The sequence below is a fragment of the Curtobacterium sp. MMLR14_002 genome, assembly GCF_001864975.1.
In the GTDB taxonomy this organism is placed as follows: domain Bacteria; phylum Actinomycetota; class Actinomycetes; order Actinomycetales; family Microbacteriaceae; genus Curtobacterium; species Curtobacterium flaccumfaciens.
The window spans coordinates 175,410-231,193 of record NZ_MJGT01000061.1; the positions used below are offsets into that span (position 1 = coordinate 175,410).

A 55,784-nucleotide genomic window follows, 5' to 3' on the forward strand; every position below is an offset into this window, starting at 1 on the left:
CGTGAACCACGGCACCGAGGCGCACAAGATCGCCGACGTGCTGGCCGCCAAGGACATCCCGGTCATCTACGGCCCGCTCTTCACCAGCCGGTCGAAGGTCGAGCTCCGCGACCGCGGCATCCCGAACCTCGCCACGATCGCGGCAGCCGGGGTCCGGGTCGCGATCACGACGGACGCGCCGGTCGTGCCGATCAACATGCTCGTCGACCAGGCGACCGCCGCCGTGAAGGAGGGCCTGCCCGCCCAGACCGCACTCGAGGCCCTCACCGTCAACCCGGCCGAGTTCCTCGGGTTCGGGGACCGCGTCGGTCGCCTGGCCGAGGGCTACGACGCCGACCTCGTGCTCTGGGACGGCGACCCGCTCGACGCGACCAGCCGCGCGACGCGCGTCTGGATCGACGGCAAGCCCGTCTTCGCGTGGGCCGACGGAGCCGGCGTCACCACGCCGCGCTGGTAGCGAGCACGACACGGACTGGAGGCGCGGTGCCAGCTGGCACCGCGCCTCCAGTCCGTCGTGGACCCACGTCATTTCGCGGTGCGCGACACCTCACGCGCGCGCCGCCCCGTGACGTGTCGCTCAGCGCGAAATACGCGCGGCACATGCGCCGGGGGCGCCGCGTGCTCAGACCTCGCGCGCCAGCAGGAAGTCGTTGATGCGCGTCGTGAGCTCGGCGTCGATCGGACGCACGTCGCCGTTCACCGAACGGATCGGCGCAGCCTGCCGCACGCTCGACACGAGCCAGAGCGCGTCCGCCGCCGCCAGGTCGGCGAGCGTGACGAGTTCGTAGGCGGTCTCGATGCCCTCCTGCTCAGCGAAGCGGAACACGTCGGCCTGCGTCGTGCCGGCCAGGATCCCGATGTCGGTGCGGGGCGTGACGAGCCGGTCGCCGACCTTCATGATGAGGTTGGCGCGCGTGCCCTCGAGCACGTAGCCGTCGCTCGAGACGAACAGGGCGTCGTCGGCGCCGCGGCGGACGGCCTCGCGCAGGGCGGCCATGTTGACGCCGTACGACAGCGTCTTCGCGCCCTGCAGCAGCCACGGCGAGGTGCGCTCGACGTCGTGCCGGTACCCGCGGTCCAGGACGACGACGGAGATGCCCTCGGTGCGGGCGGCCGTGGAGTCGCCCGACGGCGCGGCGTAGACCCACCCGGTCGGGCGGTCGGTGCCCTCGACGCCGCGGGTCAGGACGGTCTTGGCGAAGGCCTCGCGCACCGGGTCGAGGCGGGCGCAGACGGCCTCGATGGCCTGGCGCCAGGCCTCCGGGTCGGGAGCGGGCAGGTCGAGCATCGCGGCGGAGCGGCCGAAGCGGGCGAGATGCGCCTCGAGGGCCTGGGGCCGACCGTCGATCACCGTGATCGTCTCGAACACGCCGTCGCCGCGCGTGACGCCGAGGTCCTGCACCTGCACGTGCTCCTCGAGCGGCTTCGCCCAGGTGAAGGCGTCGGCCGCGGGGTCGTGCGGCGCGGCGTCGCGGGAGGGCTGGTTGAGGACGGCGAGCACGGTTTCGGTCATGCGTCCATCCAACCGCAGCTCAGCCGGCTTCGGGCAGCGCGCCCAGCAGCTTCCACACGGCGGGCGTCAGCTCGGGGTGCTGCAGCGCGATCCGGCGCAGCCGGTGGTACTCCTCGCCCAGCCGGGTGCCCTGCCCGGACGCCGGGTGGCTCGACCACTGCGCGTGCCGCTTGCCGATCGCCTCGTCCAGGTCGACGGCGTCCGCGCGCAGGATCAGCACGACCTGCTCGTCGACGGTGGGGAGCGTCGGCATGAACTCCCATGGGTCCTCGCCCTGACGGCTCCGGTGCTCGACGAGCATCGAGATCTCCTCGGCGGCCTCGGCGCGCAGCACTTCGAGGCTGCGCCCGGTCCTGCGGGGCTCAGCCATGGTGCCCCCGCAGCACGCCTGCCATGGGAAAAGCGTACGACACTCCATCGGTCACACTGGACGCGTGACCCTTCGCGACGAGAGCAAGTCCCAGCATCCCCGGGTGGTGGTCGTGTACCTGCTGCGCGACGGCGAGGCAGGCCCCGAGGTGCTGCTGGGGGAGAAGCGCCGTGGCCTCGGCACGGGCCGTCTGGTCGGCCCCGGCGGCAAGCGCGAGCCCGGCGAGTCGGCGGTCGAGACCGCCGTGCGCGAGGTGCGTGAAGAGGTCGGCCTGCGGCTCGACGCGGTCGACCTGGAGGCCCGTGGCACGTTGGACTACCGGTTCCCGTACCGACCGTCCTGGTCCCAGGTCTCGGACGTCTTCGTCTGCCGCCGCTGGCAGGGAGACCCGTCGGGCTCCGACGAACTGGAGCCGCGGTGGATCCCGGTCGACACCGTGCCCTACGACGCGATGTGGGACGACGCCCGCTACTGGTTGCCGGGGGTGCTCGCGGGCGGCAACGTCCGGGCGCGGTTCACGTTCGCCGAGGACGACGCGACGGTCGCCGGGTTCACCGGGACGGGCGTCGGTGTGGGCGTGGGTGACTAGCTGCTTGCTGCTTGCTGCTAGCGCGGCTGCTGGGTGCGGGTGCTGCCGGTGCGCGCTTCCTCGGCGGCGGCCATGACGTCGGCGTCGCCGCTCCGGCCACCCAGGGGCCGCACGAAGAAGTCGATGATGCCGACGACGATCGCGCCGATCATCGAGAACATCGCCCACCCGACGAACAGCCCGGCGGTGCCGCGGCCGTCGGCGGGCGCGAGCAGGACGCTCGCGGCGTAGAAGCCGACCGTCAGCACGAGGAACACGACGACGACGGTGATGAGGACGCGGTGCCAGGTGATGCGCGGGTTCATCCGATCAGGATACGCGTCAACGGTCGGCGTGCTTGCCGTGCGGAGCCGCCGCCGGTCGCGGTTCCTTCCGGTTCGCGGGGCGCTGCACGGCGATGCGACCGGTCGGCGTCGCATCCGGCTCGAGGCCGTCGCGACCGCCGGTGAAGACGTCACCACCGGTGCGGTCGTCCTCCCAGTCGTCGTCCCGCAGCACGCTCAGGGTGCCGGTCTCGGTGGAGGTCAGGCCGTGGCGCTCGAGCTCGGCGTCGCGCTGCCCGCCGAGGAACTCGCGGTTGGCGGTGTTGGCGTCCTGGAACATCGTGGTCCGGCCGGTGACGATCGCCCGGATCCGTCGGCGCTCCCACCACTTCTTGCCGAAGTACATCAGCACCAGGCCGGCCGTGGCGTAGCAGGCCATCGTGATCAGGCCGCGAGCCGGGCCGGGGCCGACGCCGTAGACCTGGTGCTTGATCATGTCGACCATGCTCGAGCCGACGACGACGTTGTTCAGCCAGGCGAAGGGCTCGGGCATGAACCACTTCGGGTAGGCGCCGCCGGACGACGGCATGGACAGGAAGACGAAGCAGATCATCGCGGGTGCGGCGATGAACCGGCCGACGAAGTAGCTCAGGCCGTTCACCGCCAGGCCGATCGCCACGATCCAGCCCCAGGCGATGAGCACGAGCTGGATCCAGTGCCCGTGGATGGCGCCGAGCACGGGCCCGGCGAGGGTGTTCGTGATGAGCGAGATGACCAGGCCGCCGACCACGATGACCGTCATCCGGGTGCGGTGCCGGAGCGGGCCGCCCATGATGCCGATGAACATCGCGACCATGTAGCCGCCGATGCACCACGCGAGCATGACGTACATCGCGACGGTGCCGTACTCGTCCCAGGCGGGCAGGGGTGCGAGCTCGGTGACCTTCGGGGTTGCCACGCCCAGGCCGGTCAGCACCGCGGTGAGGGTGGCCGGGACGAGGCTCGCGACCTGGAACTGGTGCGCGCTCGCCTTGAAGAACTCGTTCGCAGCGGGGTCGTACGCGACCGCCATGGAGCCGCCCACAACGTCGCGCTTCGCCTGCGCGAGCGAGTCGTACGTGTGGAACACGAACTCGCCCGGCAACGCCTGCTGCACCGCCTGCACGAACGCCGGGTCGCTGCCGATCAGGGCGATCGGGACGTCGTGCGGGTGCGGGGCGTGGAACGCGAAGACGTAGCACAGGCAGAACCCGACGATGAAGAACAGCGGCATCCAGAGCTGCAGGCCGATCAGCTGCAGCGACGGGTGCAGGGTCGAGTACCACCGGCGGTAGGCGCCGTGCTGCTGGGGCGCGGGCACCCGAGCCTGTCGCCGGGGTCCCGAACGCGTGTGCCCGGCGACCTTGCCGCCACGGCGCGGCTTGGTCCCACGTGCGGAGGGACGGGTCCCGCGCGGCTTCGGTGGCGTGGGACGAGAACCGCCGGGGCGCTCCGGTCCGTCGTCGTTCCTGGGGACGTCGTTCCGCGGCGTGCTCACTCGGCGCTCTGCTCCTGCTCTCGATCGGAGCGCCAGGATACGCCCGGGGTGCTCAGGAGCGACTGCGCGACGCCTGCGCCGAGTCCATCGCGAGTTCTTCCGCGTCGAGGGTCACGAGCACGCGGCGCATGACCTCCTCGTCGAGGTTCCCCTTCTCCCGCTCCTCGAGCACGATCTCGCGGCGACGGTCGAGGAGCTCGCGGCGGATGTCCTGGATCTGCGAGCCACGGAGGCGCAGTGCGACGTTCCGCCCCTCGTCCTCTTCTTCCTCGGCGTCCTGACGGAACGTCTCGGCCTGACGCTCGAGTCGCGCCTTCAGCCGGTTCACCACCGAGTCGACGGCTTCCGAGCCGTACTGCTTCGCCCACGCCGGACGCCGCTTCTCGAGCAGCTCGATCGCGGCCTCGGTCGTGCGCTGGTTGAGTCGCATCTCGCTGCGCACGTCCTCCTCGCCCTCGGCCGGGTCCTGCACCTTGAGCGCGCGGATGACGAACGGCAGGGTGAGTCCCTGCAGCAGCAGGGTCCCGACGGTGACGAAGAAGGCGATGATGAAGATGGTGTCCTGCGCCGGGATCTGCGTCGGGCTCGCCACGACCGACACGGCTGCGGCCAGGGTCACCACGCCGCGCATGCCCGTCCACGAGATGACGGTGAGCTCCCGCCAGTTGAGCTTCGGCTCCGCGGAACCGCGCATCCAGCGCAGCGACGGGTGCCCGCGGGACAGCTTGATCCGCAGCGGCCGGAGCCACTTCCCGTTGAACCGGTTGCGCGCGTAGGACTCGAACACGAACAGCGGCCGCACCAGGATCACCACCGCGAGCACGACGGCCGCGGCGGTGAGCGTCTGCCCGAGGCTCCGCTCGCTCTCGACCAGGTCCTGCACGACGGTGTTGAGCTGCAGGCCGATGAGCGCGAACACGAAGCCCTCGAGGATGACGTCGATGCTCGTCCAGAGCGGGCGCTCCTGCAGGCGGGTGGCGTAGCCCTCCTTCGGCGAGTTGTAGCCGATGTACAGGCCGGCCGTGACGACCGCGATGACCCCGGAGCCGGACAGGTCCTCGGCGAGGATGTAGGCGACGAAGGGCAGCAGGATGCTCATGATCGTCTCGACCACGGGGTCGTTGATGCGCATCCGGATCCAGTGCACGACGACGCCGAGGACGATGCCGACGACCAGACCGACGCCGATCGCCAGGCCGAAGATGCCGAGGTCCTGCCAGATCGTCAGCGACGTGCCCGCGATGATGAGCGTGAACACCCGCACCAGGGTCAGCGAGGCCGCGTCGTTGATCAGGCTCTCGCCGGACAGCACGGTCATGACACGGCGGGGGAGTCCGAGCTTCCGGCCGATCGCGGCGGCGGACACCGCGTCCGGCGGGGCGACGATCGCGCCGAGCAGGATCGCCGCGGGCAGCGTCATGTCGGGGATGAGCAGGTACGCCACCCCGCCGACGACCAGGGCGGTGACGATCACCAGGAAGATGCCGAGCCGTCGGATCTGCTTGATCGAGCCGCGGAAGCTCTGCCACGACACGTCGAGGGCCGCCGAGTAGAGCAGCGGCGGCAGGATCACCGTGAGGATGACCTCGGAGTCGATCTCCATGGGCGGCAGCCCGGGCAGGAACGAGGCGGCCAGGGCGACCGCCGTGACGAGCAGCGGAGCGGGGAGTCCCTTGGCCCGGGCGAACCCCGTCACCGCGAGCGATCCGATCAGCAGGATGAGGAGCTCAGCGGTGTCCATGGACGCATTCTCCCATCGGCATGGTTCCGAAGCTGAACGAGTGTGAAGCTGCGGTGAACAACAGGTTGCCGATCAGGTTTGCTCGAAGGGCCGACGCCTGGGACACTTGCCCGCGGTGGACATCACACTCATAGTCGTCCTGGTCATCGCGTTGGCCCTCTTCTTCGACTTCACAAACGGTTTTCACGACACCGCCAACGCGATGGCGACCCCGATCGCGACCGGCGCCATGAAGCCCAAGGTGGCGGTCACCGTCGCTGCGGTGCTCAACCTGGTCGGTGCGTTCCTCAGCACCGCCGTGGCGACGTCGATCTCGCACGGGTTGATCAACGAGGGGCCCGGTGGCGTCGCCATCAGCCCCGAGATGATCTTCGCGGGCCTGATCGGGGCAGTCGTCTGGAACATGATCACGTGGCTCCGCGGGCTGCCGTCGTCGTCGTCGCACGCGCTGTTCGGCGGGCTCATCGGTGCCGCGATCGTCGGTGCCGGGTTCCAGTCGGTCAACTACGTCGCGCTGCTGACGGTGGTGATCATCCCGGCGTTCGCCTCGCCCGTGATCGCCGCGCTCGTGTCGTTCCTGTCGACGCGCATCGCGTACCGGATCACGAAGCGTCCGGTGTTCCCGAACGAGCGCGGCGGGTTCCGCATCGGGCAGGTCTTCACCAGCTCGATGGTGTCCCTGGCGCACGGCACCAACGACGCGCAGAAGACGATGGGTGTCATCACGCTGACCCTCATCGCCTCGGGCGCGCAGTCGTCGAACCAGGGCGTGCAGTTCTGGGTCGTCGTCGCCTGTGCCCTCGCGATCGCCCTCGGTACCTACACGGGCGGTTGGCGCATCATCCGCACCCTCGGCTCGGGCATCACCGAGATCCGTGCGACGCAGGGCTTCGCCGCCGAGGCCTCGACCGCCGCGACGATCCTCGCCTCCAGCCACCTCGGCTTCGCGCTGTCGACCACGCAGGTGTCCTCGGGCTCCATCATCGGCGCCGGGCTCGGCCGCCGCGGCTCGAAGATCCAGTGGTCGACCGCCGGCAAGATCGTCATCGCCTGGTTCATCACCCTGCCCGCGGCTGCCGCGGTCGGTGCGGTCGCCTCGGGCATCGCCCGCCTCGGCGTCATCGGGCTCGTGCTCGACGCCGTGATCGGTGCCGTCGTCATCCTCGGCCTGTACCTGTGGTCGCTCCGCAAGCCGCACGAGCAGGCCTCCGCGATCGAGGTCGACGTCGCCGCGAACGCGGTCCTGACCCGCAAGGAGCTGCGTGACATGCAGCGCAAGAAGCGTGCCGACGCGGTCGCCCAGCGTCGCGCCGAACTGAGCCGCGAGCGCACGCTCCGTCGCATGGCGGCCCGCAAGGGAGGCCGTCGCTGATGGGCATCGACTGGTTCGCATTCCTCACCGTGGCGCTCGTCGCCGTGGTCTCGTCGTGCTTCGTCGTCGCCGTGTACTCGGTCGGCCTCCGTCTCTGGAGCGCCGCCGACACCCGCGAAGGCAAGTTCACCGTGAAGGACGACGGCACGATCGGCCCGGCCACCGCCGGCTTCCCGAACCCGGCTGGAGCCTCGGCGGCCGCACGCGCACTCCGCGCCGCGGCCATCGCGTGCTTCGTCGTGTGCGGCGCCGTCGTGCTCTACGGCATCTACCTCATCGTCCCGCAGTTCCACTGACGGGCACGCTCACCGAGCGTGCAGAAGACGCCGGGTCGCCCCTCGCGACCCGGCGTCTTCTGCTCACTCGTCGCGCGTTCGCCGCGCCCGCTCGCGCGGGCGGCGCACTTCGTGAGCAGAAGATGTCGGGTCCCCGTCCGTGACTCGACCTCTTCTGCTCACGAAGTGCGCGGGCGGTCGGACGGAAGGCCCGTGGCGGCCTGGCACCGGGCCTCCCGGCCGTCGCGGGCGAGCGGGCGAAATGCCGCCGTGCGTGGCTGAAGCGACCACTCCATTCCGCCCGCTCGCGCGGGCGGCGCGCTTGGTGAGCAGAAGATGTCGCGTCCCGCAGCGCGACCCGACATCTTCTGCTCACGAAGCGACGGGAGGCCCGAGGCGGGCACGCCGCCCGCTCCGCCCAGCCCCGGCGCGTTCCCGGACCGGCCGGACGGACGGGACTAGCCTCGACGTGTGACCGGCAACGAGGAGGCACCTGTGACGACGACGACGCGGACCGAGAGCGACTCGCTGGGATCACGGGAGGTCCCGAACGACGCGTACTGGGGCATCAACACGTTGCGGGCACTGGAGAACTTCCCGATCACCTCCGTGCCGATCGCCGTGTACCCGGACCTCATCGAGGCGCTCGTCACCGTGAAGCAGGCGGCCGCGCGGGCGAACCGGGCGATCGGTGTCCTCGACGAGGAGCGCGCCGACGCGATCGACCGTGCAGCGCAGGAAGTCCGCGACGGAGCACTCCGCGAGCAGTTCGTCGTCGACGTCGTGCAGGGCGGCGCGGGGACGAGCACGAACATGAACACGAACGAGGTGCTCGCGAACCGGGCTCTCGAACTCCTCGGGCGAGAGCGGGGCGACTACGCGTACCTGCACCCGATCGACCACGTGAACCGCAGCCAGTCCACGAACGACACGTACCCGACGAGCATCAAGATCGCGATGATCTTCGGGGTCCGACGTCTGATCGTGCAGCTCGAAGAACTGTCGGCGGCGTTCGCCGAGCGGGGCCGCGCCTTCGCCGACGTGCTGAAGGTGGGCCGGACGCAGCTGCAGGACGCCGTGCCGATGACCCTCGGGCAGGAGTTCACCGGCTTCTCGCACACGATCCAGGAGGACGCGGACCTGCTCGGCAAGGTGATGCCGCTGCTCGCCGAGATGAACCTCGGCGCGACGGCGATCGGCACCGGGATCACCGCGGACCCGCTCTACCGCGACGAGGTCCGCCGGCAGCTGCAGGAGGCGAGCGGCATCGACGTTGTCACCGCCCCCGACCTCATCGAGGCGACGAGCGACGCCGGTGCGTTCATGACCCTGTCCGGCACCGTGAAGCGGAGCGCCGCGAAGCTCTCGAAGATCTGCAACGACCTGCGGCTGCTGTCGTCCGGTCCGCAGGCGGGCCTCGGCGAGATCACCCTGCCGGCTCGCCAGGCCGGCTCGTCGATCATGCCGGGCAAGGTCAACCCGGTGATCCCCGAGGTCGTGAACCAGATCGCCTACGCGGTCGCGGGGGCGGACACCACCGTGACGATGGCGGCGGAGAGCGGACAGCTGCAGCTCAACGCCTTCGAGCCGATCATCGCCCACTCGATCCTGCAGTCGCTGCAGTGGATGTCCCGCGGCTGCGCGACCCTGCGTGAGCACTGCGTCGTCGGCATCGAGGCGAACGAGGCGAAGCTCGCGGCCCAGGTGGACACGAACGTCGGCGTCGTCACCGCGCTGACGCCGTACATCGGGTACGCGGCGGCTGCGTCGATCGCGCACACGGCGCTGACCACCTCGACGCCGATCTCGACGCTCGTCGTGGCCGCGGGCCTGATGGAGGAGGACCAGGTCATGCGCGTGCTCAGCCCGGCACGGCTGTCGGGCATCGAGCTGGCGACGGGTGCGATCCCGATCATCACCGAGGAGATGCTGGACGCCGAGGCGCGCAAGCGCTGACGCGGGGCGTCGGCGCACGCCCGTCAGGGCAGCGGCCGCTCGCCCACCCGCACCTGCTGCGCCATCGCCCGCAGGTGCTCCTCGTTCGGGGTCAGCTCGGCGTCCTCTTCCTCGGCCACCCGCGCGGCCTCGGCCCGCACGTGCTGCGCGGCCGCGATGTCCTGGTCCCGCCAGCGCGCGAGCGTGAAGTTCCGCGTGACGTCGCGCAGCGGCAGCCGGATCGACTCGTCCGCCTCGATGCCGGCGAGCAGCTGCCGCATCCGGATCACCTCGGAGTCGAGCTCCCCGCCGACCACGAGCACGAAGTTCGAGATGTACAGGTACACGAGCAGCAGGATCGCGCCACCGAGCCACCCGTACGCGCGGTTCCCGCCGCCGACGGTCTCCACGTAGAGGGCGAACCCCACCGTGGCGATGGCCCAGGTCACGATCGCGAACGCGGCACCGGCCGACACCCACCGCAGCTGCGGGGTCTTCACGTTCGGCGTCGCGTAGTAGAGCACCGCCACCATCACGACGAGGTCGGCGGCCAGCACGGGCCACTTCACCACGTTCCACACGTCGTCGATCCAGGGCGCCCAGCCGAGCTGGCGGATCACCGCCTCGGAGATCGTCGGCGTGCCGAGCAGGATGACGATGGCGACGGCACCGCCGACCATGACGAGCAGCGTGACGAGGAGCATCATGCTGCGGAACTTCCAGATCCGCCGGCCCTCCTCGACCTCGTAGGCGGTGTTCATCGCCCGTCCGAACGCCGTCGCGTAGCCGGACAGTGACCAGAGCGTCAGCACGACGCCGATCGTGAACCCGAGCCACGGGTTGTCCAGGGTCAGCAGCTGCCGGAGCGGCCCCTCGAGGTGCTCGGCGGTCTCCGGCCGGACGATGAACCCGAGGACCTCCACGATGTCGGTCAGGCTGTCGCCCTTGCGGTCGACGATGGACAGCGCCGACACGACCGCCAGCGCGGTCGGGAACACCGTCAGCAGCGCGAAGAACGTCAGCGACGCGGCCGCGTCGACGACGCGGTGCCGGATGACCGAGTGGTAGGTGCGCCGGACGACGGCGCGGACTCCCGTCCGCTGGAGGTCGCGCGATGCGCTGTCCGGCATGTGTCGTACGGTACCCGACACGTGACGGCCGGGAGGCCCGTGGCGGGCCCGCCCCGCGCCTCCCGTCCGCCTGTTGGTCGCGTCGCGAGCTCCTGCAAGACACCGGTGTTCACGCTCCGCACCGCGGGACGCGGGTGTTCGACGTGCGAACACCGGTGTCTTGCGGACCCGCACTCGACCGCGGCCCGCGGTCAGTTGGCGTGGGGGTGCAGGGCGTCGTAGCGGCGGAACGACGGGACCATCCGGAGGAGCAGCGCGACGAGGCCGATGATCAGCACGCCGCCGATGACCGGCGGGTACGCGATGCCGGCCGCGACGACCAGGCCGGCGTACAGGTCACCGAGCCGCGGGCCGCCCGTGACGACGACGATGAAGATGCCCTGCAGCCGACCGCGCATGCCGTCCGGCGACGCCGCCTGCAGGATCGTGTTCCGGAACACCGAGCTGACGTTGTCCGCACCGCCGGCCATGGCCAGGAACAGCGCCGCGAGCCCGAGCGCCGGCAGGATCTCGACGCCGAACGCCTCACCAGAGCGGCCGCCGAGCACGTGCGCCAGCGCGATGACCACACCGAACGCCGCGATCGCCCCGCCGTACGCCGTGATGGCCCAGCCGACGGCCTCACCCTGGCGTCGGACGTGCCCGAGCGGCCCGGAGAACACGCTCGACAGCAGCGCTCCGATCGCGTACGCGGCGGTCAGGGTGCCGACCGTGATCGACCCGCCGCCGATGACGAGCGCGCCGATCGCGGGGAACAGCACGCGCGGCTGCCCGAAGGTCATCGCGATGATGTCGAGCACGAAGGTCATCGTGATGTTGCGCGACCGCCGCAGGAACTTCGCGCCCTCGATGAGCGATCCGAGCCCCGGCCGCAGTGCGTCGTGGTCGGCGGCCATCCGGGGCAGCGTGAACACCCCGAGGAACGCGAACGTGAACAGCACGACGTCGATCGTGTACGTCGGCGCGAACCCGACGGTCGCGATGAGCACGCCGGCGATCGCCGGACCCACGGTGACCTGGAACCCGGACGCGATCCCGCCCAGGGCGCTCGCCGCGGGCAGCAGGTCGGTGCCGACGAGCCGCGGGACGATGGCCGAGCGGGAGGCGTTGCTGACGGTGGCGGCCACGGCGTTCACCGTCGCGAGCACGTAGAGCAGTGCGACGCTGTGCAGGTCGAGCCAGGCGTGCGTGGCGATCAGTGCGACGGCGACCCACGCGATGATCGACGACACGAGCGCAACGAGGCGTCGGTCGAAGGCGTCCGCGAGCATGCCGCCGTACAGGCCGGCGACGATCATCGGCACGAGCGCGATGACACCCACCAGGGCCACGGCGAAGGTCGAGCGGGTGATCTCGTAGACCTCGAGCCCGACGGCGACCGTGGTCATCTGGGTACCGATGCCGGCGATCGCGGTTCCGGCCCAGAGTCGGGCGAAGGCAGGGGAGCGGCGGAGCGGGGTGAGGTCGGCGAGCAGGCGGCGGCGCGGCGGTGCGGGAGTCGATGGTGTCACGGTGGAACCATTCTGCGGGCTGGATGCTCGTTGCGCGTGCCCGGTGCGCGCTCTGGTTGACTGATCGGCATGACTGACCTGAACAGCAAGCCCGAGTTCGACGCCCCCGAGGGCCCCGCCCCCACCGAGCTCGTCGTCACCGACATCGTCGAGGGTTCCGGCGAGGAAGCGTCCGCCGGCTCGACCGTCAAGGTCCACTACGCCGGCGTCGAGTACGAGACCGGCGAGGAGTTCGACAGCTCCTGGAACCGCGGCGAGCCCATCGACTTCCCGCTCGCGGCCCTGGTGCGCGGCTGGCAGGAGGGCATCCCCGGCATGAAGGTCGGCGGACGCCGCAAGCTCGTCGTCCCGCCGGAGCTCGCCTACGGCCCCGCCGGTGGTGGCCACTTCCTGTCCGGCAAGACCCTCATCTTCGTGATCGACCTGCTCGGGGTCCGCTGATGCAGGTCGGTGCCCCGACGATCGAGCTGAACGACGGCCACCGGTTCCCGGAGCTCGGCCTCGGCACCTACGGCCTGAACGGCGACGAGGGCGCGGCGGCGGTCGGTACCGCGATCGCGAGCGGCTACCGGCTGCTCGACACGGCGCTGAACTACGGCAACGAGGACGCCGTCGGCAAGGCGGTCCGTGAGTCCGAGGTGGCGCGCGAGGACCTCGTCGTCACGTCGAAGCTGCCCGGCCGGCACCACGGCTACGACGAGGCGCACCGTTCGATCGACGAGACCCTCGGCAACCTGGGGCTCGACCACGTCGACCTGTACCTGATCCACTGGCCGAACCCGTCCGTGGACAAGTTCGTCGACACCTGGAAGGCGTTCGTCGACCTCCGTGACAGCGGCAAGGTCCGCTCGATCGGCGTCTCGAACTTCACGCCCGAGCACCTGCGCCGGATCGTCGACGCCACCGGGGTCGCCCCGGCCGTCAACCAGGTGGAGCTGCACCCGTACTTCCCCCAGGCGGAACTGCGGAAGGTGCACCAGGAGCTCGGCATCGTGACCGAGAGCTGGAGCCCGCTCGCGAAGCGGTCGGAACTGCTCACCGAGCAGCCGATCGTCGACGCCGCCGCGGCGCACGGTGTCGCCCCCGGCCAGGTCGTGCTGCGCTGGCACGTCCAGCTCGGTGCCGTGCCGGTGCCGAAGTCGGGCGACGCAGCCCGCCAGAAGGAGAACCTCGACGTCTTCGGCTTCGAGCTGACCGACGACGAGGTGCAGGCGATCTCCGCGCTCGAGCGCGGTCGTCTGTGGGACGGCGACCCGGACACGCACGAAGAGATGTGACTCCGACGCGACCCTTCGGGGACAGCGGGGCTCCCGGTGGGCAGTACACTGGTTCCCCCTCTTCCCGAAGGGTTGCGTGTGTCCGAACCGACCGAGATCGACCGTGAACGCGGCTACGTCGACGGCCTCTTCCGTCGTCTCGACGAGCTGACCGCCGAGGCCGAACAGCGCCTCGCCGAGACCCGCCGACAGGCGGTCGGCGGGAACCACCAGAGCCGCAGCGAGCGCGACGCGTACGCGCGGCTCTACGAGGACACCGTCGCGACGCTCGAGCGGGTGGGGGACCGTCTGGTCTTCGGCCGGCTCGAGGTCGCCGAGCCCGACAACCCCGACGACACCTTCCGGTACATCGGCCGGGTGGGGCTGCGCGACGCCGAGCACCGGCCGCTGCTGCTCGACTGGCGCGTCCCCGGTGCGAGCGCCTTCTACCAGGCCACCGCGGCGCACCCGATGGGCATGCGCTCCCGCCGGCACCTGTCCCTGCAGGGCCGTCGCGTGGTCGGCGTCGAGGACGAGGTGTTCGACGCCTCGCTCTACGACGACGAGCGCACCCACCTGCAGGGCGAGGGGGCGCTGCTCGCCGCCGTGACCGCCGAGCGCACCGGCCGGATGACCGACATCGTCGCGACGATCCAGGGCGAGCAGGACCGCATCATCCGCTCCCCGCTCGAGGGCGTGCTCATCGTGCAGGGCGGCCCCGGCACCGGCAAGACCGCCGTGGCGCTGCACCGCGCGGCCTACCTGCTCTACTCGTACCGCGAGCGGCTGCGGGGCTCCGGCGTGCTCATGGTCGGCCCGTCGCCGGCGTTCCTGACGTACATCGAGCAGGTGCTCCCGTCGCTCGGCGAGACCGGTGTCGTGATGGCGTCGCTCGGTTCGCTCTACCCGGGCGTGCACGCGACGACGCACGACACCCGCGACGTCGCCGCCGTCAAGGGCGCGGCGCAGATGGCGTCACTGCTGCGCCGGGCCGTGCGCTCGCGCCAGGTCGTGCCGACCGAATCGGTCACGCTCGACATCGAGGGCGAGCGGCTCGTCGTGCCGCCGCAGCTCGTCGCCGACGCCATGAAGCGTGCGCAGGACCGCGGCAAGCCGCACAACGCCGCCCGCGTCACGTTCAACAAGACCGCCCTCGACGCGATGACCCGCCTGCTCGCCGAGCAGCTGCGGGAGCGCGGCACCACGGTGGACGAGGCCGACGAGAAGGTCCTGCGCGAGGACATCCGGAGTTCGTACGACGCCCGCGTGCTGCTCAACACCGCGTGGTTGCCGCTGCCGCCCGAGAAGTTCCTCGAGGACCTCTACGCCCGGCCGAACTGGCTCGCCTCGCTCACCCCCGACTGGACCCCGGAGCGCCGCGCCCTGCTGCAGCGCGCCCGCGGCACGGCCTGGACCGTCGAGGACGTCCCCCTGCTCGACGAGGCCGCCGAACTGCTCGGCCCGTTCGACCCGACCGGCGGCGCCGCCAAGCGCGCGGCGAAGGCCAGCCGGAACCGCGACATCGAGAACGCCCGCCAGGCCATCGAGAACATGGGCGTCGAGGGCATCGTCAGCGCCGAGCAGGTCGCCGGCTCGTTCGCCGAGGGCGGCGACCCCCGCTCCACCGCCGAGCGCGCCGCCGACGACCGCGAGTGGACCTACGGGCACATCGTCGTCGACGAGGCGCAGGAGCTCTCGCCGATGCAGTGGCGCGTGCTCGCCCGCCGCAACCCGCTGCGCTCGTTCACGATCGTCGGCGACATGGCGCAGGGTTCATCGCCGGGTGCCGCGCGCACCTGGGACGACGTCATCGGGGCGCTCGCGCGTCGCCGACGCGGCCGTGCGCCGCAGGTGCCGCTCGACCACCGCATCGCGCAGCTCACGGTCAACTACCGCACCCCGCGCTCCATCGTGGAGGCCGCCGGGGCCTTCGCCGACAGTGCCGGCCTCACGGTCACCCGCAACGAGGCCGTTCGAGACGGTGACCCCGTCGAGCGCGTCCGCGTCGCCCGGGCCGACCTGCTCGACACCGTCGTGGCGGTCGCCGACGCCGAGCGTGCCCGGATCGGCTCCGGCACCATCGGCGTCATCGTCCCCGAGGCCCAGGTCGACACGGTCCGGCAGCGGCTCGCCCGCACCGAGGCGGACGTCCGGGGCCTCGCCTCGCCGAACGCCGGCTCGCTCACGGTGCTGACGGGTGCGGACGCCAAGGGTCTGGAGTTCGACGGCGTGCTGCTCGTCGACCCGGACGGCGTGGGTGCCGACGCCGCCCGCGCCGCCGCCGCGGTGTACGTCGCGATGACGCGTCCGACACGTCGCCTGACGGTCATCGACGTCGACTGACGGTCGCGCGCGTGTCCCCGCGCACTTCGTGAGCAGGAACGGTCGGGTCCGTCGGTCCCACGCGACCGTTCCTACACACGATCGGTGGGTGGTGGCGTCCCCGCGGGGCGGACGGGAGGCCCGGTGCGGGCCCGCCACGGGCCTCCCGGCTCAGGTCGGGTCGCCCTCGGACCGCACCCGCGCGACCAGGTCGGCCCACGGGCCGTCGAGGCGGCGACCCGGGATCGTCACGGTGGTGCGCTCGACGGTGATCGTCCAGCTGAAGTCGTCGGGGACGGGCGCAGCCGTCGGTGCCGGGGTACGCCGCAGCGCGTCGACGACGTCGGACCACGCCGTGGGGTCGCTGCTCGTGTCGGTGTCGACCCGCCAGCGCCGTGTGGTGCCGGCGAAGCCCCCGGAGCGGCGGACCTCGATGCGCATGGCCCCGACGGTACGCCCGGGTGGCCTGCTCAGTCGAGCACGCCCACCTGCTGCCAGGCCTGACGGACCGCGGTCTGCTCGGCGGAACCGTCCCCGAACCGCCGTCCGGCCGCGTCGACGGTGACGGTGGCGAAGCCGGCGAAGTCGATCGAGGCGGTCACCTCGGCCGACGTCAGGGCGTCCCACCAGACGGCGCCGGCACCCAGCCACGCGGGGCCGCCGATGGCCGTGGCCGCCAGGAAGAACGCGTGGTTCGGGATGCCGGAGTTCGTGTGGACCCCGCCCGCGTCGTCGGTGGTGACGACGAAACCGGCCATGGTCGCCGGCTGCGGGTCCTTCCCGAGCACCGGGTCGTCGTACGCGGTGCCGGGGGCCCGCATCGATCGGAGCGCGTCGCCCTGCACGGCGTCGGTGAACAGCCCCTCGCCGATGAGCCAGCTCGCCTGCTCCGCCGTCTGCCCCGCCGCGTACTGGGCGACCAGGGAACCGAAGACGTCGCTGATCGACTCGTTGAGGGCACCAGACTGGCCCTGGTAGGTCAGGTCGGCGGTGTACTGCGTGACGCCGTGCGCGAGCTCGTGGCCGATGACGTCGAGCGCGACGGTGAAGCGGCGGAACACCTCGTCGTCGCCGTCGCCGAACACCATCCGGTTGCCGTCCCAGTAGGCGTTGTCGTAGTCCTGGCCGAAGTGCACGGTCGCGTCGAGGGGGAGTCCGGCGCCGTCGATCGACACCCGGTCGAACACCTCGAGCCAGAAGGCGTGCGTGGCGCCGAGGCCCGCGTACGCCTCGTCGGCCGCGGCGTCACCGGAGTCGGCGTCGCCCTCGCGCCGGACGACGGTGCCGGGCAGCGCCGTGGTGCCGTGCGCGTCGGCGATCGTCCGCTGCGGGGAGCGGTCGACCGCACCGCTGACGCCGCGCGGTGCGACCAGGTGCGCGTGCTTCGGTGCCTGCACGGCGTCGAGCGAGGCCAGTGCGGTGCGTGCCGCCGAGGCCGCCCGGGGGAACGCCTGGGCATCGGCGACGGCGCGGAGCAGGTAGGGCGGGACGACGGAGCGGATGCGGTCGGTCGCGGTCATGCGCACATGCAACCACCGGGCACCGACACGGCCCTGCGCGGGCCGTCTTGCGGTGTGGTCAGTCGCGCTTGCGGTGCTCGACGAGGGCCAGTGCGTACGACTCCCACCACTGGCCGGCCGCGGGGCCGCCGTTGCAGGTGCCGTCGCTGAGCCCCGGCGTCTTCACCCAGAGCAGGGCGTCGAGCCGGGTGCTGCCGCCGGTGACGTGCGGCTCCTGGCCGAGGCCGGCACCCTCGGGGTTGCACCAGGTGCCCCGCCACCCCTGCCCGTTGCGGGAGACGTCGATGACGAAGTGCGGGTCGCCGCCGATCGCGTCGGCGAGCTCGTCGGCGTACGCGCGCTCCTGGTCGACGCGGTAGAAGTTCGACACGTTCGTGAAGAAGCCCTGCACCTCGTCGATGCCGGCCTGCCGCAGCCAGTCCGCCATGGTGGCGGTCGGCACGCGGTTCTCGTTGCCGCCGTCCAGGTACACGGTGAGCCCGTGGCCGGTGAGCGCGTCGACGGCCTTCCGCAGCAGGGGCAGGCGTTCGTCGCGCAGCCGCTCGCAGTTCTGGATCTGGGCGATCGAGTCGGGTTCGACGAGCACGACCGCGTGCGAACCGGCCATCGCCCGGACGGCGGACCGGACCCACGGCAGGTACGCGTCGTCCTCGGTGCCGCCCTTCGAGTAGCTGCCGCAGTCACGGTCCGGGATGTTGTAGAGGACGAACACGGGGGTGCCACGGCGTTGCTCGGCCGTGCTGACCACCGACCGGATCGTCGAGCGGGTCTCGGCCCGCGAGGTGTTCGTCAGCCACGTCGCGATCGGCTGGTCGGCGATCACCGCGATCTGCTCGGCGGTCTGGGTGTCACCGTCGGCACGGGCCTGGCGCTCGCGGAGGCCGGCCTGGTTCACGGCGGTCGGCTGGCGCGCGAGCCCGCCCGGGAACGCCTCGGCCGCGGACTTCCGCTCGGCGACGCTGCGGCCGCTCGGGGTACGGTCACCGTCCGGCTGGCCGCCGTTCCACGGGCCGACGACCACGAGGGTCGTGACGACCGCGGCGACGACGACGGCTGCAGCGGCGATCCACCCCCACTGCCGCAGGCCGCCGGTGCGGTTGCGGCGTGGGGTGCTGGGTGCCTCGTGCTCCGGCATGCTGCGGTGCTCCTGATCTGACCGTGCGGTGTCGGTGGTGCGGGCGCCGATCGCGCCCGGACCCATGCTGACAGGTGCGGGGGAGTCCTGACCAGCGCCGATCCGCGATCGCCCAGGTGTCGCACCGACGGCTGACAGGAGCGCTCCAGCGACCGCGCAGGACCGTGCAGCACACTGTGCGGATGTTCCGTCGACTCCTCCTCCTCGCCCTGACCGCGGGCTACGCCTGGGTGATCTGGCGGATGACGCTGACCCCGCAGGTCTTCACCTCGGCCCAGAACTCCCTCGTGCTGCACGCGATCGCCTGGGTGCAGCAGCTGCCGCACGGTGCCTGGTTCACGTACGAGCGCACCGAGTTCCTCGCCAACATCGCGATGTTCGTGCCCGTGGGGATGCTCGCGGCGCTGTGGTTGCCCCGTCGCTGGTGGATCCTCGGCGCGCTCGTCGCGGTCGCGCTGTCCACGGGCATCGAGTTCGCGCAGGCCACCTACCTGCCCTACCGCGTCGCGGACCCGCGCGACGTGCTGTCGAACGGCCTCGGCGGACTGCTCGGCGCAACGCTGGTCGGACTCGTCCGCAGCCTGCTGCCGGAGCGTCGCCGCCGACGCCGTCTGCACCCCAGGACCGCCTAGGACTCTGGTAGTCTTGTGCGGTTGCCGTCGAACGGCCGCGGACAAAGAGCGCTCGTGCATCAGGCACGGGCACCGCGCAACGGACAGGAAGGGGATCACCATGGCACTTGACGCACAGGTCAAGCAGGAGATCATCGAAGAGTACGCGACCCACCCGGGCGACACCGGATCCCCCGAGGTCCAGGTCGCCGTTCTGACGCGTCGTATCAACGACCTGAACGAGCACCTCAAGGAGCACAAGCACGACCACCACTCGCGTCGTGGCCTGCTCCTCATGGTCGGTCAGCGTCGCCGTCTCCTCGGCTACCTCTCCGACGTCGACATCGCCCGCTACCGCACGCTCATCGAGCGCCTCGGCCTGCGTCGCTAGTCGACCGACACACGCTTGACCGAACGCCCCGGTCCTCTTCGTGAGGACCGGGGCGTTCTTCGTTCCGCGGGGCGTTCGACGCTCGGCGGGGCCCCGCTCAGTCCGCATTCCGTCCTCGGTCGGTCACGACACCTCGCCCGCGCTCGTCCCGCGGTCACGACTCGTCGGCCACCGCGGTCTCAGTCGACACTTCGTGGCCGCTCCGCAGTCAGCGCGCGGGGAGTCGTGACCGATCGGCACGCTGTTCAATGGCGGGAATGGTTGCGAGGGGGACCCGGTTGGATGCTATGTTCATGCAAACGCATCGAAAGTCGGGAAGCATCATGACCACCATCGCCGTCGTCTCCGCCGGACTCTCCGAGCCCAGCTCCACCCGCCTGCTCGCCGACCGTCTGGGCGAGGCCGCCGTGGCGTCGCTCGTCGCCGAGGGCACCCCGGCACACGTCGTGCACGTCGAACTCCGGCCGCTCGCGCACGAGATCACCGACGCGATGCTCACCGGCTTCGCGGCCCCGGCGCTCTCCGCAGCGATGGCCGCCGTGGTCGAGGCCGACGCCGTCGTGTTCGTCACGCCGATCTTCACCGCGGGCGTCAGCGGACTGGCGAAGTCGTTCCTGGACGTGCTCGACAAGGACTCGATGGCCGACATGCCCGTCCTGCTCGGGGCCACCGGCGGGACCTCGCGGCACTCCCTCGCGATCGACCACGCCCTCCGGCCGGTCTTCGCGTACCTGCGTGCGGCGATCGTGCCCACCGGGGTGTTCGCCGCGACCGACGACTGGGGGACCGACGGTGACGCGGCCGCCCTGGACGGTCGCATCCGCCGGGCCGGAGCCGACCTGGCCTGGGCGATCCGGGCCTCCAGGCGGGCCCCGCAGGAAGCCGACGCGCTCCCCGCGACCCCGGACTTCGCGAGCCTGCTCGGCGGCCTCGGTCACTGATCCGCGTCCCACCGCCGTCGACGGGAGCGCGTGCTCTTAGACGGACCACAGGGTTCGTACGGTCGGTGCGCGGCGGGTGCGCGGCTGGCTCATCGGTGCCCTCGGGAACCTCGTCATGACGACGAGGAGCACCGATGGACACCAGAGGCAGCGGCAGGCGATCCGCACGGATCACGAGTGCGCTCGTCAGCGTGGGCGGGCTCGTGGTGGCGATGGTCACCGGTGCGGGGCTCTGGCTCGGGCACGAGCAGGCGAGCACGAGCACGAGCACGAGCAGCGACACGAGCACGAGCAGCTCCAGCAGCAGCGACTCCAGCAGCAGCGAGTCCAGTAGCAGTGCCGACACGAGCACCGACTCGTCGACCCAGCCGACCGACTCCGGCACGACCGACTCCGGCACCAGCGACTCGGACACCGGCGTCTCGCAGGGCACCACCGGCGGGACCTCCGACACCACGACGACGGGGTCGTGACCGTGCGCGCCGCCACCGAGTGGGACCTCTGGACCACGACCGCCCGGGTCGTCCTCGACCACCGGGACCGTCGGCACCTCGCGGACGCGGAGTCCTGCGTCCGGCAGGTCACCTCCGCGGTCGACGCCGCGTGCAGCCGCTTCCGCGACGACTCCGAACTCACCGCACGCGCCGACGATCTGAGGCGTGGCGCCGAGGTGTCGCCGCTCCTCGCCGCACTGGTGCAGCAGGCGCTCGACGCAGCCCGGCTCTCGGACGGCGACGTCGACCCCACCCTCGGGCGCCGGATGGTGTCCCTCGGCTACGACGCCGCCTTCGCCGACGCCCAGCCGGTCCCGTCGCCCGAGGCCCTGTCGCGTGCACTCGACGACCGTCCGGTGTGGCAGCGCATCCTGTTGTCGGGCACGTTCCTGCGCATCCCCGAGGGCGTCACCCTCGACCTCGGTGCCACGGCGAAGGCCGCTGCCGCCGACATGGCCGCGGCGAGCATCACCGCACGGCTCGGCATCGGGGCGCTGGTGTCCCTCGGCGGTGACGTCGCGACCGCCGGCCCGGATCCGTCCGGCGGCTGGCAGGTGCGGGTGGAGGACCTCGAGGGTGACCCGGTCGACCACGTCCGGATCGCCTCGGGCTGGTCCGTGGCGACCTCGAGCACGCAGAAACGCCGCTGGGAGCAGGACGGCACCGCCCGGCACCACATCCTCGACCCCCGCTGGGGTCTGCCCGCCGAGCCGGTCTGGCGCACGGTGACCGTCGTCGCCCCGTCGTGCACGACGGCCAACACGATGACGACGGCCGCCGTGGTGCGCGGTCGCACCGCCGCCGAGTGGCTCCGGCAGAGCGGTCGCGCCGCCCGGCTGGTCGCCGCCGACGGCACGGTCGTGCGGCTCGGCGGCTGGCCCGACGACCGAGGCGCCGACGGCCAGCGCGCCGACGACGACCGATCGGCGGTCGCCTGATGGACACCGCGCTCTGGGTGATCGGCCGGGGCTTCGGGGTCACCGCCGTCCTGCTCCTCACCCTCACGGTGCTCCTCGGCATCGTCACCAGGGGCGGACGACCGCTGCCCGGACTGCCCCGGTTCGCCGTGCAGCTCGTGCACCGGGACGTCGCCCTCGCCGCCACCGTGTTCGTCGCGGTGCACGTGGGGTCGCTGCTGCTCGACACCGAGGCCGAGCTGCGCCTCCTCGACACGGTCGTGCCGTTCGTCGGCGCCGACCGGTGGTTCTGGCTGGGGCTCGGCACCCTGGCCGTCGACCTGCTCGTCGTGCTCGTCGTCACCGCACTGCTCCGCCGCGCGATCGGGCCGCGGGCCTTCCGCGCGGTGCACTGGGCGGCCTACGCCATGTGGCCGATCGCCCTGGCCCACGCGGTCGGCACCGGGACCGACGGCACCTCCGCGTGGTTCCTCGTGCTCGCCGGCGTCTGCACCGCGGCCGTCGTCGGCGCCGTCGTCTGGCGCTGCACCGCCCGTGTCACCGAGTTCCGTTCCGCGAAGCTGGAGGTCGTCCGATGACCCTGACCCACCCCCGCACCGTCGTCCCACCCACCGGCACCCGACGGCTCCTGGCCGCACCCGGTCCGGCCCGCACCGACCACGAGGACACCTTCGGCCCGCTGCCGCAGCTCGGCCCGTGGCTGGTCGACGAACTCGGCCGCGCCGGCGTCGACGGCCGCGGCGGAGCCGGGTTCCCGCTCGCCCGGAAGCTCGCCGCCGTGACCGTCCGCGGCCGCCGTCGGGGTCGGGGTGCGCCCCTCGTGGTCGCGAACGCCGCCGAGGGGGAACCCGCCAGCCGCAAGGACGCCGTCCTGCTCGAGCGCGCACCGCACCTGGTGCTCGATGGCATCGTCGTCGCGGCCGCCGCGGTCGGTGCGTCCGAGGCAGTGCTCGCCACGAGCGACCGACTCGCCGGTCCGGTCCGCCGGGCACTGGCGGAACGCGCCGACCGCGGCGGCGACCCCGTGCCGATCAGCCTGCGGGTCCTGCCCCACGCCTCCTTCGTCTCCGGGGAGGCCAGCGCCCTCGCCTCGGCCGTCGCCGGTGGCCGGGGTGTGCCCGAGGACCGCGTGGTGCGGCTCGCCGAACGGGGCCCGAGCGGGCGACCGACCCTGGTGTCGAACGTCGAGACCCTCGCCCAGGCAGCACTCGTCGTGCGCTTCGGGGCGGCGTGGGCCCGGGGCGTCGGCAGCCCGAGTGCCCCCGGCACCCGGCTCGTCACGGTGAGCGACGTGACGGACCCGACCACCGCGGTGGTACTGGAGACCGCCGGGGGTGCGCCGCTCGGGGAACTGCTGCGGGCCTCCCGGCTGCCGGTGACCGATCCGGCGCACACGCGCGCCGTGCTGGTCGGCGGATGGGGCGGGACGTGGCTGCCGGCCGCGGCCCTCGACGCGTCGTTCGACCCCGAGGGACTGGCTCGGTGGGGTGCCGCGCCCGGGGCCGGGGTGCTCGCCGTGCTCGACGACCGGACCTGCCCGATCGCGGCGACGGCGCGGCTGGCGACGGCGCTCGCCGGAGCGTCGGCCGGACGGTGCGGACCCTGCGTGAACGGGCTGCCGCGGATCGCCGACGTCGTCGGGGACCTGGCCTCGGGGCGAGCAGCGGGGGACCTGGCGGGCGAGGTGCGTCGGGTGGCCGCGCTGGTGGACGGTCGCGGTGCGTGTCACCACCCGGACGGTGTGGCACGGATGGTGCGGAGCGCGCTCGACGTGTTCCACGACGACGTGCAGGCGCACCTCGGTGGCCGGTGCCTGCTGCGGCGCGGGGGTGCGTGGTGAGCGGGGGAGCGGGCGCCGGCGCGGGTGTCGTCTCGCTGCACGTCGACTGGACGCGCTGCCGGGGCCGGGGGTTGTGCACGGAACTGTTCGCCGAGCGGCTCGAGCGCGACGAGTGGGGCTACCCGGTCGCCCGAGCCGGCGGCGACCCCGGCGACCGCGGTGCCCGGGCCGGCATCCCCGACACCGGCACCCGCGACGTCCCGGTCCGTCCGCACGAGCGGACCGCTGCGGCCGACGCCGTCGCGATGTGCCCTCTGCAGGCGCTCCGACTGGTGGAGCGGTGAGCAGCCGGAGACCGGCGCCCGGCCGGCCCAGCGCTCAGTACCAGTGCGGGTTGACGCTCATCTCGTGACCCCACGCCCCGCAGGGTGATCCGTAGGCGCTCTTGATGTACGCGAGCCCCCAGTCGATCTGCGTGTTCGCGTTGGTGCGCCAGTCGGCTCCGGCGACCGCCATCTTCTCGGCCGGCAGCGACTGCGGGATGCCGTAGGCACCGCTCGAGGAGTTCAGGGCGTTCGCCCGCCACCCGGACTCCTGCGTCCAGAGCGACACCAGGCACGAGAACTGGTCGGAGCCCCACCCGTACGACCCGAGCGCGCTCCGTGCGTAGGCCTGTGCGGCCGCGGGGTCCACGGCGACGCCCCCGGTGCTCGGGTAGGACGAGCCGGTGCCGCCGCTGGTCGCGCCGCCGCTGGAAGCGCTGCTGCTGGCGTTCGCGGCGTTCGCGTTCGCGTTCGCCTCGGCCGCCGCCGCTGCGGCCCGCTTGCGCTGCTGCTCCGCCTTCTGCGCGGCGACCCGCTGGCCGAGTTCGTACCCGGCCTCCTGCTTCGCGGTGCTGTCCTTGAGCGACGCGAGCTGCGCGTACAGCTCGTCGCTGTGCTGCTCCGTCGACTCGACGGCGGCGTCCGCCGCCTGTTCCGCCGACTTCGCTGCGGCCGATCGTTCCTCGGCCGCCTGGGCGCGCGTCGCGCGCTCCGTCTCGGCCCGCTCGGCCTGCTCGTGCAGCGACGACGCCGTGCCGGCCGCGACGGACGCATCGTCCATCACGCCGGACCAGGTCTCCGACAGCTGGTCGAGCGCGCCGAGCTGGTAGAGCAGCTGGTCCGGGTTCTTCGCGGTCGCGATGCGGGTGGTCATCTGGTTCGTGCTGCCGTCGCGGTACAGGTTCGCGGCCAGCTGGCCGGCCCGCTGCTGGGCCCGGTCCGCCGTCTCGCTCGCGTGCTGCGCCTGAGCCTGGAGGCTCGTGGCGGCCTGGGTGGCCGACGCCAACTCCGACTCGGCCGCGTCTGCCTTCGACGAGGCCACCAGGGCGGCCTGCGACTTCGCGGCGGCTTCGTCCTGCGCCGACTGCAGCGCCGCCTGCACCTTCTGCACCTCGGCGCGCTTGGCGGTCTCGTTGCCCTTGGCGCGCTGGACGTCCTGCCAGGTGGGGTACTCGGTGGCGTTCGCGGGGGCAGCGGTCAGGGCCGGGGCGACGAGCGCGCCGACGACCACGGCGGCCGCGACGAGCACGCCCCGCGAGGGGGTGAGGCGCATGTCGGCAGGCTACCGATGTTCACCAGGAGTCCAGCGAGCCGCGCCGCCGACAGCCTGAGGACTGGTAAAGTCCATCGTGTCCGAGGACTCATTCCCCGGACGTCACACACAACACTGCGCAGGCCGGGCACGGAGCTGGTCATCGGTGGTGGCTCGCGGGCCGGAACGGTTTCCCGAGTGCTTCTACTGCTGGCCAGACATGCGTCCGGAACGATCGGCGCGCACGCACCATCGAGTGCCGTCGCCACGGCCTGCCGGAAACACATCAAGGAGGCGCCCTTTTGGAGGGTCCCGAGATCAAGTTCGCCGAAGCCGTCATCGACAACGGCAAGTACGGCAAGCGCACCGTCCGGTTCGAGACCGGTCGGCTCGCACAGCAGGCCCAGGGCGCGGTCGCCGCGTACCTGGACGAGGAAACGATGCTCCTCTCGGCCACCAGCGCCGGCAAGCACCCGCGTGAGGGCTTCGACTTCTTCCCGCTGACCGTCGACGTCGAGGAGCGTTCCTACGCCGCCGGCAAGATCCCCGGTTCGTTCTTCCGTCGTGAAGGCCGTCCGTCGACCGAGGCCATCCTCGTCTGCCGTCTGATCGACCGGCCGCTGCGTCCGTCGTTCGTCGACGGCCTCCGCAACGAGGTGCAGATCGTCATCACCGTCCTGAGCATCGCTCCGGACGAGTTCTACGACGCGCTGGCGATCAACGCCGCGTCCGCGTCGACGCAGATCTCCGGTCTGCCGTTCTCCGGCCCGATCGCCGGTGTGCGCCTCGCGCTCATCGGCGACCAGTGGGTCGCGTTCCCGAAGGCCTCGCAGCTCGCCGACGCCGTGTTCGACCTGACCGTCGCCGGTCGTGTCGTCACGGACGAGGCCGGCAACGAGGACGTCGCGATCATGATGGTCGAGGCGGAAGCCACCGAGCACGCCTGGGACCTCATCCAGGGCGGCGCCACGAAGCCCGACGAGGCCATCGTCGCCCAGGGTCTCGAGGCGGCAAAGCCGTTCCTCAAGTCCCTCGTCGACGCGCAGGCCAAGCTCGCCGCGCAGTCGGCCAAGGAGATCCAGGACTTCCCGGTCTTCCCGCCGTACGCGCCCGAGGTCTACTCGGCCGTCGAAGCCCTCGCGCTCTCCGAGCTCGGTGACGTCTACAAGATCGCCGCCAAGACCGAGCGTCAGGACGCCGACGACGCGCTCAAGTCGCGCGTCAAGGCTGCCATCGCCGAGCAGGTCACCGCGGGCTCGCTGCCCGAGGTCGCCAACTCGCAGGTCGGCGCCGCGTACAAGTCGGTCACGAAGAAGGTCGTCCGCGGCCGCATCCTGACCGAGCAGATCCGCATGGACGGCCGCGGCCTCGCCGACATCCGTCCGCTCGACGCCGAGGTCGCCGTGATCCCGCGCGTCCACGGTTCGGCGATCTTCCAGCGCGGCGAGACGCAGATCCTCGGCGTCACCACGCTGAACATGCTCAAGATGGAGCAGCAGATCGACTCGCTGTCGCCCGTCACGAAGAAGCGCTACCTGCACCACTACAACTTCCCGCCCTACTCGACCGGTGAGACCGGCCGCGTGGGTTCGCCGAAGCGTCGCGAGATCGGGCACGGCTTCCTCGCCGAGCGCGCCCTCGTGCCGGTGCTGCCGTCGCGTGACGAGTTCCCGTACGCCATCCGTCAGGTCTCCGAGGCGCTCAGCTCCAACGGCTCGACCTCGATGGGTTCCGTCTGCGCCTCGACCCTGTCGCTGCTCAACGCCGGTGTGCCCCTCAAGGCCCCGGTCGCCGGCATCGCGATGGGCCTCGTGTCCGACACCGTCGACGGCCAGACCCGCTACGCGGCCCTGACCGACATCCTCGGTGCGGAAGACGCCCTCGGCGACATGGACTTCAAGGTCGCCGGTACCTCGGAGTTCGTCACCGCGATCCAGCTCGACACCAAGCTCGACGGCATCCCGTCGACGGTGCTCGACGCGGCGCTCAAGCAGGCCAAGGAGGCCCGCTCGGCCATCCTCGGTGTGCTGAACGAGGCCATCGACGCCCCCGACGAGATGGCGGACACCGCTCCTCGCGTCATCTCGGTGCAGATCCCCGTCGACAAGATCGGCGAGCTGATCGGCCCGAAGGGCAAGACGATCAACGGCATCCAGGACACCACGGGCGCCGACATCTCGATCGAGGACAACGGCACCGTCTACATCGGCGCCGTCGACGGTCCGTCGGCCGAGGCCGCTCGTGCCCAGGTCAACGCGATCGCGAACCCGACCAACCCGGAGATCGGGGACCAGTTCCTCGGCACCGTCGTGAAGATCGCCACCTTCGGCGCCTTCGTGTCGCTGCTCCCGGGCCGTGACGGTCTGCTCCACGTCTCCGAGGTGCGCAAGCTCGCCGGTGGCAAGCGTGTGGAGAACGTCGAAGACGTGCTCGGCGTCGGCCAGAAGGTCCTCGTCGAGGTCACCAAGGTGGACGACCGCGGCAAGCTGTCGCTCGCGCCGGTCGTGGCCAACGAGACCGAGGGTGACTCCACCTCGGCCGAGACGGTCCGCGCCCACGCCGAGGACCCGGCCGAGGGCTGATCCTCTCCGCGTCCTGACGCACGAACGGCCGCCGTCCCTTCCGGGGCGGCGGCCGTTCGCCGTTGCGGGGCAGGTGCCACGCGTTGGCCGCGCGTGCTTTCGCGGTCAGCGACACCTCACGGGCACGGCGCCGCGTGAACTGTCGGTGTGCGCGAAAGATCACCGCGCCGTGCCACGCGTGTCCGTCAGGCCGCGGGGGTCTCCTGCGTGCCCATGAGCTGCGCGCGCCCGAGCAGGTGCCCGCGGAGCATGAAGCCCACGACCGCGGGGGTCGCGTCGGCGGGGACCTCGAGCACGGGGACGTCGAGGGCGCTCAGCGTGAAGAAGTAGCGGTGCGCACCGTGGCCCGCGGGCGGAGCAGCCCCGAGGAACGTGTCCGTGCCGAACTCGTTGCGGCGGCGGAGTGCCTCGGCGGGCAGCAGGGCGTCGTCGGTACCGGCGCCTGCGGGGAGCGACGTCGCCGAGCCCGGGATGTCGGTCAGGCTCCAGTGCCAGAAGCCGGAGCCGGTCGGGGCATCGGGGTCGTAGACGGTCAGGACGAAGCTCTTCGTGCCCTCGGGTGCGTCCGACCACTCGAGTGCGGGGGAGCGGTCCTCACCGCCGACGTCGGAGCCGCGTGCCGAGGTGGGCAGCTCGCCTCCGTCGGTGAAGTCGGGGCTCGTCAGGGTGAAGGACGGGACGTCGGGCAGGTTCCAGTTGGGGTCGTTGGCCATGCCCCCAGCCAACACCCGCCGGCTCGGGCTGCGCTCGGTGCGCGCGCGGGGCTGTGGGAGTTCGCACGTGACGGCCTGGAGGCGCGGTGCGGGCCCGTCACGGGCCTCCCGTCCGGCCGCGGTCGCCTCGACCGCCCCACGGAAGCGACAGCGCTGGCGCGAGCCGGGCGTCAGCCCGCGAGCACCCGGTCGACCACGCGGTTGAGCGCGGCGGTGGCGGCGATCGCGTCACCGGCGTACGCGCCGGCCATCGCACCGTCGCGCGCGAGCATGAGCTCGTCGGCACCGTCGCCGGGCAGGGGGTGTCCGGCCTCCTGCAGCAGGGTCGCCAGCCGTTCGGTGTACCAGTCGCGGTGCACGGCGACGACCTGGCGGACCGGATCGCGAGGGTCGTGGTACTCGGCGGCGGCGTGCAGGAACGCACACCCGCGGAACGCCGGGTCGTTGACGTCGTCGGCCAGCGCGGCGACCCACGCACGGACGGCCCGCTCGGGGGAGCCGGCGTCGGTGATGAGCTGCTCCATCCGCTCCTGCACGCGCTCGTGCTGGGTGCGGATGTAGGCCAGGATCAGGTTGTCCTTCGACCCGTAGTGCTTGTAGAACGTCGCCTTCGTGACGCTCGCCTCGGAGATGAGACGGTCGACGCCGACGCTGTGGATGCCCTCTTCGTAGAAGAGTCGCGTGGCGGTCTCGAGGACACGGACCTTCGCGCCGCCGGAGCGGGGAGTCGGGGGGACGCTCGACCCGTCCGGCGACGCGAGGTTCGTGCTCGGGCCGGGGAGACGCTGGACGGCCGGTTGGGGGGAATCGACCGTCACAGCGTGTACTCCTCGGACTCATCGGCTCCGCGACCGGAGTGGGGGGACTCGGTGGTCGCGCAGGACTGATGTCCCGAGCCGCCGGATCGGAACTTAGGGGGGCTTTCGATCCGGCGTGACCAACAGTAGCACAAGGAGGACAGACAGACGAGTCGGTCTGTCCACATTTTCTGTACCCCACTTCGAGTGGCATGCGACCGAGACCGGGAAACTGGGCGGGAGGCATCGACGGATCACTAGGCTCGTCTGCGATGAACCAGCCAGTGCCACTGCCGCTCGGGGCCCCGGACACGTCGTTCCTGACGTCCGGCGGGGCCTTCGTCCGTCGCACCGTGCTGCCCTCGGGCGTCCGTGTGCTGACCGAGGCGGTGCCGGGTGCCGCGTCGACGAGCATCGGGTTCTGGGTCGGCGTCGGTTCGCGTGATGAGCGCGACGGGCAGTTCGGGTCGACGCACTTCCTCGAACACCTGCTCTTCAAGGGCACCGAGACCCGGTCGGCGCTCGACATCGCCATCGCGTTCGACTCGGTCGGCGGTGAGCACAACGCCGCCACCGCCAAGGAGTACACCTGTTACTACGCACGGGTCCGGGACACCGACGTCCCGATGGCCGTGAACGTCATCGGTGACATGGTCACCGGTTCGGTGCTCGAACCGGACGCATTCGCCGTCGAGCGCGGGGTCATCCTCGAAGAGCTCGCGATGGCCGCCGACGACCCGGCCGACGTCGCGGGCGAGGCGTTCTTCGCCGCGGCCTTCGGCGGACACCCGCTCGGCCGTCCGATCGGCGGCACCCCGGACAGCATCCGTGCGGTCCAGCGCGACGAGGTGCTGGCCCACTACCGCGAGCACTACGCGCCGAACGGCATCGTCGTGACCGCCGCCGGTGCCGTCGACCACGACCGGTTCTGCGAGCTCGTCGCCGGCGTCTTCCACGACGCCCCGGACGCCGAGCCGCTGCCGCGCCGCACGCCCGAGACCGTGGCCGACCCGGTCGAGGCGAAGTTGACCGTGGTGCACCGCCCGACCGAGCAGGTCAGCATGCTCCGCGGCTCGCAGGGCCTCGACCTGCGTGACGACCGCCGTCCCTCGCTCAGCGTCCTGAACGCCGTGCTCGGTGGCGGCATGAGTTCGCGTCTCTTCCAGGAAGTGCGCGAGCGCCGCGGTCTGGCCTACGCGGTGTCGTCGTTCGCCCCCGCGTACCTGGACAACGGTGCCTTCGGTGTCTACGCCGGCTGCGCGCCGGACAACGTCGCCGGCGTCATCGACATCGTGGACGCCGAGTTCCGCCGGATGGTCGACCACGGCATCACCGACGACGAGCTCCGACGTGCCAAGGGCCAGATCGAGGGCGCGCTGACGCTCTCGCTCGAGGACTCCGACGCCCGCATGACCCGCCTCGGCCGCTCCGAGCTCGGCACCGGCGAGTACACCGACCTGTCGACGGCGCTCGAGCGTGTCGACGGCGTCACGACCGACGGCGTGCTCGAACTCGCGCGCGACCTGCTCACCCGGCCGACGATCACCTCGGTCGTCGGTGCCGTGCAGCAGGACGAACTCGCCGCGGCCATCGGGATCGGCAGCTGAGCACGGACATGTCGCACTACCTGTACCTCGTCCGGCACGGCGAACACCAGGACGCCGAACACGGCCTGCGGGACGGCAAGCTCTCCGAACGCGGCAAGCGCCAGGCGACCCTGATCGCGGACCGTCTCGGCGGTGTGCCCTTCGATGGCGTGTACCACTCGCCGCTCGAGGCCCCGAGCGAGACCGCCGCGTTCCTGTCGCAGCGCCTGCCGTCGATCCAGCCCGAGCCCTCGACCCTGCTGTTCGACTGCATCCCCTCGGGCCCGACCCCGGACATGCCGCACGCCTACCAGGGCTGGTACGGCGGCATCACCGAAGAGGAGATCGTCGCCGGGCAGGCCCAGATGGGCGACGCCGTGTCGGAGTGGTTCACCCCGGCGCGCGAGGACCGGCACGACCTGCTGATCACCCACAACGCCGTGATCGGCTGGTTCGTGCGCGAAGCGTTCCAAGCCCCGGAGTGGCGCTGGATGGGCACGAACGTCGCCCACACCGCGCTCACGATCATCCGGATCCGTTCGGCGAAGCCCGCCGAGGTCGTCACGCTGAACGACCTGGCCCACCTGCCGGTGGAGCTGCGCACGGGTCTGCCGGTCGACCAGCCCGTCTAGCGGCTGCCCGTCCGGTCCGCGGTGGCGCGGCCGGGAGGCCCGTGGCGGCTCAGACGATCGGCTTGCGGTACCAGGCGGTCGCGTTCGGGTTGTCGTTGAACGGCTCGACCCGCTGGTACCCGCGGCCGCGGTACATCGCGCCGGCCGCCACGAGCGAGTCGTTCGTGTCGAGGACGATGCTCGTCGCACCGAGGTCGGCCGCGGCCCGCTCGAGCAGGTCCATCACGGCCGTCGCGACGCCCGTGCCGCGCCCGGCCGGTGCCACGAAGACGTGCTTGACCTCGAACCGGACGTCGACGGCACCGGTCGCGTCGACCCCGTCCGCGATCCGACGGAGGCCGCCGCAGCCGACCGCGACGTCGTCGTCGTACGCCACCGCGAACACCCCGTTCGGCGGCGTGAACTCGGCCGCGGGGGTGCGCTTCCGCGAGTACGTGCCCTGCGCGCTCGGGAACGTCGCCGCGCGCTCGTCCAGGTACGCGTCGAGCAGCGCGTCGACCTCGGGCAGATCGGCCGGCACGGTCCTGACCTCGACTGACATGCGTCGATCCTAGGATGGACCGCATGGTCACTCCCGTCGCCGTCGTCGGCGCCACCGGTCGTCTCGGGGGCCTCGTGGCGTCCGTCGTCGAGGAACTCCCGGAGTTCGAGCTCGTCGCCCGCCTGTCGTCGAAGGACGGCGCGCACGAGGCGCCGCCGTCGGTCTTCGGCGGCGCGGCCCTGGTGGTCGACGTGACGGTGCCGTCGCTCAGCCCGGCGATCGTGGAGAACGCGCTGTCGAGCGGCGCGAACGTGCTCGTCGGCACCTCCGGCTGGTCGCTCGACCGGCTCGCGAAGCTCCGCACCGGGCTGCGGGAACGCCCGGACCAGGGGGTGCTCGTGGTCCCGAACTTCTCGATCGGCTCCGTGCTCGGCACCCACCTGGCGACGATCGCGGCACCGTGGTTCCCCGCCGCCGAGATCGTCGAGACCCACCACGCCGGCAAGATCGACTCGCCCTCGGGCACCGCGGTGCGCACCGCCGAGCTGATGGCCGACGCCCGGCGCGAGGTCGGTCCCGTGGACGCCCCGCACGTCGACCAGCGCGCCCGCGGCCAGCAGGTCGCCAGCGTGCCCATCCACTCGCTCCGCCTGCCCGGGGTGAAGGCCGTGCAGGACGTCGTGCTGAGCGGCCCCGGTGAGACGCTGACGATCCGGCACGACACCAACGACGACGTCGCCTACGTCGCCGGCATCCGTGCGGCGCTGGCGAGCGTGGTGTCGGCGCAGGGCCTCACCGTGGGCCTCGGCAGCGTCCTCGGCATCGGCTGACCGCCGTGGGTCGGATGGAGCGGGCCGGACGCACGATCCGCTCGCCGTTCTGGGGTGCAGCGCTGATGGCGGTGCTGCTCGCCCTGTACATCGTGCTCGTCGGGCAGCGCGCCGTCGCCTTCATCGCGACCGGGATCCCGATCGGCATCGGCATCGGCGTCGCGCTGTTCGTCGTCGCCACGATCGGGGCGCTCCTGCTCGTGCTGGAGTTCCGCTTCGGCATCCGCATCACCCGACTCGGCGCGCGGCTCGAGGCCGAGGGCGGCACCCCGGACGACGTCGTCCCGGTGCGGCCGTCGGGCCGGCCGATCCGCGACGCCGCCGACGAGCTGTTCCCGCGGTACCGCGATGCGGTCGAGCAGGACCCGGCCGACTGGCGTGCCTGGTACCGGCTCGGTGTGGTCTACGACGCCGCCGGTGACCGCAAGCGCGCGCGTTCGGCGATGCGCACCGCCCTGGCGCGCGCCGCCGACCGCTGACCCCGGGGCCGGAGGCGGATCAGAAGACGGCGTCGATCGCGTCCGCCGCCTGCGTGTACCGGAACGTGTAGCCGGACTCGAGCAGCTTCGTGGGGACCATCCGCTGACTCGACAGGAGCATGTCGTCGGCGGCGTCCCGCAGCGCCAGGCGCAGGGCGAACTCGGGGATCCGGAAGAGGTACGGGCGGTGCAGGACCTCGGCGACGTGCTTCGTGATGCGGTCGGCCACGACGGGCTCGGGGCCCGCCAGGTTCACCGGGCCGGACACGTCCGGTGCCGCGGTCGCCAGGTGCACGATGGCGCCGACCTCGTCCTCGAGTGCGATCCAGGGCCAGTGCTGGCCACCGGTGCCGAGCCGGCTGCCGACGCCGAGCTTCGTCAGCGGGACGAGCGGCGCGAGCGCACCGCCGCCCTTGCCGATGACGATGCCGGTGCGGAGCGTGACGACCCGGACCCCGGCGGGAGCGGCGTTCGCGGCGGCTTCCCACGCGGTGCAGACGTCGGCGAGGAAGCCCGTGCCCGGGGCGGCGTCGTCCTGCAGCACGTCGGCCGGGCGGTCGCCGTACACGCCCGAGGCCGAGCCCGACAGGAACAGCGCCGGGGGAGTGGCAGCGTGCCGCATCGCCTCGACCAGGGTGTCGGTGGCGTCGATGCGCGAGCTGCGGATCTCCTTGCGGTAGGCGTCCGTCCAGGGCAGCTTGCCGATGTTCGCGCCGGCCAGGTTGATCACCACGTCGGCGCCGTCGAGGATCGCCGGGTCGAGCGCACGCCGCCCCGGTGCCCAGCGGAACTCGGTCGCGGTGCGTGCTTCGCGGCGGACGAGCGTGGTCACGTGGTGCCCCGCCTCGCGCAGGGCGCGGACGAGGGGCGTCCCGATGAACCCGGACGAGCCGGCCACCAGGATCGAGAGCGGTTGTTCCGTCGTGTCGGGCATGCCCGCAACGCTACTCACACCGACGTAGGCTTCTGTGTGTGACCGACAGCGAGACCGTACAGCCCGACGCCTCCGTCCCGACGCCCTACGAAGACCTGCTCCGGCGGGTCCTGACCGAGGGCTCGCCGAAGGGTGACCGCACCGGCACCGGCACCCGCAGCCTGTTCGGCGCACAGCTCCGCTACGACCTGTCGAAGGGCTTCCCCCTCGTCAGCACCAAGCGCGTGCACTTCAAGTCGGTCGCGTACGAGCTCCTCTGGTTCCTCCGTGGCGAGGGCAACGCCACCTGGCTGCAGGAGCACGGTGTCCGGATCTGGAACGAGTGGGCGGACGCCGACGGCGACCTCGGCCCGGTGTACGGCGTGCAGTGGCGCTCGTGGCCGACCCCCTCGGGCGAGCACGTCGACCAGATCGCCCAGGTCATCGAGCAGATCAAGACGAACCCGGACAGCCGCCGCCTCATCGTCTCGGCGTGGAACGTGGCCGACGTTCCGAACATGGCGCTCGCCCCGTGCCACGCCTTCTTCCAGTTTTACGTGAACGACGGCAAGCTCTCGTGCCAGCTCTACCAGCGGAGCGCCGACATGTTCCTCGGCGTCCCGTTCAACATCGCCTCGTACGCGCTGCTGACCCACATGATCGCAGCGCAGACCGGGCTCGAGGTCGGCGACTTCGTCTGGACCGGCGGCGACTGCCACATCTACGACAACCACGTCGAACAGGTCGAGGAGCAGCTGTCCCGCACGGCGTACCCGATGCCGACGCTCGAACTCGCTCCGCGCGACTCGATCGATGACTACGAGTACGAGGACTTCACCGTCGTCGGCTACGAGCACCACCCGGCGATCAAGGCCGCGGTCGCCGTCTGATGATCGGCATGGTCTGGGCCCGCTCGACCACCGGCGTCATCGGTGCCGACGGCGGCATGCCCTGGCACGTGCCCGAGGACCTGGCGCACTTCAAGCAGGTCACCGGCGACGCGACCGTGCTGATGGGTCGGCGCACCTGGGAGTCCCTGCCCGAGCGCTTCCGGCCGCTGCCCGGTCGGCGCAACGTCGTGCTCACCCGGGACACGACGTGGACGGCCGACGGCGCCGAGGTCGTGCACGACCTACAGGCCGAACTCGAGCGTGCCGAGGGCGCCGACGAGACCGTGTGGGTGATCGGCGGCGGTCAGGTCTACGCCGCCGCACTCGACGGGGCCGACCACGTCTCCGAGACGCTGATCGACGTCGACGTGCCCGGCGACACCGTCGCACCCACGCTCGACGAGGCGGCCGGCTGGACGCTCACCGACGAGGGCCCCTGGCAGGAGTCCCGGAACGACGGCACCCGCTACCGGTTCCTGGAGTGGCAGCGCCGCGCCTGAGCGCCCGCACGGGCCGGGCGTGACCGGCGGGACGGACGTGATCCGGGCCTCCCGGCCGCGCCGCAGGCGGTCCACCGTCCACACGGACGGCGGTCCTCGCGCGCATCCCCGGTACGCTGGTGCCCGTGTCCCCGCGTGAGAATCCCTTCGGTCAGGTCCTCGTCGCCCTCGTGACCCCGTTCACGGCCGACGGCGAGGTCGACTGGCCCGGCGTCGAGCAGCACATCGACGACTGCATCACCGCCGGCGCCGACGGCATCGTCGTCACCGGCACGACCGGCGAGACGTCGACGCTGACCGACCCGGAGAAGCTCCGTCTGGTCGAGGTCGGCAAGTCCGTCGCCGCCGGCCGCGCGAAGATCATCACGGGCGGTGGCTCGAACGAGACCGCGCACGCGATCCACCTGTACAAGCAGAGCGAGAAGGCCGGCGCGGACGGCGTGATGATCGTCACGCCGTACTACAACAAGCCGACGCAGTCGGGTGTCCTCACCCACTTCCGGATGATCGCGGACGCCACCGACCTGCCGGTGATCCTGTACGACATCCCGGGCCGCACCGGCATCCCGATCACGTACGACACGATCCTGCGTGCGTCCAAGCACCCGAACATCCTCGCGGTGAAGGACGCCAAGGGCGACTTCGCCGAGGTCTCACGGGTGCTGAACAACACCGACCTCATGTACTTCTCCGGCGACGACACGAACGTGCTCCCGCACCTGTCGATCGGCGCCACCGGCCTGATCGGCGTGACCGCGAACATCACGAGCGCGCCGTACCGCACCATCGTCGACGCCGTGAACCGGGGTGACCTGGCCACCGCGACGGCCGAGCACAAGCGACTCGAGCCGCTCGTCCGCGCCGTGATGACGCACGTTCCCGGTACCGTGGCCGCCAAGTACATCCTGCACGGGCTCGGCCGCATCGGCAGCCCGCGCGTCCGACTGCCGCTCGTCGGCCCCGAGGACTCGGAGGCGTACGCCATCGAGACCTCCCTCGAAGCCGTGCGCGACGTGCCCGGCGCCGACTTCTCGAACTTCCGCCCCGACCGCAACGCGGCGGCCGGCGGTGCACTACCGAAGGTGCCAGGCACCACCCGCTAGCGAACACCGCGGCGCGCAGCACGCGCGTCGCCCGAATCCGTAGGACCGAATGCCCACACAGATCTCCGAACCGCAGCCGCTCGAAGCCGGCACCCTCCGCGTCGTCCCCATCGGGGGCCTCGGCGAGATCGGTCGCAACATGACCGTCTACGAGTACGAGGGCAAGCTGCTCATCGTCGATGCCGGCGTGCTGTTCCCCGAGGAGCACCAGCCCGGTGTCGACCTGATCCTGCCGGACTTCTCGCCGATCCGTGACCGCCTCGACGACGTCCTCGGTGTCGTGCTCACGCACGGCCACGAAGACCACATCGGCGCCGTCCCGTACCTGCTCAAGCTCCGCGACGACATCCCGCTGATCGGCTCCACGCTGACCCTCGCGCTGGTCGAGGCGAAGCTCAAGGAACACCGGATCAAGCCGTACACGCTCGTCGTGGCCGAGGACCAGACCGAGCAGATCGGCCCGTTCCACCTCGAGTTCGTCGCCGTGAACCACTCCATCCCGGACGCCCTCGCCGTCGCGATCACGACCCCCGCCGGTCGTGTGCTGCACACGGGTGACTTCAAGATGGACCAGCTCCCGCTGGACGACCGCATCACCGACCTCCGCGCGTTCGCCCGTCTGGGCGAGGCCGGCGTGGACCTGTTCCTGCCGGACTCCACGAACGCCGACGTGCCGGGCTTCACCGCTCCGGAGCGCGACATCGGCCCGGTGCTCGAGAACATCATCATGCGCGCCCGCAAGAAGGTCGTCGTGGCGAGCTTCTCGTCGCACGTGCACCGCGTGCAGCAGGTCCTCGACGCCGCCGCGGCCGCGAACCGCAAGGTCGCGTTCATGGGGCGCTCGATGATCCGCAACATGACGATCGCCGCCGACCTCGGGTACCTGCGGGTGCCGGAGAACGTGCTCATCGACACGAAGAAGGCGAAGAACGTCCCCGACGACCAGATCGTCTACATGTCGACCGGGTCGCAGGGTGAGCCGATGGCCGTCCTGGCCCGCATGGCGAACCTCGAGCACCAGATCGAGATCGGCGACGGCGACACCGTCATCCTCGCGTCGTCGCTCATCCCGGGCAACGAGAACGCCGTGTACCGCGTCATCGACGGGCTGACGAAGCTCGGTGCGAAGGTCGTTCACAAGGGCAACGCGAAGGTGCACGTCTCCGGACACGCCTCCGCCGGCGAGCTGCTCTACTGCTACAACATCCTGCGGCCGCGCAACGTGCTCCCCGTCCACGGTGAGCACCGCCACCTGTACGCGAACGCCGACCTGGCGATCCAGACGGGTGTCCCGCCGCGCAACGTGATCCTCGGGCAGGACGGCATCGTCGTCGACCTGAAGGACGGCGTCGCGACGGTCGCCGGCCAGCTCGACATCGGCTACGTCTACGTCGACGGCTCCACCGTCGGCGAGATCACCGACGCCGACCTGAAGGACCGCCGCGTCCTGGCGGAAGAGGGCTTCATCTCGATCTTCTGCGCGGTGGACTTCACCACCGGGCAGTGCGTGATCGGCCCGGAGATCCAGTCGCGCGGCTTCGCCGAGGACGACTCCGTGTTCGACGACGTCCGCCCGCAGATCGCCAAGGCGATCTCCGAGGCCGCGGCCAACGGCACGCGCGACTCGCACGCCTTCGCGCAGGTCGTCCGTCGCACGGTCGGTCGCTGGGTGAACACGAAGCACCGCCGTCGTCCGATGATCGTCCCGGTGGTCATCGAGGCGTAGGGCCCGTTCGCGGGGTGGGCGCGCGTCCGCGTTCGCGTCCGTCCGGCCCGGGAGGCCCGTCCAGCGTCCGTCACGGACGCTGCGGCGGGCCTTCCTGCGTTTGTCCTGAGCGGGCGTTAGGGTTCTGCCCATGGCCGGAGGCACCAAGTCGACCACGCGCTCGCGCGCGTCCACGTCGTCCCGTGGCAACGGGACGCGCGGTTCGTCGCGCACCCAGGCCACGACGAAGAAGCTGCCGCAGGCCGCACCCACGCCGGTGTTCCGCGAGCAGAACCCGCTCGTGACCTTCTGGCTCGCGATGGCGCACGGCGTCGGCGCGATGTTCCGGCTGCTCGGCAAGGAGACCCTCGAGAAGGACCAGCGGCGCGACGGGTTCCCGTTCCTGCTGTTCCTGCTGGCCATCGCCGGCGGGGTCGTCGAGTGGCTCAACCCGACCAACAGCGTCTCCGTCGCACTCGACGCGTACACGTTCGGCGGGCTGTTCGGCCGGTTGGCGTTCGCTCTGCCCGTCATCATGATCGTGTTCGCCGGGTGGTTGTTCCGGCACCCGGCCTCGGTGCACGACAACACCCGGATCGGCATCGGCCTGGGCATCCTGATCGTGTCGATCGCCTCGCTCTGCCACGTCTTCGGCGGCCGTCCGAGCGCCGCCGACGGCATGCCCGCGCTGGCCGCCGCCGGTGGGGTGCTCGGCTGGGTGGTCATCGGCTGGCTCGTCACGATCGCGACCGCCTGGGTGGCCGTCCCCGTGGCGATCGTGCTGCTGGTGCTCTCGCTCTTCATCATCACCAAGACGCCGCCGAACAAGCTCGGGCGACGCCTGCACGAGCTCTACGCCTACCTGTTCGGCGCCCCGGCCCCCGCAGCAGAACCCGAGGCCGACGCCGCCGCCGTGGCGGAGCCCGCCGCCCGCGCCCGCACGTCGAAGCGTGGCAAGAAGGGCGACACCGACTTCCAGCTGTTCGACGACCTCGGGTTCGGTGACGAGCAGGCCGCTGCCGACGCCGAAGCCGGTGGCGACAACGTGCCGTGGTGGCGCCGGAACAAGTCCGGGCGCGAAGAGGACCCGGCGTACGACAGCCCCGTGCTGCCCCCGGCCACCGGAGTCGCCCCGGCTGCCGCTGCCGTCGCACCAGCTGCCCCCGTCGTGCCCGCTGCGACCGCGGTGAGCCCGAACGCCGGTGCCGCCGCCGGGCTCGTCGACCTCACGCCGGCCGAGCCCGCGTCGGTCAACCTCAACGACTCCGTCGAGCAGGACCTGCAGGACGCCGAGCAGGCGCTCCGCGCGTTCGGCACCGACGTCCCCGCGCGGCCGGAGCCGACCGCCGACATCCGTCCCGCGGTGCCCGAGGTGCTGTCCGAGCCCGAGATCGCCGACGAGCCAGAGGACATCGACGCCGCCGCCGAGCTCAGCGCAGCCGCCGCCGGTTCCGACGACGATCCGTCGAAGCCCTACCGACTGCCCGCCGCCACGACGCTGAGTTCCGGAACGCCCTCGGTCGCGCGGAGCCAGGCGAACGACGACATCGTCGCCGCCATCACCGGGGTGCTCACCGAGTTCAAGGTCGACGCGAAGGTCACCGGGTTCTCCCGCGGGCCGACGGTGACCCGGTACGAGATCGAGCTCGGCCCCGGCGTCAAGGTCGAGCGGGTCACAGCCCTGTCGAAGAACCTGTCGTACGCGGTCGCCTCGAACGAGGTCCGCATCCTGTCGCCGATCCCGGGCAAGAGCGCCATCGGCGTCGAGATCCCGAACACCGACCGCGAGATCGTCTCGCTCGGTGACGTGCTGCGCTCGAACGCAGCCCGCAAGTCGAAGCACCCGATGACGATCGGCGTCGGCAAGGACGTCGAGGGCGGCTTCGTCGTCGCGAACCTGGCGAAGATGCCGCACCTGCTCGTCGCCGGCTCCACCGGTTCCGGCAAGTCGGTGTTCATCAACTCGATGATCACCTCGCTGCTGATGCGTGCGAAGCCGTCCGAGGTCCGCATGGTCCTGGTCGACCCGAAGCGCGTCGAGCTCTCGATCTACGCCGGTGTCCCGCACCTCATCACGCCCATCATCACGAACCCGAAGAAGGCGGCCGAAGCGCTGCAGTGGGTCGTGAAGGAGATGGACATGCGGTACGACGACCTGGCGTCGTTCGGGTTCCGCCACGTCGACGACTTCAACAAGGCGATCGAGAACAACGAGATCGTCCTGCCGGCGGGCAGCGAGCGGAAGCTCAAGCCGTACCCGTACCTGCTCGTCGTCGTCGACGAGCTCGCGGACCTCATGCTCGTGGCGCCCCGCGACGTCGAGGAGTCGATCGTCCGCATCACCCAGCTCGCCCGCGCCGCCGGCATCCACCTGGTGCTCGCGACGCAGCGCCCCTCGGTCGACGTCATCACCGGCCTGATCAAGGCGAACGTGCCGTCGCGCATCGCCTTCGCGGTGACGAGCGTCACGGACTCCCGCGTCATCCTCGACCAGCCGGGCGCCGACAAGCTCATCGGTCAGGGCGACGCGCTCTTCCTGCCGATGGGCTCGTCCAAGTCGCTCCGCGTGCAGGGCGCCTGGGTGCAGGAGGGCGAGGTCGCCGAGGTCGTCCAGCACGTCACGCGGCAGGCGCAGCCCGAGTACCGCCAGGACGTCCAGGCCGTGGTCGAGCGCAAGGAGATCGACGCCGACATCGGTGACGACCTCGAACTGCTGCTCGCGGCCGTCGAGCAGGTCGTGTCGACCCAGTTCGGCTCGACGTCGATGCTGCAGCGCAAGCTCCGCGTCGGCTTCGCCAAGGCCGGTCGCCTGATGGACCTGATGGAGTCGCGCGACATCGTCGGGCCGTCCGAGGGCTCGAAGGCCCGCGACGTCCTGGTGACCGCCGACCAGCTGCCCGCGGTGCTCGCGAAGCTCCGTGGCGAGGAGCCGCCCGCCGCGGCTGCTCCGGCAGCGCCGGCCCCGACGCCGTCCGGCGACGGTGACCGCTACGGAGCAGACCCCGTCGGGGACATGACCCGCGGGTACGATGAAGTCCACGACGAGCCCGATGAGGACGCGTGGGGACTGACGGGCAGGGAGTGACGGCGATGACCGCCTCGGACAGCACGAACACCACGCACGGCGCACGGTTCCCGTGGCGCGGGCGACTGCTGCGCAAGGGCCCCGGCCCGGCGTCGACCGCGAACGTCGCGAACATCATCACGGTGGTGCGCATCCTCATGGCGCCGCTGTTCTTCGTCCTGCTGCTCACCGACGCCGGCAACGACGGGCCGCTGCGCATCTGGGCCGCGGTCGTCTTCGTCGTGGCCATCGTCACGGACAGCGCCGACGGCATCATCGCCCGTCGGCAGAACCTGGTCACGGACTTCGGCAAGCTCGTCGACCCGATCGCCGACAAGGTGCTCATCGGCGGTGCGCTCGTCGCCCTGTCGATCCTGCAGGAGCTGCCCTGGTACGTGACCGTGCTGATCATGGTGCGCGAGATCGGCATCACGGTCTTCCGGTTCGCGGTGCTCTCCGACCGGGTGATCCCGGCCAGCCGCGGCGGCAAGATCAAGACCGTGCTGCAGGCCGTCGCCCTGACGGCAGCGCTGTTCCCGTGGTGGAACCTGGTCGGCGACTGGGCACACTGGGTCAACGGCATTCTGATGACGGCCGCGTTCCTGGCAACGATCCTGAGCGGGATCGACTACCTCTGGCAGGCATGGAAGCACAACCGCACCACCGCATGACCGGGCCCGACCGCTCGACGCAGGCCGCGCCTCCCGTCCCGGTCGCACCGGGGCTCATCGCCGAGCTGACGGCACGGGGCGAGACCCTCGCCGTGGCGGAGTCGTTGACCGGCGGACTCGTCGTGGCGACGCTGGTCGACGTGCCGGGTGCGAGCGCCGTCGTCCGGGGCGGCGTCGTGGCCTACGCGACGCCCGTGAAGCACTCCGTTCTCGGGGTCTCGGCGGAGCTGCTCGAGGCCGAGGGCGCCGTGCATCCGGAGGTCGCCCGGCAGATGGCCGCCGGTGTCCGGATCGCGCTGTCCGTCGACGGGGAACCCGCGACGTGGGGGATCAGCACGACGGGCGTCGCCGGCCCGGACCCGCAGGACGGCAAGCCCGTCGGCACCGTGTACGTGGGGATCGCCTCCGCCGCGGGGGCTGAGGCCTTCGAGCTGCACCTCGGCGGTGACCGGGGAGCAATCCGGCACGCCACCGTCTCCGAACTCCTTGCACGGATGTCGTCCGAGGTCCGGGGCCGGGAATAGGTCCCGTTTCCACTGGGTTACATCTCACGAAATCTCCAGCAGTACGGCAGCCAGCCTGGCTAACATGCTGCAACCGGCAACGCTATTGTTGCTGAACCCGAACTCGATCCACCGGACCGAGCGGGCGCGGAGACGACAGAGAGGAGGAGTTCTCATGGTTCTCGTTCGTCAGGAAATCGGCGATGTGCTCCGGGACTTCCGCTTGCAGAAGGGCCGGACCCTCCGTCAGGTCGCGTCCAAGGCCAGTGTCGCGCTCGGGTACCTCAGTGAGGTCGAGCGCGGGCAGAAGGAAGCCAGCTCGGAGATCCTCGCGTCCGTCGCGGATGCTCTGGACACGCCCATCTCGACCATCATGCGCGAAGTGGGTGACCGCCTCGCGATCGTCGAGGGGCTGACCCCCGTCCCCGACACGCTCCCGGACGACCTCGTCGCCGAGTTCGACAACGACCTCGCGGTTCGCTGAGCGCATCGCACCGAACGCCCTCGCCGGTCCTTCCCGGCGGGGGCGTTCTGCGTTCCGGCCCACGACCACGCGCCTAGGCTGGTCGGATGCGCGTGAGTGAGTTCTGGCGAGCCGTCGACCAGGTGTTCGGTGAGGCCTACGGTTCCGTGGTCACCCGTGACGTCGTGCTCGAGGGGCTGGGCGGTCGCTCCGCCGTGGACGCCCTCGCCGCGGGCATCGAGGCCCGCCGGGTGTGGGACGCACTGTGCGACTCGCAGGACGTCCCGATGGACCGGCGGCACGGCAAGGGCCTCGCCGAACCCCAGGACTGAGCGGGTTCCGCGGGGCGGCGCACCCGAAACTGTGTTCGGCGTGTTGCTCGAACGCGTGTTCGATCGGTGGTAGCTTCCTCCACAGCGGCGTCGCCCGGATGTTCCATCCACAGATCGCGTGACCGTCGGCAGTGATGTCGGTGGCTCGCCATAGGTTGATGGACATCGGGAACAGCCCGAAGCCTTGTCGCAGAACCATCGGCCTTGCACCATCGGCCGGCGTGGACGCGACAGCCTACAGGCGGCCGAACACGAGCACGAAGGAGCACCCCATGCCATCACCGGCAGACCGCGAGAAGGCCCTCGAGACCGCACTCGCACAGATCGACAGGCAGTTCGGCAAGGGTGCGATCATGCGCCTCGGTTCGGACGAACGCGCCCCCGTCAACGTCATCCAGACCGGGTCGGTGGCGCTGGACGTCGCGCTCGGCATCGGTGGCCTGCCCCGCGGCCGCATCGTCGAGATCTACGGCCCGGAGTCGTCGGGTAAGACGACCCTCACCATCCACGCCATCGCCAACGCCCAGCGCGCCGGTGGCATCGCGGCCTTCATCGACGCCGAGCACGCGCTCGACCCCGAGTACGCCAAGAAGCTCGGTGTCGACATCGACGCCCTGCTCGTGTCGCAGCCCGACACCGCCGAGCAGGCGCTCGAGATCGCGGACATGCTGGTCCGCTCCGGTTCCATCGACCTCATCGTCATCGACTCCGTCGCGGCCCTCGTGCCCCGTGCCGAGATCGAGGGCGAGATGGGTGACTCGCACGTCGGTCTGCAGGCCCGCCTCATGTCCCAGGCCCTGCGAAAGCTCGCCGGTGGCCTGAACCAGACGCAGACCACGATGATCTTCATCAACCAGCTGCGCGAGAAGATCGGCGTGTTCTTCGGTTCGCCCGAGACCACCTCGGGCGGTAAGGCGTTGAAGTTCTACGCGTCCGTCCGCCTCGACATCCGCCGCATCGAGACGCTCAAGAGCGGCACCGACGCGGTGGGCAACCGCACGCGTGTCAAGGTCGTCAAGAACAAGATGGCACCGCCCTTCAAGCAGGCCGAGTTCGACATCCTGTACGGCGTCGGCATCTCGCGCGAAGGCTCGCTGCTCGACTTCGGTGTCGACCACGGCATCGTCAAGAAGTCGGGTGCCTGGTACACCTACGACGGCGACCAGCTCGGGCAGGGCAAGGAGAACTCGCGTTCCTTCCTGATCCAGAACCCCGAGATCGCTGCCGACATCGAAGGCAAGATCCTCGCCAAGCTCGGCGTCGGCGGCGCCAAGGCCGAGGACGCCCCGGTCGAGTCGATCGCGCCGAAGCTCGCGGAGCGCAAGGGCGCGTGAGCACCGATCACGACGACGACGGCCTCGCACCGGTCACCGACCTGTTCGGTGCGAGGTCGCGTCGCCGTGCCCCCGTCACCCCGGTGACGCCGGCGATCCCCGAGCCCCCGGTGTCACCGGACGAACCGCGCGACACCGACGGCTGGGCACTGCCCGAGTCGGACGAAGGTCGTGCGGACGAGTTCCCCGCATCGTTCGACGCCGATTCGCCGGTGCCCCTGCACGGTGCCCGCGGGCCGGCGGCGTGGGTGTCGCCCGTCATCGGAGACGGCAGCGGGCGCTCGAACCGTGCGGAGCAGGACGGCTACGACTCCGAGACGGCTGACGCCACCACGGCGTCGGTGTTCTCCATCGCCGGCGGCGAGGAGATCGACCCGGCCGACGCACCCCGTCCGCTCGACGAACAGCGCGCGGACGCCGAACGGCTCAGCCTGCGTGCCCTCGGGCGCAAGGGCGTGAGCGAGTCCGAGATGCGGACCCTGCTGCTGCAGCAGGACCTCGACCCCGACGTGGTCGAGCACGAGATCGAACGGTTGACCCGTGTCGGGCTCCTGGACGACGTCGCCCTCGCCACCGACCTGGTGGATCGGCTGCACGCCCGCAAGGGCCTCGGTCGACAGGGTGTCGTGACGGAGCTCCGTCGCCGGGGGATCGACCAGGTGGCGATCGACACCGCACTCGACGAGGCCGCCGACGACGAGGACGACGAGTTCCTCCGCGCGCAGGAGCTCGCCGACAAGCGGGCGCCGCAGATGCGCGGACTCGACCGGGCGACCGCGGAACGCCGGCTGTCCGGCTTCCTGATGCGCAAGGGCTACAGCTCCGGTGTCGTCCGGATCGCTGTCGCGCGGGCACTCGACGGCGGCGGGAAGCGGCCGCCTTCCGGCCGCGGGACCGTCCGGTTCGAGTAGCCGCTCCGACCTACACTGGGACGACCATGGCCACCGTCGAAGCGCGCCCCCGCACCTACGAAGTCCGCACCTACGGGTGCCAGATGAACGTCCACGACTCCGAGCGGTTGAGCGGGTCACTGCAGGCCGCGGGCTACACCGCGGCGGACGGTGCGCAGGCCGACGTCGTCGTCATCAACACCTGCGCGGTGCGCGAGAACGCGGACAACCGGCTGTACGGCAACCTCGGGCAGCTCGCGGGCATCAAGCGCGAGCACCCCGGCATGCAGATCGCCGTCGGCGGGTGCCTGGCGCAGAAGGACAAGAACGTCATCCTCGAGAAGGCGCCGTGGGTCGACGTCGTCTTCGGCACGCACAACATGGGGGCGCTGCCGACCCTGCTCGAGCGGGCGCGGCACAACGACGAGGCGCAGATCGAGATCCTCGAGGCGCTCGACGTCTTCCCGTCGACGCTGCCCACCAAGCGCGACTCGACGCACAGCGGCTGGGTCTCCATCTCCGTCGGCTGCAACAACACCTGCACGTTCTGCATCGTCCCCTCGCTCCGTGGCAAGGAGAAGGACCGCCGTCCCGGTGACGTCCTGGCCGAGATCCAGGCGCTCGTCGACGACGGCGCAATCGAGGTCACGCTGCTCGGGCAGAACGTGAACTCCTACGGGGTCGAGTTCGGCGACCGACAGGCGTTCGGCAAGCTGCTGCGGGCCACCGGTGCCATCGAGGGCCTCGAGCGCGTCCGCTTCACGAGCCCGCACCCGGCGGCGTTCACCGACGACGTCATCGACGCGATGGCCGAGACCCCGAACGTGATGCCCCAGCTGCACATGCCGCTGCAGTCGGGTTCCGACCGGGTGCTCAAGGCCATGCGCCGGAGCTACCGGAGCGAGCGGTTCCTCGGCATCCTCGACCGCGTCCGCGCGAAGATCCCGCACGCGGCGATCTCCACCGACATCATCGTCGGGTTCCCCGGCGAGACCGACGCCGACTTCGCGGACACCCTGCGCGTCGTCGAGCAGGCACGGTTCGCCTCGGCGTTCACGTTCCAGTACTCGATCCGCCCGGGCACCCCGGCCGCGACGATGGACGACCAGCTGCCGAAGCACATCGTGCAGGAGCGCTACGAGCGACTCGTCGCCCTGCAGGAACACATCACCGCGGAAGAGAACGCGCTGCAGGTCGGCCGGAGCGTCGAAGTGCTCGTCGCCACGGGCGAAGGGCGCAAGGACGACGCCACCCGTCGGCTCTCCGGTCGCGCGGAGGACTCCCGGCTCGTGCACTTCACCGTGCCCGCCGGGTCCGAGGTCCCGCGCCCCGGGGACGTCGTCACCGTCGACATCACCCGTGCCGCACCGCACTTCCTGCTCGCCGACGACGACGCGCCGCTGCGCATCCGACGCACCCGGGCCGGCGACGCCTGGGACCGCGCGCAGGCCGAGAGCTGCGGCGTGCCCACGCCCGCTGCCGCCACGGGCGACGGACCCCGTCCGGTCTCGCTCGGGCTGCCCACGCTCCGTGTCGGGCGCTGAGCTCCCCGGGGCTGCGCCGACGAGCGACGCGTTGCTCGCATCCGGTGACGCCGCGGACCTGATCGCAGTCGTCGGGGCGACGGGCACCGGGAAGTCCGACCTCGGCATCGCGATCGCGGAACGGTTGCGTGCTGCGGGCCGGAACGCCGAGATCATCAACGCGGACGCCATGCAGCTGTACCGGGGCATGGACATCGGCACCGCGAAGCTCCCGCCGGCCGAGCGGCACGGCATCCCGCACCACCAGCTCGACGTGCTCGACGTCACCGACGAGGCGAGTGTCGCCGCCTACCAGGTCGCCGCCCGCGCCGACGTCGACCGGATCCAAGCCAACGGTGGCGTGGCCGTCCTCGTCGGCGGCAGCGGCCTGTACGTCTCCGCGGTGTTGTTCGACCTGGCGTTCCCGGGCACCGACCCCGAGCTCCGCGCGCAGCTCGAGCGCGAGCACGAGGAGCTCGGCCCGGGCATCCTGCTCGAGCGACTCCGCGCCCTCGACCCGGCGGCCGCCGCGACGATCGACGCGCGCAACCCACGGCGGTTGATCCGTGCACTCGAGATCGCGAGCCGATCCGAGGTCGTGACCCCGAGCCTCCCGGCCGCGCCCAGCGCCTGGCGACCGTCCCGGATCCTGCACCTGCGGCGTGACCGCGAGCAGCTCGTGTCGGCGCTGCACGAGCGGGCCGCGCGGATGTTCGAGGCCGGACTCGTCGACGAGGTCGCGGCCCTCCGCGAGCAGGGACTCGAGCAGGGCAAGACCGCGCGGGGCGCGATCGGGTACTCGCAGGCGCTCGAGGTGCTCGCCGGCACGGCGACCCGCGAACAGGCGGTCGAGGCGACCGGCATCGCGACCCGGAAGTACGCCCGGCGGCAGGTGTCGTGGTTCCGCCGGTACGCCGATGCCGAGACGCTCGACGTCACGGGCGCGGACCGCGGCGACCTGTCGGAACTGGCCCGTAGGATCGTGCCGTGACCGAGCTGCACTTCACCAAGGGCCAGGGGACCGGCAACGACTTCGTCCTGTTCGCCGACCCCGACGCCACCGTCGACCTGACCCCCGAGCGGATCCGCGCCATCGCGGACCGACGCTTCGGCGTGGGCGGCGACGGCGTGATCCGCGCGGTGCGGTCCGAGGCGATCCCCGAGGGGCGGGCGCTCGTGGCCGTCGAGCCCGAGGCGACCTGGTTCATGGACTACCACAACGCTGACGGCACGGTCGCGGAGATGTGCGGCAACGGCATCCGCGTGTTCGCCCGGTACCTGACCGAGTCCGGCCTGGTCGAGCTCGCTCCCGGCGAGACGCTCACCGTCGGCAGTCGCAAGGGGCTGGTCGACATCCAGCGCACCACGAACGGTTTCGCCGCCGACCTCGGCCGCTGGGGCCTGGGCATCGAGGGCGGTGGTTCCGACGACGTGCTCGTCCGGGCGAAGAACCTCGACGGGGCGCGGCCCGGCATCGGCATCGACGTGGGCAACCCGCACGTGGTCGTCGCCGTCGAGACCGAGGACGAACTGGCGGACCTCGACCTGACCTTCCTTCCGGTGCTCGACCCGGCACCGGAGCACGGTGCGAACGTCGAGTTCGTGCTGCCCGGCGACCCCCTCATCAAGGACGGCGTCGGCGAGATCACGATGCGGGTGCACGAGCGGGGGAGCGGTGAGACGCTCTCGTGCGGCACCGGGGCCGTCGCCGCTGCCCTCGCGACGCGCTACTGGGTCGGTGCGGGGGCGCCGGACACCTGGCGCGTGCGGGTGCCGGGCGGGCTGCTGACGGTGCGGATGACGGCGACCGAGGACGGCGAGCACGTCTCGCTGTCCGGTCCCGCCGAGCTCGTGTTCTCCGGCGACCTGACGATCTGACGGTCTGACGGTCTGACGCGGAGCCTCGTTGCCGCTTCGTGAGCAGAAATGGTCGGGTGCCCAGCGGCGACCCGTCCATTTGTGCTCACGATGTGAGCGCTCGCGCTCGCGCCCTACGCGCTGCGCCGCACCCGGATGACGCGGAACCCCTTCGCCGTCGACTCGCGCGTGACCGCGAACCCCGAGCCGAGCGCCCCGACGAGCCACTTCTGCAACGAGTCACCCCCGAGGTCCTTCGACACCACGAGCCAGGCGTCGCCCCCGACCTCGAGCCGGGGCAGCCACGTCAGCAGGATCTGGTGCAGCTCGTCCTTGCCGACACGGATCGGCGGGTTCGACCAGATCGTGCGGAAGCGCAGGTCGGCCGGCACGTCGTCGGGCAGCGCGATCGTGACGTTCGACGCCCCCGCAGCAGCAGCGTTGGCGCGCGCGAGCCCGAGCACCCGCTCGTTGACGTCGACACCCCACACCTGGGCGTCGGGGGACTGCAGGGCCATCGTGATCGCGATCGGGCCCCAGCCGCAGCCGATGTCGAGCAGCGCTCCGTCGCCGGCGGGTGCGGGCACCGAACCCAGAAGAACCTTCGTGCCGCGGTCGACGCCGTCGGGGCTGAAGACCCCCGCCGCGGTCGACAGGGTGAGGGGCTGACCGGCGAGCGTGACGTGCACCTGGCGCGGCCGGAGTTCGCTCTCGGGGGTGGCCGAGAAGTAGTGGTCGTTCGCCATGGATGAACCGTACCGGCAACCGAGTGTGTCGGAGGGCCTCCAGAGGTAGCCTGTGCACAGGATGACGGATACCCATCAGCAGAACCACCAGACCAACGACGACAGCGCAGACGGTGTCGTCGAGAGGGTGTTGCGCAACGCAGACCACCGCGCAGCATCGTCCATCTTCGCACCCGCCCAGGCCATCCAGACGCAGTCGGTCGACGACCGCAGCTGGACCGGCGACGGCGACCAGTACGACCGTGAGGACCGTGCGGCGTTGCGCCGTGTCGCCGGCCTCTCCACCGAGCTCGAGGACGTCACCGAGGTCGAGTACCGCCAGCTGCGGCTCGAGCAGGTCGTCCTGATCGGCGTCTACCCCCAGGGCGACGCCTCGGACGCCGAGAACTCCCTCCGCGAGCTCGCGGCACTCGCCGAGACCGCGGGCGCCGTGGTGCTCGACGGGCTCCTCCAGCGTCGGCCGAACCCGGACCCGGCCACCTACCTGGGCAAGGGCAAAGCCCAGGAGCTCGCGATGGTCGTCAAGGCCACCGGCGCCGACACGGTCATCGCCGACACCGAACTGGCACCCTCGCAGCGTCGTGCGCTCGAGGACGTCGTGAAGGTGAAGGTCATCGACCGCACGGCCGTGATCCTCGACATCTTCAGCCAGCACGCGAAGACCCGCGAGGGGAAGGCGCAGGTCGAACTCGCCCAGCTGCAGTACCTGCTGCCTCGACTGCGCGGTTGGGGTGACTCGATGTCCCGACAGGCCGGTGGCCAGGTCTCCGGAGGCGCTGGCATGGGCTCTCGTGGCCCCGGTGAGACGAAGATGGAGCTCGACCGCCGCAAGATCCACACGCGGATGGCGAAGCTCCGCCGGCAGATCGCCGGGTTCACCCCGGCCCGTGAGGCCAAGCGTGCCGAGCGCAACCGCAACGAGGTGCCGAGCGTCGCGATCGCGGGCTACACCAACGCCGGCAAGTCGTCGCTGCTGAACCGGCTGACGAGCGCGGGCGTGCTGGTGCAGAACCAGCTGTTCGCGACGCTGGACGCCACCGTCCGTCGGACCGAGAGCGCCAAGGGCCGGGAGTTCACGTTCGTCGACACGGTCGGCTTCGTCCGCAACCTGCCGCACCAGCTCGTCGAGGCCTTCCGCTCCACCCTCGAAGAGGTCGGCGACGCCGACGTCATCGTGCACGTGGTCGACGGCTCGCACCCCGACCCCGGTGCGCAGCTGTCCACCGTGCGCGAGGTCATCGGCGACGTCGGTGCGGGTGACATCCCGGAGATCGTCGTCTTCAACAAGGCCGACCTGATCGACGACGCGCAGCGCCTCGTGCTCATCGGACTCGTGCCGGACGCGGTGTTCGTGTCTGCGCGCACCGGCGAGGGCATCCCGGAGCTCCTCGGCGTCATCGAGGACCGCCTTCCCGAGCCCGACGTCGACCTGACGATCGTGGTGCCGTACGACCGCGGCGACCTGGTGTCGTCGCTGCACGACACCGGCTCGGTCGAGTCCGTCGACTACGTCGAGGACGGCACGCGCCTGCGGGTGCGCGTCTTCCAGCGGCAGGTCTCCGAGCTCGAGCCTTACGTGGTCACGCCGGTCCCCACCGTCTGACGGTCACCTCCGACACGCGCTGGCGCTGGGGAGCGCTGCCGCGCGGCCTGGAGGCCCGTGACGGGTCCGCCGGACGCCGTCACGTCGCCGAGACGCCCCGGAACACACGAAACGCCGCCGGATCCGGCGGCGTTTCGTCGTGCAGGGGGCGTCGTACGGTGACGACGGCGTCTCGCGCCCGTGCAGCCCGAGTCGCGGGAGGCTGTCAGAGGGAGCGGAGGACCGCGACGACCTTGCCGAGCACGGAGGCGGCGTCGCCGAGGATCGGCTCGAAGGCGGAGTTGCGCGGCAGCAGCCACGTGTGACCGTCGCGCTGGCGGAAGACCTTGACCGTCGCCTCTTCGTCGAGCATGGCCGCGACGATGTCACCGTTCTCGGCGGTCTGCTGCGACCGGACGACGACCCAGTCCCCGTCGCAGATCGCGGCGTCGATCATCGACTCACCGACGACCTTGAGCATGAACAGCTCGCCGGTGCCGACGAGCTGTCGGGGGAGCGGGATGATCTCGTCGACGTGCTGCTCGGCGGTGATCGGGACACCGGCGGCGATCCGGCCGACGAGCGGCACGAGCGTGGTGGCGTCGATGTCCGGGCCGCCGACGTCGGACGACGGCTCGTCGACCAGGACCTCGAGCGCGCGCGGGCGGTTCGGGTCGCGGCGGATCCAGCCACCGAGCTCGAGCTGGCCGAGCTGGTGGGAGACGCTGGAGAGCGAGGAGAGCCCGGCGGCGTCGCCGATCTCGCGCATGCTCGGCGGGTAGCCCCGTGAGGCGATCGACGCACGAATCGCGTCGAAGATCGCCTGCTGCTTCGGCGTCAGCGGCTTCTGGCCCCGCAGTTCGTCCACCACGTCGTCTCGCTTTCGTCGGTGCCGGTCCGGCCGCGGCGGGAATGTCGGTGGTCCCCGTCAGGCTTGTCCCAGTCGATCGAAACAGTATCCGACCAGCCAGGGCCGGACAAACACCTGTTCGAGCGTGTCGCAAGAAAACCCCGCAGAAATCCACTCCCAGGACTTGTGCGTCGTCTGATTCGAAACTATGTTCGGTACACGACTTCGGTTCCACCGAACGGGAAGGCAAGAACGACATGAGCACCATCGCCATCGCTGACATCCAGCGCACCGCGGCGCCCGCCGTGCGTACCCGCTTGCGTCTGACGCGTCGCGGCCGCATCGTCTTCACGACGCTCGCCGCGCTCCCGCTCCTCATCGTCGTCGCCCTCGGCGTGCTGAACGGCGGGCAGGCCTCCGCCGGAGACGCCACCGCCGGCGGCGCACGCACCCAGTTCGAGACCGTGACGATCCAGCCGGGCGAGACGCTCTGGCAGCTCGCCGAACAGACGGCGCCGAACTCGGACCCGCGTGACTTCGTGCAGGACGTCGTGAGCCTCAACGCGCTCGACGGCTCCGCGCTGCAGGCCGGCGAAGAGATCGCCATCCCCACCAAGTACACCGACGGCGAGTAGTCACTCGGGCAGCCCCGTCCGGACGGCTGGTCGTCGCACGGTGACAGCGGCCTACGATGGATCGGTGGCATTCACGCTCGAAGACCTCCCGATCCGAGACGACCTGCGCGGGCAGAGCCCCTACGGCGCCCCGCAGAAGCACGTCCGTGTGCAGCTCAACGTCAACGAGAACACGCATCCCGTTCCGGACGACGTCGCTGCCGACATCGTCGAGTCGATCCGGCAGGCCCTGCTGACGGTCAACCGCTACCCGGACCGCGAGTTCACCGAGCTCCGGCAGTCGCTCGCCGACTACCTCGGACACGACCTGACCGCCGAGCAACTCTGGGCGGCGAACGGGTCGAACGAGGTGTTGCAGCAGCTCCTCCAGGCGTTCGGCGGACCCGGTCGCTCGGTGCTCGGGTTCCCGCCCACCTACTCGATGCACTCGATCCTCGCGTCGGGCACCGGCACCAGGTGGATCCCTGCCCAGCGCGACGACGAGTTCCGCATCTCGCCCGAGACCGTCGTGGCGGCGATCCGAGAGCACCAGCCGGACATCGTGTTCCTCTGCGGGCCGAACAACCCGACCGGCACCCCGCTCGACATCGAGACGATCGCGGCCGCCTACGACGCGACCGACGGCATCGTGATGGTGGACGAGGCGTACGCCGAGTTCATGCCGTCCGACGCCCCGAGCGCCCTCACGCTGCTGCCCGGTCGTGAGCGCCTGGTGGTCTCTCGCACGATGAGCAAGGCGTTCGCGTTCGCCGGTGCCCGGGTCGGGTACATGGCCGCGCACCCCGCCGTCGTCGACGCCGTCCGGCTGGTCCGGCTGCCGTACCACCTGTCCGCGCTGACCCAGGCGGCGGCGATCGCGGCACTCCGGCACGCCCCCGGGATGCTGGCGATGGTCGACGACATCAAGGGGCAGCGCGACCGCATGGTCACCGAGCTGCGGGCCATGGGGTACCGCACCTACGAGACCTGGTCGAACTTCGTCCTGTTCGGTGGTGTCGCCGACCCGAACGCCGCGTTCGAGGCGCTGCTCGAGCGCGACGTGATCGTGCGCGACCTCGGGATCCCGAACCACCTGCGGGTGAGTGCGGGGACCGAAGCCGAGACGACCGCGTTCCTCGACGCCATGCGGCAGGTCGCCGCCGAGCAGCCGCCGGTTAGGGTTGACGCATGACCGCCCGCACCGCCTCGATCAGCCGTTCGACGAGCGAATCGAGTGTCGAACTCGAGCTCGACCTGGACGGCACCGGGACCTCGTCGATCTCGACCTCCGTGCCGTTCTTCGACCACATGCTGACCGCGTTCAGCAAGCACTCCCTGATCGACCTGCGGGTGCGCTCGACGGGTGACACCGACATCGACGTGCACCACACCGTCGAGGACACTGGCATCGTGCTCGGTCAGGCGATCAAGCAGGCCCTCGGCGACCGCTCCGGCATCGGCCGGTACGGCGACGCCCTGGTCCCGTTGGACGAAGCGCTGGCCCAGGCGGTCGTCGACGTCTCCGGGCGTCCGTTCCTGGTGCACTCCGGCGAGCCCGCGGGCTTCGAGTTCCACCGCATCGGCGGCCACTTCACCGGCTCGATGGTCCGCCACGTGTTCGAGGCGATCACGTTCAACGCCGGCATCACCGTCCACGTCCGCGTGCTCGAGGGCCGCGACCCCCACCACATCGCCGAAGCCGAGTTCAAGGCGTTCGCCCGAGCCATGCGCAAGGCGGTCGAACTGGACCCGCGCGTCGACGGCATCCCCTCCACGAAGGGCGCCCTGTGACTGCCGCCAAGCCGAACGTCGTCGTCCTCGACTACGGGTCGGGGAACGTCCACTCCGCCGCCAAAGCACTCGAGCGCGCCGGCGCCGAGGTCACCCTGACCTCGGACAAGCAGGCGGCACTCAAGGCCGACGGCCTGCTCGTCCCCGGCGTCGGGGCGTTCGCCGCCGTGATCGACCAGCTCGAGGGCGTGCAGGGCGGCGAGATCGTCGACCACCGTCTGGCCGGCGGGCGACCCGTGCTCGGCATCTGCGTCGGCATGCAGGTCCTGTTCTCGCGGGGCATCGAGCGTGGTGCCGACGTCGAAGGGCTCGGCCAGTGGCCCGGCACCGTGCAGGAGATCCAGGCCGAGGTGCTGCCGCACATGGGCTGGAACACCGTGCAGGCGCCCGAGGACTCCGTGCTGTTCGACGGGCTGCACGACGAGCGCTTCTACTTCGTGCACTCCTACGGGGTGACCGACTTCCCGCTCGAGGCGTACGGGCCGTTCCGCGCGCCCCGTCTGACCTGGGCCGAGCACGGGCAGCCGTTCATCGCCGCGGTCGAGAACGGGCCGCTCACCGCCACGCAGTTCCACCCCGAGAAGTCCGGCGAGCCGGGCATCCGCCTGCTCTCCAACTGGGTGCGTTCGCTCTGAACCCGGCCGGTGCCGGGCGCGACGGCCGTGCCGGACGCGCACCGGGCCTCCCGGCTGTCCGCAGCCCCTTCTCCACCGCAACGAAACCGACAGGACCATGACCGACCTCACCGACACCCCGCCCCTCGTCCTGCTGCCGGCTGTCGACGTCGTCGACGGACAGGCCGTGCGACTCACCCAGGGCGAGGCGGGGAGCGAGACCGGCTACGGCGACCCCGTCGCCGCTGCCCGGACCTGGCGTGACCAGGGCGCCGAGTGGATCCACCTCGTCGACCTCGACGCGGCCTTCGGTCGTGGCGACAACCGCCGCGTGATCGCGCACGCCGTCCGCGAGGTCGAGGGTGTCTCGGTCGAGCTGTCCGGCGGGATCCGCGACGATGCCTCGCTCGAAGCGGCACTGGCGACCGGTGCGGCGCGCGTGAACCTCGGCACCGCGGCGCTCGAGAACCCGGACTGGGCCGCGCGGGTGATCGGTGAGTACGGCGAGCAGATCGCCGTCGGGCTGGACGTCCGCGGCACCACGCTCTCGAGCCGCGGCTG

At 71.3% G+C, this 55,784-nt stretch carries 58 protein-coding genes (2 of these 58 cut by a window edge); 41 read left to right on the plus strand and 17 right to left on the minus strand.

What is annotated here, in order from left to right:
* Positions 1-457, plus strand: the 3' end of a protein-coding gene (locus BIU91_RS11690; RefSeq protein ID WP_071405575.1) for an amidohydrolase. The gene continues 743 nt to the left of window position 1, outside the view; only the last 457 of its 1,200 coding nucleotides appear in the window; the start codon falls outside the window, past its left edge; it ends in the stop codon at positions 455-457.
* A 165-nt stretch (positions 458-622) separates the two neighbouring features.
* Here BIU91_RS11690 and BIU91_RS11695 read toward each other — a convergent pair whose 3' ends face one another.
* Together BIU91_RS11695 and BIU91_RS11700 are read right to left on the minus strand one after the other, a co-directional pair.
* A complete protein-coding gene (locus tag BIU91_RS11695) occupies positions 623-1,513 on the minus strand; it encodes an aminodeoxychorismate lyase (RefSeq protein ID WP_071405576.1) in 891 nt (296 codons plus the stop codon).
* A 19-nt stretch (positions 1,514-1,532) separates the two neighbouring features.
* Entirely contained in the window at positions 1,533-1,883 is a 351-nt protein-coding gene (locus tag BIU91_RS11700) for a tryptophan synthase subunit alpha (protein WP_027464736.1), read from the minus strand.
* 64 nt (positions 1,884-1,947) lie between these two features.
* Between BIU91_RS11700 and BIU91_RS11705 the strand changes: the two genes are divergently transcribed.
* Entirely contained in the window at positions 1,948-2,472 is a 525-nt protein-coding gene (locus BIU91_RS11705) for an 8-oxo-dGTP diphosphatase (RefSeq protein WP_171907824.1), read from the plus strand.
* 17 nt (positions 2,473-2,489) lie between these two features.
* Here the strand turns inward: BIU91_RS11705 and BIU91_RS11710 are convergent, their stop codons facing one another.
* The 3 genes from BIU91_RS11710 to BIU91_RS11720 all read right to left on the minus strand — a co-directional run bounded on the left by BIU91_RS11710 (position 2,490) and on the right by BIU91_RS11720 (position 6,013).
* Positions 2,490-2,777, minus strand: a complete 288-nt coding sequence (locus BIU91_RS11710; protein ID WP_027464737.1) for a hypothetical protein — start codon at positions 2,775-2,777, stop codon at positions 2,490-2,492.
* A gap of 16 nt (positions 2,778-2,793) precedes the next feature.
* Positions 2,794-4,095 (minus strand): ABC transporter permease, encoded by a 1,302-nt coding sequence (locus tag BIU91_RS11715; protein ID WP_071405578.1) that lies wholly within the window; start codon positions 4,093-4,095, stop codon positions 2,794-2,796.
* Positions 4,096-4,324: 229 nt separating this feature from the next.
* Positions 4,325-6,013 carry a sodium:proton antiporter gene (locus tag BIU91_RS11720; protein ID WP_027464738.1) on the minus strand — a complete coding sequence of 563 codons (1,689 nt, stop codon included), beginning with the start codon at positions 6,011-6,013 and terminating at the stop codon, positions 4,325-4,327.
* A 115-nt stretch (positions 6,014-6,128) separates the two neighbouring features.
* Between BIU91_RS11720 and BIU91_RS11725 the strand changes: the two genes are divergently transcribed.
* The 3 genes from BIU91_RS11725 to BIU91_RS11735 all read left to right on the plus strand — a co-directional run bounded on the left by BIU91_RS11725 (position 6,129) and on the right by BIU91_RS11735 (position 9,616).
* The gene (locus tag BIU91_RS11725; RefSeq protein ID WP_035807670.1) at positions 6,129-7,385 is read left to right on the plus strand and encodes an inorganic phosphate transporter; all 1,257 of its coding nucleotides are present in this window, start codon (positions 6,129-6,131) and stop codon (positions 7,383-7,385) included.
* Positions 7,385-7,681: a hypothetical protein gene (locus BIU91_RS11730; protein ID WP_027464739.1), complete on the plus strand. Its 297-nt coding sequence runs from the start codon at positions 7,385-7,387 to the stop codon at positions 7,679-7,681. The genes BIU91_RS11725 and BIU91_RS11730 overlap by 1 nt, the downstream gene beginning before the upstream one ends.
* A 474-nt stretch (positions 7,682-8,155) precedes the next feature.
* Positions 8,156-9,616 (plus strand): aspartate ammonia-lyase, encoded by a 1,461-nt coding sequence (locus tag BIU91_RS11735; RefSeq protein WP_253183742.1) that lies wholly within the window; start codon positions 8,156-8,158, stop codon positions 9,614-9,616.
* A 23-nt stretch (positions 9,617-9,639) separates the two neighbouring features.
* Here the strand turns inward: BIU91_RS11735 and BIU91_RS11740 are convergent, their stop codons facing one another.
* A complete protein-coding gene (locus BIU91_RS11740; protein ID WP_071405580.1) occupies positions 9,640-10,725 on the minus strand; it encodes a YihY/virulence factor BrkB family protein in 1,086 nt (361 codons plus the stop codon).
* Between the two features lie 191 nt (positions 10,726-10,916).
* Entirely contained in the window at positions 10,917-12,236 is a 1,320-nt protein-coding gene (locus tag BIU91_RS11745; protein WP_084741172.1) for an MFS transporter, read from the minus strand.
* A 69-nt stretch (positions 12,237-12,305) separates the two neighbouring features.
* On the opposite strand from BIU91_RS11745, the gene BIU91_RS11750 reads away from it, so the two are divergent.
* The 3 genes from BIU91_RS11750 (at position 12,306) to BIU91_RS11760 (ending at position 15,835) form a co-directional block, all read left to right on the plus strand.
* On the plus strand, positions 12,306-12,677 hold the full coding sequence (locus BIU91_RS11750) for an FKBP-type peptidyl-prolyl cis-trans isomerase (protein WP_017885942.1): 372 nt from the start codon (positions 12,306-12,308) through the stop codon (positions 12,675-12,677).
* A complete protein-coding gene (locus BIU91_RS11755; protein ID WP_027464743.1) occupies positions 12,677-13,513 on the plus strand; it encodes an aldo/keto reductase in 837 nt (278 codons plus the stop codon). The genes BIU91_RS11750 and BIU91_RS11755 overlap by 1 nt, the downstream gene beginning before the upstream one ends.
* Before the next feature lie 78 nt (positions 13,514-13,591).
* On the plus strand, positions 13,592-15,835 hold the full coding sequence (locus BIU91_RS11760) for an ATP-binding domain-containing protein (protein WP_253183743.1): 2,244 nt from the start codon (positions 13,592-13,594) through the stop codon (positions 15,833-15,835).
* 150 nt (positions 15,836-15,985) lie between these two features.
* Here the strand turns inward: BIU91_RS11760 and BIU91_RS11765 are convergent, their stop codons facing one another.
* Genes BIU91_RS11765 through BIU91_RS11775 form a run of 3 tightly spaced genes read right to left on the minus strand, consistent with a single transcriptional unit; the run spans position 15,986 to position 18,469 of the window.
* Complete coding sequence (locus tag BIU91_RS11765; protein ID WP_071405582.1) at positions 15,986-16,255, minus strand: protealysin inhibitor emfourin; 270 nt, start codon at positions 16,253-16,255, stop codon at positions 15,986-15,988.
* A gap of 29 nt (positions 16,256-16,284) precedes the next feature.
* Positions 16,285-17,334, minus strand: coding sequence for a M4 family metallopeptidase (locus BIU91_RS11770; RefSeq protein WP_071405583.1), 1,050 nt, complete (start codon positions 17,332-17,334; stop codon positions 16,285-16,287).
* Positions 17,335-17,392: 58 nt separating this feature from the next.
* Complete coding sequence (locus BIU91_RS11775; protein ID WP_139196550.1) at positions 17,393-18,469, minus strand: glycoside hydrolase family 6 protein; 1,077 nt, start codon at positions 18,467-18,469, stop codon at positions 17,393-17,395.
* Positions 18,470-18,651: 182 nt separating this feature from the next.
* Here BIU91_RS11775 and BIU91_RS11780 point away from each other — a divergent pair, with 182 nt between their 5' ends.
* From BIU91_RS11780 to BIU91_RS11815, 8 genes are all read left to right on the plus strand, one after another.
* On the plus strand, positions 18,652-19,101 hold the full coding sequence (locus tag BIU91_RS11780; RefSeq protein WP_084741173.1) for a VanZ family protein: 450 nt from the start codon (positions 18,652-18,654) through the stop codon (positions 19,099-19,101).
* Between the two features lie 100 nt (positions 19,102-19,201).
* Positions 19,202-19,471, plus strand: a complete 270-nt coding sequence (rpsO, locus tag BIU91_RS11785; protein WP_017885935.1) for a 30S ribosomal protein S15 — start codon at positions 19,202-19,204, stop codon at positions 19,469-19,471.
* Positions 19,472-19,794: 323 nt separating this feature from the next.
* Positions 19,795-20,412 carry a CE1759 family FMN reductase gene (locus BIU91_RS11790; protein ID WP_071245007.1) on the plus strand — a complete coding sequence of 206 codons (618 nt, stop codon included), beginning with the start codon at positions 19,795-19,797 and terminating at the stop codon, positions 20,410-20,412.
* A gap of 134 nt (positions 20,413-20,546) precedes the next feature.
* On the plus strand, positions 20,547-20,885 hold the full coding sequence (locus tag BIU91_RS11795; protein ID WP_139196551.1) for a hypothetical protein: 339 nt from the start codon (positions 20,547-20,549) through the stop codon (positions 20,883-20,885).
* Complete coding sequence (locus tag BIU91_RS11800) at positions 20,882-21,844, plus strand: FAD:protein FMN transferase (RefSeq protein WP_071405586.1); 963 nt, start codon at positions 20,882-20,884, stop codon at positions 21,842-21,844. Before BIU91_RS11795 ends, BIU91_RS11800 begins: the two co-directional genes overlap by 4 nt.
* A complete protein-coding gene (locus BIU91_RS11805) occupies positions 21,844-22,401 on the plus strand; it encodes a ferric reductase-like transmembrane domain-containing protein (protein ID WP_071405587.1) in 558 nt (185 codons plus the stop codon). The genes BIU91_RS11800 and BIU91_RS11805 overlap by 1 nt, the downstream gene beginning before the upstream one ends.
* Positions 22,398-23,663, plus strand: coding sequence for an NADH-ubiquinone oxidoreductase-F iron-sulfur binding region domain-containing protein (locus BIU91_RS11810; RefSeq protein ID WP_071405588.1), 1,266 nt, complete (start codon positions 22,398-22,400; stop codon positions 23,661-23,663). Before BIU91_RS11805 ends, BIU91_RS11810 begins: the two co-directional genes overlap by 4 nt.
* Positions 23,660-23,947, plus strand: a complete 288-nt coding sequence (locus tag BIU91_RS11815) for a ferredoxin (RefSeq protein WP_253183745.1) — start codon at positions 23,660-23,662, stop codon at positions 23,945-23,947. The genes BIU91_RS11810 and BIU91_RS11815 overlap by 4 nt, the downstream gene beginning before the upstream one ends.
* A 34-nt stretch (positions 23,948-23,981) precedes the next feature.
* Here the strand turns inward: BIU91_RS11815 and BIU91_RS11820 are convergent, their stop codons facing one another.
* The gene (locus BIU91_RS11820) at positions 23,982-25,199 is read right to left on the minus strand and encodes a hypothetical protein (RefSeq protein WP_071405589.1); all 1,218 of its coding nucleotides are present in this window, start codon (positions 25,197-25,199) and stop codon (positions 23,982-23,984) included.
* Positions 25,200-25,480: 281 nt separating this feature from the next.
* Here BIU91_RS11820 and BIU91_RS11825 point away from each other — a divergent pair, with 281 nt between their 5' ends.
* Positions 25,481-27,760 (plus strand): polyribonucleotide nucleotidyltransferase, encoded by a 2,280-nt coding sequence (locus tag BIU91_RS11825; protein WP_071405590.1) that lies wholly within the window; start codon positions 25,481-25,483, stop codon positions 27,758-27,760.
* 185 nt (positions 27,761-27,945) lie between these two features.
* Here BIU91_RS11825 and BIU91_RS11830 read toward each other — a convergent pair whose 3' ends face one another.
* Together BIU91_RS11830 and BIU91_RS11835 are read right to left on the minus strand one after the other, a co-directional pair.
* Positions 27,946-28,473, minus strand: a complete 528-nt coding sequence (locus tag BIU91_RS11830) for a YbhB/YbcL family Raf kinase inhibitor-like protein (protein WP_071405591.1) — start codon at positions 28,471-28,473, stop codon at positions 27,946-27,948.
* Between the two features lie 170 nt (positions 28,474-28,643).
* Positions 28,644-29,291: a TetR/AcrR family transcriptional regulator gene (locus tag BIU91_RS11835; protein WP_071405592.1), complete on the minus strand. Its 648-nt coding sequence runs from the start codon at positions 29,289-29,291 to the stop codon at positions 28,644-28,646.
* A 251-nt stretch (positions 29,292-29,542) separates the two neighbouring features.
* On the opposite strand from BIU91_RS11835, the gene BIU91_RS11840 reads away from it, so the two are divergent.
* Positions 29,543-30,877: a pitrilysin family protein gene (locus BIU91_RS11840; protein WP_071405593.1), complete on the plus strand. Its 1,335-nt coding sequence runs from the start codon at positions 29,543-29,545 to the stop codon at positions 30,875-30,877.
* Positions 30,878-30,885: 8 nt separating this feature from the next.
* A complete protein-coding gene (locus BIU91_RS11845; protein WP_027464756.1) occupies positions 30,886-31,488 on the plus strand; it encodes a histidine phosphatase family protein in 603 nt (200 codons plus the stop codon).
* 49 nt (positions 31,489-31,537) lie between these two features.
* On the opposite strand, the gene BIU91_RS11850 is transcribed toward BIU91_RS11845, so the two are convergent.
* Positions 31,538-32,029 carry a GNAT family N-acetyltransferase gene (locus BIU91_RS11850; RefSeq protein WP_071405594.1) on the minus strand — a complete coding sequence of 164 codons (492 nt, stop codon included), beginning with the start codon at positions 32,027-32,029 and terminating at the stop codon, positions 31,538-31,540.
* 23 nt (positions 32,030-32,052) lie between these two features.
* On the opposite strand from BIU91_RS11850, the gene BIU91_RS11855 reads away from it, so the two are divergent.
* Together BIU91_RS11855 and BIU91_RS11860 are read left to right on the plus strand one after the other, a co-directional pair.
* Positions 32,053-32,799 (plus strand): dihydrodipicolinate reductase C-terminal domain-containing protein, encoded by a 747-nt coding sequence (locus tag BIU91_RS11855; protein WP_071405652.1) that lies wholly within the window; start codon positions 32,053-32,055, stop codon positions 32,797-32,799.
* A gap of 14 nt (positions 32,800-32,813) precedes the next feature.
* Positions 32,814-33,278, plus strand: coding sequence for a tetratricopeptide repeat protein (locus BIU91_RS11860; protein WP_071405595.1), 465 nt, complete (start codon positions 32,814-32,816; stop codon positions 33,276-33,278).
* A gap of 19 nt (positions 33,279-33,297) precedes the next feature.
* On the opposite strand, the gene BIU91_RS11865 is transcribed toward BIU91_RS11860, so the two are convergent.
* Positions 33,298-34,212, minus strand: a complete 915-nt coding sequence (locus tag BIU91_RS11865; protein ID WP_071405596.1) for a TIGR01777 family oxidoreductase — start codon at positions 34,210-34,212, stop codon at positions 33,298-33,300.
* A 38-nt stretch (positions 34,213-34,250) separates the two neighbouring features.
* Here BIU91_RS11865 and BIU91_RS11870 point away from each other — a divergent pair, with 38 nt between their 5' ends.
* From BIU91_RS11870 to dapF, 14 genes are all read left to right on the plus strand, one after another.
* Positions 34,251-35,081 (plus strand): thymidylate synthase, encoded by an 831-nt coding sequence (locus BIU91_RS11870; RefSeq protein ID WP_071405597.1) that lies wholly within the window; start codon positions 34,251-34,253, stop codon positions 35,079-35,081.
* Entirely contained in the window at positions 35,081-35,581 is a 501-nt protein-coding gene (locus BIU91_RS11875) for a dihydrofolate reductase (protein WP_071405598.1), read from the plus strand. Before BIU91_RS11870 ends, BIU91_RS11875 begins: the two co-directional genes overlap by 1 nt.
* A 125-nt stretch (positions 35,582-35,706) precedes the next feature.
* The gene (gene dapA / locus BIU91_RS11880) at positions 35,707-36,684 is read left to right on the plus strand and encodes a 4-hydroxy-tetrahydrodipicolinate synthase (RefSeq protein ID WP_017885921.1); all 978 of its coding nucleotides are present in this window, start codon (positions 35,707-35,709) and stop codon (positions 36,682-36,684) included.
* Positions 36,685-36,733: 49 nt separating this feature from the next.
* Positions 36,734-38,410, plus strand: coding sequence for a ribonuclease J (locus BIU91_RS11885; protein ID WP_071405599.1), 1,677 nt, complete (start codon positions 36,734-36,736; stop codon positions 38,408-38,410).
* Positions 38,411-38,540: 130 nt separating this feature from the next.
* Complete coding sequence (locus BIU91_RS11890; protein WP_071405600.1) at positions 38,541-41,474, plus strand: DNA translocase FtsK; 2,934 nt, start codon at positions 38,541-38,543, stop codon at positions 41,472-41,474.
* Complete coding sequence (gene pgsA / locus BIU91_RS11895) at positions 41,471-42,124, plus strand: CDP-diacylglycerol--glycerol-3-phosphate 3-phosphatidyltransferase (RefSeq protein ID WP_084741175.1); 654 nt, start codon at positions 41,471-41,473, stop codon at positions 42,122-42,124. The genes BIU91_RS11890 and pgsA overlap by 4 nt, the downstream gene beginning before the upstream one ends.
* Entirely contained in the window at positions 42,121-42,648 is a 528-nt protein-coding gene (locus BIU91_RS11900; protein ID WP_071405601.1) for a nicotinamide-nucleotide amidohydrolase family protein, read from the plus strand. Before pgsA ends, BIU91_RS11900 begins: the two co-directional genes overlap by 4 nt.
* A 154-nt stretch (positions 42,649-42,802) precedes the next feature.
* Positions 42,803-43,111 (plus strand): helix-turn-helix transcriptional regulator, encoded by a 309-nt coding sequence (locus BIU91_RS11905; protein WP_027464765.1) that lies wholly within the window; start codon positions 42,803-42,805, stop codon positions 43,109-43,111.
* 86 nt (positions 43,112-43,197) lie between these two features.
* A complete protein-coding gene (locus BIU91_RS11910; RefSeq protein ID WP_071405602.1) occupies positions 43,198-43,422 on the plus strand; it encodes a DUF3046 domain-containing protein in 225 nt (74 codons plus the stop codon).
* 272 nt (positions 43,423-43,694) lie between these two features.
* Positions 43,695-44,756 (plus strand): recombinase RecA, encoded by a 1,062-nt coding sequence (recA, locus tag BIU91_RS11915; protein ID WP_027464767.1) that lies wholly within the window; start codon positions 43,695-43,697, stop codon positions 44,754-44,756.
* A complete protein-coding gene (locus tag BIU91_RS11920; protein ID WP_071405603.1) occupies positions 44,753-45,667 on the plus strand; it encodes a regulatory protein RecX in 915 nt (304 codons plus the stop codon). The genes recA and BIU91_RS11920 overlap by 4 nt, the downstream gene beginning before the upstream one ends.
* A 26-nt stretch (positions 45,668-45,693) precedes the next feature.
* The gene (gene miaB / locus BIU91_RS11925) at positions 45,694-47,190 is read left to right on the plus strand and encodes a tRNA (N6-isopentenyl adenosine(37)-C2)-methylthiotransferase MiaB (protein WP_071405604.1); all 1,497 of its coding nucleotides are present in this window, start codon (positions 45,694-45,696) and stop codon (positions 47,188-47,190) included.
* A 31-nt stretch (positions 47,191-47,221) separates the two neighbouring features.
* Entirely contained in the window at positions 47,222-48,160 is a 939-nt protein-coding gene (gene miaA / locus BIU91_RS11930) for a tRNA (adenosine(37)-N6)-dimethylallyltransferase MiaA (protein WP_084741189.1), read from the plus strand.
* Positions 48,157-49,047, plus strand: coding sequence for a diaminopimelate epimerase (gene dapF, locus BIU91_RS11935; RefSeq protein WP_071405605.1), 891 nt, complete (start codon positions 48,157-48,159; stop codon positions 49,045-49,047). The genes miaA and dapF overlap by 4 nt, the downstream gene beginning before the upstream one ends.
* 113 nt (positions 49,048-49,160) lie before the next feature.
* Here dapF and BIU91_RS11940 read toward each other — a convergent pair whose 3' ends face one another.
* Complete coding sequence (locus BIU91_RS11940; RefSeq protein ID WP_071405606.1) at positions 49,161-49,772, minus strand: methyltransferase; 612 nt, start codon at positions 49,770-49,772, stop codon at positions 49,161-49,163.
* A gap of 61 nt (positions 49,773-49,833) precedes the next feature.
* Here BIU91_RS11940 and hflX point away from each other — a divergent pair, with 61 nt between their 5' ends.
* Positions 49,834-51,375, plus strand: coding sequence for a GTPase HflX (gene hflX / locus BIU91_RS11945; protein WP_071405607.1), 1,542 nt, complete (start codon positions 49,834-49,836; stop codon positions 51,373-51,375).
* Positions 51,376-51,580: 205 nt separating this feature from the next.
* Here the strand turns inward: hflX and lexA are convergent, their stop codons facing one another.
* Positions 51,581-52,225, minus strand: coding sequence for a transcriptional repressor LexA (gene lexA / locus BIU91_RS11950; RefSeq protein WP_027464773.1), 645 nt, complete (start codon positions 52,223-52,225; stop codon positions 51,581-51,583).
* Between the two features lie 236 nt (positions 52,226-52,461).
* Between lexA and BIU91_RS11955 the strand changes: the two genes are divergently transcribed.
* From BIU91_RS11955 to priA, 5 genes are all read left to right on the plus strand, one after another.
* On the plus strand, positions 52,462-52,839 hold the full coding sequence (locus tag BIU91_RS11955) for a LysM peptidoglycan-binding domain-containing protein (RefSeq protein WP_027464774.1): 378 nt from the start codon (positions 52,462-52,464) through the stop codon (positions 52,837-52,839).
* Positions 52,840-52,903: 64 nt separating this feature from the next.
* On the plus strand, positions 52,904-54,010 hold the full coding sequence (locus tag BIU91_RS11960; RefSeq protein WP_071405608.1) for a histidinol-phosphate transaminase: 1,107 nt from the start codon (positions 52,904-52,906) through the stop codon (positions 54,008-54,010).
* On the plus strand, positions 54,007-54,609 hold the full coding sequence (gene hisB, locus BIU91_RS11965) for an imidazoleglycerol-phosphate dehydratase HisB (protein ID WP_027464776.1): 603 nt from the start codon (positions 54,007-54,009) through the stop codon (positions 54,607-54,609). Before BIU91_RS11960 ends, hisB begins: the two co-directional genes overlap by 4 nt.
* Entirely contained in the window at positions 54,606-55,244 is a 639-nt protein-coding gene (hisH, locus tag BIU91_RS11970) for an imidazole glycerol phosphate synthase subunit HisH (protein ID WP_071405609.1), read from the plus strand. Before hisB ends, hisH begins: the two co-directional genes overlap by 4 nt.
* Positions 55,245-55,341: 97 nt before the next feature.
* On the plus strand, positions 55,342-55,784 hold the 5' portion of the coding sequence (gene priA / locus BIU91_RS11975; RefSeq protein WP_017885902.1) for a bifunctional 1-(5-phosphoribosyl)-5-((5-phosphoribosylamino)methylideneamino)imidazole-4-carboxamide isomerase/phosphoribosylanthranilate isomerase PriA. It continues 304 nt past the right edge of the window; the window shows 443 of its 747 coding nt (coding positions 1-443); it begins with the start codon at positions 55,342-55,344; its stop codon lies off the right edge, out of view.

What these genes read in the sequence shown, in the direction of transcription:
- recA (WP_027464767.1), top strand. Translation starts at nt 43,695, where the DNA reads ATGCCATCACCGGCAGACCGCGAGAAGGCCCTCGAGACCGCACTCGCA.
- BIU91_RS11940 (WP_071405606.1), bottom strand. Translation starts at nt 49,772, where the DNA reads ATGGCGAACGACCACTACTTCTCGGCCACCCCCGAGAGCGAACTCCGG.
- BIU91_RS11795 (WP_139196551.1), top strand. Translation starts at nt 20,547, where the DNA reads ATGGACACCAGAGGCAGCGGCAGGCGATCCGCACGGATCACGAGTGCG.
- hflX (WP_071405607.1), top strand. Translation starts at nt 49,834, where the DNA reads ATGACGGATACCCATCAGCAGAACCACCAGACCAACGACGACAGCGCA.
- BIU91_RS11730 (WP_027464739.1), top strand. Translation starts at nt 7,385, where the DNA reads ATGGGCATCGACTGGTTCGCATTCCTCACCGTGGCGCTCGTCGCCGTG.
- BIU91_RS11860 (WP_071405595.1), top strand. Translation starts at nt 32,814, where the DNA reads ATGGAGCGGGCCGGACGCACGATCCGCTCGCCGTTCTGGGGTGCAGCG.
- BIU91_RS11840 (WP_071405593.1), top strand. Translation starts at nt 29,543, where the DNA reads ATGAACCAGCCAGTGCCACTGCCGCTCGGGGCCCCGGACACGTCGTTC.
- BIU91_RS11770 (WP_071405583.1), bottom strand. Translation starts at nt 17,334, where the DNA reads ATGACCGCGACCGACCGCATCCGCTCCGTCGTCCCGCCCTACCTGCTC.
- BIU91_RS11765 (WP_071405582.1), bottom strand. Translation starts at nt 16,255, where the DNA reads ATGCGCATCGAGGTCCGCCGCTCCGGGGGCTTCGCCGGCACCACACGG.
- BIU91_RS11900 (WP_071405601.1), top strand. Translation starts at nt 42,121, where the DNA reads ATGACCGGGCCCGACCGCTCGACGCAGGCCGCGCCTCCCGTCCCGGTC.
- BIU91_RS11780 (WP_084741173.1), top strand. Translation starts at nt 18,652, where the DNA reads ATGTTCCGTCGACTCCTCCTCCTCGCCCTGACCGCGGGCTACGCCTGG.
- BIU91_RS11710 (WP_027464737.1), bottom strand. Translation starts at nt 2,777, where the DNA reads ATGAACCCGCGCATCACCTGGCACCGCGTCCTCATCACCGTCGTCGTC.
- BIU91_RS11905 (WP_027464765.1), top strand. Translation starts at nt 42,803, where the DNA reads ATGGTTCTCGTTCGTCAGGAAATCGGCGATGTGCTCCGGGACTTCCGC.
- BIU91_RS11875 (WP_071405598.1), top strand. Translation starts at nt 35,081, where the DNA reads ATGATCGGCATGGTCTGGGCCCGCTCGACCACCGGCGTCATCGGTGCC.
- BIU91_RS11805 (WP_071405587.1), top strand. Translation starts at nt 21,844, where the DNA reads ATGGACACCGCGCTCTGGGTGATCGGCCGGGGCTTCGGGGTCACCGCC.
- BIU91_RS11790 (WP_071245007.1), top strand. Translation starts at nt 19,795, where the DNA reads ATGACCACCATCGCCGTCGTCTCCGCCGGACTCTCCGAGCCCAGCTCC.
- BIU91_RS11755 (WP_027464743.1), top strand. Translation starts at nt 12,677, where the DNA reads ATGCAGGTCGGTGCCCCGACGATCGAGCTGAACGACGGCCACCGGTTC.
- rpsO (WP_017885935.1), top strand. Translation starts at nt 19,202, where the DNA reads ATGGCACTTGACGCACAGGTCAAGCAGGAGATCATCGAAGAGTACGCG.
- BIU91_RS11740 (WP_071405580.1), bottom strand. Translation starts at nt 10,725, where the DNA reads ATGCCGGACAGCGCATCGCGCGACCTCCAGCGGACGGGAGTCCGCGCC.
- BIU91_RS11885 (WP_071405599.1), top strand. Translation starts at nt 36,734, where the DNA reads ATGCCCACACAGATCTCCGAACCGCAGCCGCTCGAAGCCGGCACCCTC.
- BIU91_RS11720 (WP_027464738.1), bottom strand. Translation starts at nt 6,013, where the DNA reads ATGGACACCGCTGAGCTCCTCATCCTGCTGATCGGATCGCTCGCGGTG.
- BIU91_RS11850 (WP_071405594.1), bottom strand. Translation starts at nt 32,029, where the DNA reads ATGTCAGTCGAGGTCAGGACCGTGCCGGCCGATCTGCCCGAGGTCGAC.
- BIU91_RS11955 (WP_027464774.1), top strand. Translation starts at nt 52,462, where the DNA reads ATGAGCACCATCGCCATCGCTGACATCCAGCGCACCGCGGCGCCCGCC.
- BIU91_RS11695 (WP_071405576.1), bottom strand. Translation starts at nt 1,513, where the DNA reads ATGACCGAAACCGTGCTCGCCGTCCTCAACCAGCCCTCCCGCGACGCC.
- BIU91_RS11750 (WP_017885942.1), top strand. Translation starts at nt 12,306, where the DNA reads ATGACTGACCTGAACAGCAAGCCCGAGTTCGACGCCCCCGAGGGCCCC.
- miaB (WP_071405604.1), top strand. Translation starts at nt 45,694, where the DNA reads ATGGCCACCGTCGAAGCGCGCCCCCGCACCTACGAAGTCCGCACCTAC.
- BIU91_RS11855 (WP_071405652.1), top strand. Translation starts at nt 32,053, where the DNA reads ATGGTCACTCCCGTCGCCGTCGTCGGCGCCACCGGTCGTCTCGGGGGC.
- BIU91_RS11830 (WP_071405591.1), bottom strand. Translation starts at nt 28,473, where the DNA reads ATGGCCAACGACCCCAACTGGAACCTGCCCGACGTCCCGTCCTTCACC.
- BIU91_RS11865 (WP_071405596.1), bottom strand. Translation starts at nt 34,212, where the DNA reads ATGCCCGACACGACGGAACAACCGCTCTCGATCCTGGTGGCCGGCTCG.
- BIU91_RS11910 (WP_071405602.1), top strand. Translation starts at nt 43,198, where the DNA reads ATGCGCGTGAGTGAGTTCTGGCGAGCCGTCGACCAGGTGTTCGGTGAG.
- BIU91_RS11775 (WP_139196550.1), bottom strand. Translation starts at nt 18,469, where the DNA reads ATGCCGGAGCACGAGGCACCCAGCACCCCACGCCGCAACCGCACCGGC.
- BIU91_RS11890 (WP_071405600.1), top strand. Translation starts at nt 38,541, where the DNA reads ATGGCCGGAGGCACCAAGTCGACCACGCGCTCGCGCGCGTCCACGTCG.
- hisB (WP_027464776.1), top strand. Translation starts at nt 54,007, where the DNA reads ATGACCGCCCGCACCGCCTCGATCAGCCGTTCGACGAGCGAATCGAGT.
- BIU91_RS11820 (WP_071405589.1), bottom strand. Translation starts at nt 25,199, where the DNA reads ATGCGCCTCACCCCCTCGCGGGGCGTGCTCGTCGCGGCCGCCGTGGTC.
- BIU91_RS11700 (WP_027464736.1), bottom strand. Translation starts at nt 1,883, where the DNA reads ATGGCTGAGCCCCGCAGGACCGGGCGCAGCCTCGAAGTGCTGCGCGCC.
- BIU91_RS11810 (WP_071405588.1), top strand. Translation starts at nt 22,398, where the DNA reads ATGACCCTGACCCACCCCCGCACCGTCGTCCCACCCACCGGCACCCGA.
- BIU91_RS11845 (WP_027464756.1), top strand. Translation starts at nt 30,886, where the DNA reads ATGTCGCACTACCTGTACCTCGTCCGGCACGGCGAACACCAGGACGCC.